Below are 57,671 nucleotides of genomic sequence, written 5' to 3' on the forward strand. Positions count from 1 at the left end.
CGCCCGCGAGCTGCCCGCCACCGCCCTCGCCTTCGGCGCGTGGGAGGCCGGGCCGCCCTGGCTGGACCGGATGGGCCTGCACCCGCTCGGCGTCGCCGAGGGGCTGGCCCTGGTCGACCGGGCGCTCGGGCAGGCCACCCCCGCCCTGGTCCCGGTACGCCTCGACGTCGCCGCGCTGCGCGCCACCGGCGACGCGCTGCCGGCGCTGCTGCGCCAGGTGGTCCGGGTACCGGCCCGCCGCGTCGCGCCGACCGGTCCCGACCTGACGCAGCGGCTCGCCGGGCTCCCCGACGACCAGCGGGACCGCTTCCTGCTGGAGCTGGTCCGCACCCACGTCGCCGCCGTCCTCGGCCACCCCGACTGGCGTTCGGTCGAGCCGGACCGGGCCTTCCAGGACCTCGGCTTCGACTCGCTGGCCGCCGTGGAGCTGCGCAGGACGCTCAGCGAGGCGTGCGGGCGGTGGCTCTCGCCGACGCTGGTCTTCGACTACCCGACCTCGCGGGAGCTGGCCGCCCACCTCGCCGCCGAGCTGGGCGCGCGGGACGTCGCCGGGGACGACCGGGTGCTGACCGAACTGGACCGGCTCGCGGCGGTGCTCGCCGGCCCCACCGACGGCGACCCGGCCCGGGTCACCGCCCGGCTGGAGGCGGTGCTGCGCGAGTGGCGGACCCGGCACGACCCGGCCGGACCGGACGGCACGGACGACGACCTGGCCACGGCGACCGACGACGAACTGTTCGCGGTGCTGGACAACCTGGGGATGGGCTGAGCGGCGATGGCGACCGACGACAAGCTGCGCGACTACCTCAAGCGCGCCACGGCTGACCTCCAGCAGACCCGGCGGCGGCTGCACGACGCCGAGCAGCGCTGGCACGAACCCATCGCGATCGTCGCCGCGGCCTGCCGGTTCCCCGGCGGTGTCCGCACCCCCGACGACCTGTGGGAGCTGGTCGCCTCCGGCGGCGACGCGATCAGCGGGTTCCCGCAGAACCGCGGCTGGGACGTCGCCGGCCTGTACGACCCGGAGCCGGCCACGCCCGGGCGGACGTACTGCGTCAACGGCGGGTTCCTGCACGACGCGGGGGAGTTCGACGCCGACTTCTTCAAGATCAGCCCACGGGAGGCGCGGGAGACCGACCCGCAGCAGCGGCTGCTGCTGGAGACCGCCTGGGAGGTCGTCGAGCGGGCCGGCATCGACCCCGCCTCGCTCAAGGGCAGCGCCACCGGCGTCTTCGCCGGCCTCGTCTACCACGACTACGCCGCCAAGGGCGTCGGCAGCCTGGCCAGCGTCGCCTCCGGCCGGGTCGCGTACGCGCTGGGCCTGGAAGGCCCGGCGGTCACCGTGGACACCGCCTGCTCCTCGTCGCTGGTCTCGGTGCACCTGGCCGCGCACGCGCTGCGGGCCGGCGAGTGCGGCCTGGCCCTGGCCGGCGGGGTGACGGTGATGTCCACCCCGGACTCGTTCGTCGGGTTCAGCCAGGACCGGGGGCTGGCCCCCAACGGCCGGTGCAAGTCCTTCTCCTCCGACGCCGACGGCACCGCCTGGGGCGAGGGCATCGGCCTGCTGCTGCTGGAACGCCTCGCCGACGCCCGCCGCCACGGCCACCCGGTGCTCGGGCTGGTCCGGGGCAGCGCGGTCAACTCCGACGGCGCCAGCAACGGCCTCTCCGCCCCCAACGGGCCGGCCCAGCAGCGGGTGATCCGGGCCGCGCTGGCCGCCGCGCAGCTCACCGCCGACCAGGTCGACGCCGTCGAGGCGCACGGCACCGGCACCACCCTCGGCGACCCGATCGAGGCGCAGGCGCTGCTGGCCACGTACGGGCAGGGCCGGCCGGTGGACCGGCCGCTCTGGTTGGGCTCGTTCAAGTCCAACGTCGGGCACGCGCAGGCCGCCGCCGGGGTCGGCGGGATCATCAAGATGCTGGCGGCGATGCGGCACAACACGCTGCCGCAGACCCTGCACGTCAAGGAACCCACCCCCAACGTGGACTGGTCCACCGGCAACGTGCGGCTGCTCACCGAGGCCCGGCCCTGGCCGCGCGGCGACCGCCCCCGCCGGGCCGGGGTCTCCGCGTTCGGGCTCAGCGGCACCAACGCCCACGTCATCGTCGAGGAGCCGCCCGCCGAGACCGCCCCGGTCGAGGACACCGCCCCCGCCGCCCGGGACGACGCTGGCGCGCCGTCGGCGCGGCCGGTGGCGCTGCTGGTCTCCGGGCGGGACGAGCCGGCGCTGCGGGCGCAGGCCCGCCGGCTCGCCGGCCACCTGGAGGAGCGCGCCGACCAGGCCCCGGCCGACGTGGCGTACTCGCTGGCCACCACCCGCGCCGCGCTGGAGCACCGGGCCGCCGTGATCGGCGCCGACCACGCCGCGCTCCGCGCCGGCCTGGCCGCGCTCGCCGACGGCACCGCCGCCGCCCACCTGGTCCGCGACACGGTACGCGTCGACGGCCGCACCGCCTTCTGCTTCACCGGGCAGGGCGCCCAGCGCCCCGGCATGGGACGGCAGTTGCACGCCGCCTTCCCGGCCTTCGCCGACGCGTTCGACGCCGCCGTCGCCGCCCTCGATGAGCACCTGGCCCGGCCGCTGCGCGAGGTGGTGTGGGGCGCCGACGCCGACCCGCTGAACGACACCGGGTACGCCCAGCCGGCGCTCTTCGCGCTGGAGGTGGCGCTGTACCGGCTGCTGGAGAGCTGGGGGGTGCGTCCGGCGTACCTGGTCGGGCACTCCATCGGCGAGCTGGCCGCCGCGCACGTCGCCGGCGTGCTCACCCTGCCCGACGCGGCGGCGCTGGTCGCCGCCCGGGGCCGGCTGATGGGGGCGCTGCCTCCCGGCGGGGCGATGGTCGCCGTGGAGGCGACCGAGGCGGAGGTCCGGCCGCTGCTCGACGAGCGGGTCGACCTGGCCGCGGTGAACGGCCCGACTGCCGTGGTGGTCTCCGGCGTCGAGGCCGCCGCGCTGGCCGTCGCCGAGCAGTTGCGCGGCCCCGGCCGGCGGACCCGGCGGCTGGCTGTCTCGCACGCCTTCCACAGCCCGCTGATGGAACCCATGCTCACCGAGTTCGCCGAGGTCGCCCGGTCGCTGCGCTACACCGCGCCGACCCTGCCGGTGGTCTCCACCCTGACCGGGCAACCGGTCACCGGCGAGCTGACCGACCCGGAGCACTGGGTACGCCAGGTGCGCGGCACCGTCCGCTTCCACGACTCCGTACGGTGCCTCGCCGACCAGGGCGTCACCACGTTCCTGGAGCTCGGCCCGGACGCGGCGCTCTCGGCCACCGGCCCGGACTGCGTCGGCGACGGCCGGGACGCGGTCTTCGTGCCGCTGCTGCGCCGGGACCGGGACGAGGAGCGGGAGTTGGTCACCGCACTGGCCCGCGCCCACACCTGCGGCACGGCGGTCGACTGGGCGGCGGTGCACCCCGGCACCCGCCGGGTCGAGCTGCCCACCTACGAGTTCCAGCGCCGCTGGTACTGGTGGGAGGCGCCCGAGCCGGTCGCTGCCGACCCGACCTTCCTCGACGACCTCGCCGCCGCCGACCCCGCCGCCCTCGCCGCCGACCTCGGCGTCGACCCGGCCGCCCTCGGCCAGGTGCTGCCCGCTCTGTCCGCGCTGCGCCGCCGGCACGCCGACCGGTCCGCGGTGGACGGCTGGCGCTACCGGGTGGTGTGGGAGTCCGTCGCCGACCCCGAGCCGGGCCCGGCGCCGGCGCGCTGGCTGGTCGCCGTGCCCGACGGCTACGACAACGACCTGCGGGTCGGCATGATCGCGGCCACCCTGGCCGAGCACGGCGGCGAGGTGGTCCGCCTCCCGGTGGCCGACGCCGACCGGGACGCCCTCGCCGCCCGGCTGCGCGAGCTGCCCGGCCCCGGCACGGTGCTGCTCTCCCTGCTCGCCCTCGACGACCGGCCGCACCCCGACCACCCGGCACTGACCCGCGGCCTCGCCGGGACGGTGGCGCTGGTCCAGGCGCTCGGCGACGCCCAGCTCGACGCCCCGATCTGGTGCCTCACCACCGGCGCGGTCGCCGTCGACCCGAGCGAGTCCGCCGACCCGGCCCAGGCTGCCGTGCACGGCCTCGGCACCGGCCTCGCCCTCGACCTGCCCCGGCACTGGGGCGGGCTGGTCGACCTGCCCGAGTTCCCCGACCCGGCCGCCCTGCGCCGGCTGCGCGCCCTGGTCACCACCACCGGCGGCGAGGACCACGTGGCCATCCGCGACGGCGGGGTGCGCGCCCGCCGGATGGTCCGGGCCGCCCGGCCGGTGGCGCCGCCGTCGTGGCGGCCGCGCGGCACCGTGCTGGTCACCGGCGGCACCGGCGGCCTCGGCGCGCACGTGGCCCGCGCCCTGGCCCGGGCCGGCACCGAGCACCTGGTGCTGGTCGGCCGGCGCGGCGCGGACACCCCCGGCGCGGACGCGCTGGCCGCCGAGCTGACCGGCCTCGGCGCCGAGGTGACCCTCGCCGCGTGCGACGTCGCCGACCGCGACCAGCTCCGCGACCTGCTCGACGGGCTGCCCGCCCGGTGGCCGCTGACCGCCGTGGTGCACGCCGCCGGGGCCATGCAGCGCATCGCCCCGGTGGGGGAGCTGACCCTCGCCGAGATCGCCGACGTGGCCGCCGCCAAGGTGGCCGGCGCCGCCCACCTCGACGACCTGCTCGCCGACACCGAGCTGGACGCCTTCGTGCTCTTCTCCTCCGGCGCCGCCGTCTGGGGCAGCGCCGGGCAGGCCGGCTACGCCGCCGCCAACGCCTACCTGGACGCGCTCGCCGCCCGCCGCCGGGCCCGCGGGCTCGCCGCCGCCTCGATCGCCTGGGGCTCCTGGGACAGCGGCATGGTCGACGCCGACCTGGCCGCCGGGATGCGCCGCCTCGGCGCGCCGCCGATGCGACCGGAGCTGGCGATCACCGCGCTGCCCGAGGCGTACCGGGCCGACGCCGGGGACCTCGTCGTCGCCGACATCGACTGGTCGCGCTTCGCCCCCGTCTACACCATGGCCCGGCGGCGACCGCTGCTCGACGCGCTGCCGGAGGTGGCCGAGGCGGTCGCCGGCGACACCACGACCGCCCCGACCGGGCTGGCCGACCGGCTCGCCGGGCTGCCGCCGGCCCAGCGGGCGCGGGCCCTGCTGGACACCGTCCGCGCCGAGGTGGCCGCGCTGCTCGGCTACGACAGCCCGGCCGCCCTCGACCCCGCCCGCCCCTTCGCCGACCTGGGCTTCGACTCGGTCGCCGCGATGGACCTGCGGCAGCGGCTCACCGCCGCCACCGGCCAGGCGCTGCCGGCCACCCTGGTCTTCGACCACCCGACGCCGGCCGCCGTGGCGGGGTTCCTCGGCGCGGAAATGGGGGTCGGCGCCGCCGACGCGACGACCGGGCCGGCGGCCGACCTGGACCGGCTGGAGGCGTCGCTGGCCGCGCTGCCTGAGGACGACGCCGACCGGCCCGCGCTCGCCGCCCGGCTGCGCGCCCTGATCGGCCTGGTCGACCCCTCCGCCGGCGACGACCGGCTCGGCGAGGCGGCGACCGCCGACGAGATCTTCGACTTCATCGACAACGAACTCGGGTTGCGCTGACCCGCACAGGGGTGAGGACCGGCATGGCGGAGGACGGCAAGCTTCTCGACTACCTGAAGCGGGTGACGGCGGATCTCACGCAGACCCGCCAGCGGCTCCAGGAGGTCGAGGGCGTCGAGCGCGACCCGATCGCGATCGTGGCGATGGCGTGCCGCTACCCCGGGGACGTGCGGACCCCGGAGCAGCTGTGGAACCTGGTGGCCGGCGGGGTGGACGCGGTCGGTCCGCTCCCCACCGACCGGGGCTGGGACCTCGCCCGGCTGCTCGCCGACGACCCCGACCGGATCGGCACCAGCTACGTCGCCGAGGGCGGCTTCCTCGCCGAGGCCGCCGAGTTCGACGCCGCCTTCTTCGGCATCTCGCCGCGCGAGGCCGCGGCGATGGACCCGCAGCAGCGGCTGATGCTGGAGGTCTCCTGGGAGGTGCTGGAACGCGCCGGCATCGCCCCCGACGCCGTCCGGGGCAAGCCGGTGGGCGTCTTCACCGGCTCCGGCTACCAGGACTACGGCGACCTGCTCAACGCCGCCCCGGAGGCGGCCGAGGCGTACCTGGGCACGGCGGCGGCGGCCTCGGTGATCGCCGGGCGGGTCGCGTACACGCTGGGGCTGGAGGGGCCCACGCTGACCGTGGACACCGCCTGCTCGTCGTCGTTGGTCGCGCTGCACCTGGCCGTGCAGGCGCTGCGCCGGCGCGAGTGCACCCTCGCGCTGGCCGGCGGGGTGATGGTGATGTCCACCCCGGCGCCGTTCGTGGCGTTCAGCCGGCAGCGCGGACTCGCGCCCGACGGCCGCTGCAAGGCGTACTCCGACGACGCCGACGGCACCGGCTGGGCCGAGGGCGCCGGCGTGCTGCTGCTCGAACGGCTCTCCGACGCCCGCCGCAACGGCCACCCGGTGCTCGCCGTCGTGCGCGGCACCGCGGTCAACCAGGACGGCGCGTCCAACGGCCTCACCGCCCCCAGCGGGCCGGCCCAGCAGCGGGTCATCCGCGCCGCCCTGGCCAACGCGCAGCTCCCGCCCGGCGAGGTCGACGTGGTCGAGGGGCACGGCACCGGCACCACCCTCGGCGACCCGATCGAGGCGCAGGCGCTGCTCGCCACGTACGGACAGGGCCGGCCGGCGGACCGGCCGCTCTGGCTCGGCTCGCTGAAGTCCAACTTCGGGCACGCGCAGGCCGCCGCCGGGGTCGGCGGTGTGATCAAGATGGTGCAGGCCATCCGGCACGGCCTGCTGCCGAAGAGCCTGCACGTCGGCACCCCGTCGTCGCACGTGGACTGGACACCGGGGACCGTCCGGCCGCTCGCCGAGGCGCTGCCCTGGCCCGAGCTGGGCCGCCCCCGCCGGGCCGGCGTCTCCTCCTTCGGCGTCAGCGGCACCAACGCGCACGCCATCATCGAGCAGGCCCCCGAGGAGGAGTCGGCCGAGGTCACGACGCCGGAGCCGGCGCCGTCGGGGCGTACCCTCGCCTGGGTCCTGTCGGCCCGCGACCCGCAGGCGCTGCGCGCGCAGGCCGCGCGGCTCGCCGCCGGCGCGGCCGGACCCGACCCGGCCGACGTCGCGCACGCCCTGGTCACCGGCCGCTCCGCGCTGGACCACCGCGCGGTCGTCACCGGTACGGACACCGCCGCGCTGCTGGCCGGCCTGGCCGCCCTCGCCGACGACCGCGAGGCCGCCAACCTGGTCCGCGGCACCGCCCGCACCGACGCCCGGGTGGCCTTCGTCTTCCCCGGCCAGGGCTCGCAGTGGGCCGGGATGGCGGTCGAGCTGCTCGACTCGTCGCCGGTCTTCGCCGCGAAGATCGCCGAGTGCGCCCGCGCGCTGGCACCCTTCGTCGACTGGGACCTGGTCGACGTGCTGCGCGGGGCGCCCGGCGCGCCCACCCTCGACCCGGTCGACGTGGTGCAGCCGGTGCTCTGGTCGGTGATGGTCTCGCTGGCCGAGCTGTGGCGCAGCCACGGCGTCGAACCGGCCGCCGTGGTCGGCCACTCGCAGGGCGAGATCGCCGCCGGCTGCGTCGCCGGTGCGCTCACCCTCGACGACGGCGCCCGGGTGGTCGCCCTGCGCAGCCAGGTCATCGCCGCCGAGCTGGCCGGCCTGGGCGGGATGATGTCGGTCTCGCTGCCCGCCGACGCCGCCCGCGCGCGGCTCGCCGGCTGGGCGGGTCGGCTCTCCCTCGCCGCCGTCAACGGCCCCGGCTCGGTGGTGGTCTGCGGCGAGGTGGACGCCCTCACCGCGTTCCAGGCCGAACTGGCCGCCGAGGAGATCCGCACCCGGATGATCCCGGTGGACTACGCCTCGCACTCCGTCTTCGTCGAGGGCATCCGGGACCGGCTCGCCGAGCTGCTCGCCCCGGTCCGGCCCCGCACCGCGGAGGTGCCGTTCTACTCGGCGGTCACCGGTGCCCTGCTGGACACCACCGCCCTCGACGGCGGCTACTGGTACACCAACCTGCGGCAGACCGTGCTCTTCGCCGACGCCACCCGGGCCATGCTCGCCGACGGGCTGACCGTCTTCGTCGAGCCCAGTGCCCACCCGACGCTCAAGGTCGGTATCGAGGAGACCGTCACCGACGCCGGCGCCCCGGCCGTCGTGATCGGTACGCTGCGCCGCGACGACGGCGGACCGGACCGCCTCGCCGCCTCGCTCGCCGAGGCGTACGTCCACGGCGTCGCGGTGGACTGGCTGCCGCTGTTCGAGGGGCGGCCGGGGCGGCGGGTGGAGTTGCCGACGTACCCGTTCCAGCGTCGCCGGCACTGGCTGGACGCGGCCGCCACCGGCACCGGGGACGTCACCGGCGCCGGCCAGCACCCCGCCGACCACCTGCTGCTCAGCGCGGTCGTCGCCACCCCCGCCGACGACGGGGTGGTGCTCACCGGACGCATCTCCACCGGCACCCACCCGTGGCTGGCCGACCACGCCGTCGCCGGCACCGTGCTGGTCCCCGGCACCGGCCTGGTCGAGCTGGCGCTGCGCGCCGGCGACGAGGTCGGCTGCCCGGCCGTCGACGAGCTGACCATCGGCGCGCCGCTGGTGCTTGCCGACGGCGCCGGCGTGCAACTGCGGGTCGCCGTCGGCGCGGCGGGGGAGCGCGGCACCCGCCCGGTCAGCGTCTGGTCCCGGCCCGAGGACGCCACCCCCGACGCGCCCTGGCAGCGGCACGCCACCGGCCAGCTCGCCCCGGCCACCGCCCGCCCCGCCGACGACCTGCGGCAGTGGCCGCCGGCCGGCGCCACCGCCGTGGACGTCGCCGCCCTCTACCCGGAGCTGGCCGACGCCGGGCTGGCGTACGGGCCGGTGTTCCAGGGGCTGCGGGCCGCCTGGCGGGCCGGCGCCGAGGTGTACGCCGAGGTGGAGCTGCCCGAGGAGGCCACCGCCGACGCCGAGCGGGCCGACCTGCACCCCGCCCTGCTCGACGCCGCGCTGCACGCGGTCGCCCTCACCGACGCCGTCGACGACCGGGCGCTGCTGCCGTTCGCCTTCACCGGGGTCACCCTGCACGCGGTCGGGGCGTCCAGCCTGCGGGTGCGGATCACCCCGCTGCGCGCCGGCGAGGTCGCCGTCGAGGCTGCCGACGCCACCGGCGCGCCGGTGCTCTCGCTGGACTCCCTCGTCCTGCGGCCGCTTCCGGCCGACCTCGCCCCGGCGGCGGCCGGGCCGGTCGCCGAGGCGCTCTACCGCACCGCCTGGACGCCCGTGCCCACCCCGCCGCCCGCGCCCGTCCAGGTCGGACGGTGGGATGCCGGCGAGGTCGCCGACGTGGTGGTGCTGCCGGTCACCGGCGGCGCCGACGCGGCGTCGGTGCACGACACCGCCCGCCGCGTGCTCGCCGACCTGCAGACCTGGCTGGCCGACGACCGGTACGCCGCCACCACCCTGCTGGTGCTCACCCGCGGCGCGGTCGGCCGTGACGGCGAGGACGTCACCGACCTGGCCGGCGCCGCCGTCTGGGGCCTGGTCCGCTCCGCCCAGTCGGAGCACCCGGACCGGATCGTCCTCGCCGACACCGACGTCGACGTCACCGACGCCGTCGCGCTCGCCCCGACCCTCGTCGCCGCCGGTGAGCCGCAACTGCTGCGACGCGCCGGCGACCTGCTCGCCACCCGGCTGGTCCGCGCGCCGGCCACCGGCGAGGAGCCGCCGGCCGGCCGGATCGACCCGGCCGGCACCGTGCTGGTCACCGGCGCCAGCGGCACCCTCGCCGCCATCGTCGCCCGCCACCTGGTCCTCGCCCACGGAGTACGCCACCTGCTGCTGCTCAGCCGGCGCGGACCGGCCGCCCCCGACGCGGCCGACCTGGCCGCCGAGCTGACCGGCCTCGGCGCCTCGGTCGACCAGGTCGCCTGCGACGTCACCGACTCCGACGCCCTCGCCGCCGTGCTGGCCGACGTCCCGGCCGGACGGCCGCTGACCGCGGTGGTGCACACCGCCGGCGTGCTCGACGACGGCACCATCGCCTCGCTCACCCCCGAACAGCTCGACGCCGTGCTCGCCCCGAAGGTGGACGCGGCGCTGCACCTGCACCAGCTGACCCGCGACGCGAACCTCGGCGCGTTCGTCCTGTTCGGCTCCGCGGCCGGCGTGGTCGGCGCGCCCGGGCAGGGCAACTACGCGGCGGCGAACGCGTTCCTCGCCGGCCTCGCCGCGCACCGCCGGGCGCAGGGGCTCGCCAGCCAGTGCCTGGCCTGGGGGTTCTGGGCGCAGGCCACCGGCATGACCGGGCGGCTCGGCGGCGTCGACCGGGCGCGCATCTCCCGCAGCGGCATGATCGGCCTCACCGTCGACGAGGGGCTGACCCTGCTCGACGCCGCCCTGGACCGCCCCGACGCCCTGCTCCTGCCGGTCCGCTTCGATCTCGCCGCCGTACGCGCCCAGGGCGACGTGCCAGCGCTGTTCCGTACCCTGCTGCCGGTCGCCAGGCGCAGCGCCGCCGGGGTACGCGCCGACGCCGGTTCCCTGGTGGACCGGCTGCTCCGGCTGCCCGAGGCGGACCGTGAGCAGGCGCTGCTCGACCTGGTGCTGGACCGGGTGGCGCTGGTGCTCGGCTTCACCTCCGCCGCCGCCGTCGCCCCGGAGCGGGCGTTCCGCGAGCTGGGCTTCGACTCGCTCACCGCGGTCGAGTTCCGCAACCGGCTCAACCAGACCCTCGGCCTGCGGCTGCCGGTCACCGCGGTCTTCGACTACCCCTCACCGGCCGGGCTGGCCCGCTTCCTGGTCGACGAGCTCTCCGGTACCGCCGCCGTGACGTCCGCCGTGGCGACGGCGAAGCCGGTCGACGAGCCGGTCGCCATCGTCGCCATGAGCTGCCGCTTCCCCGGCGGGGTCAGCTCGCCCGAGGAGCTGTGGCGGCTGGTCGCCGACGGGGTGGACGCGATCGGCGACTTCCCCGCCGACCGGGGCTGGAACGTCGACCAGCTCCACGACCCCGACTTCACCACGCCGAACAGCAGCTACACCCGCTCCGGCGGCTTCCTCCACGACGCCGCCGACTTCGATCCCGCGTTCTTCGGGATCAGTCCGAACGAGGCGCTGGGCATGGACCCGCAGCAGCGGCTGCTGCTGGAGTGCGCCTGGGAGACCTTCGAGCGGGCCGGCATCGACCCGGGCACGCTCAAGGGCAGCCCCACCGGCGTCTTCGCCGGCCTGATGTACCACGACTACCCGGCCAACAGCGGCACCGGCGCGGTCGCCTCCGGCCGGGTGGCGTACGTGCTCGGCCTGGAGGGGCCGGCGGTGACCATCGACACCGCCTGCTCGTCGTCGCTGGTGGCGCTGCACCTGGCCGCGCAGGCGCTACGGTCGGGGGAGTGCGACCTGGCGCTGGCCGGCGGGGTCAGCGTGATGGCGACCCCGGAGATCTTCGTCGAGTTCAGCCGGCAGCGGGCACTGTCCCCGGACGGCCGCTGCCGCGCCTTCGCCGCCGCCGCGGCCGGCACCGGCATCGCCGAGGGCGCCGGGTTCCTGCTGGTCGAGCGGCTCTCCGACGCCCGCCGCAACGGTCACCCGGTCCTCGCCGTGGTGCGCGGTTCGGCGGTCAACCAGGACGGCGCGTCGAACGGCATGACCGCGCCGAACGGCCCGTCGCAGCAGCGGGTGATCCGGGCCGCGCTCGCCTCGGCCGGCGTCCCGGCCACCGAGGTCGACCTGGTCGAGGCGCACGGCACGGGGACCACCCTCGGCGACCCGATCGAGGCGCAGGCACTGCTCGCCACGTACGGCCGGGAGCGCCCCGCCGACCGGCCCCTCTGGCTGGGTTCGGTCAAGTCGAACCTGGGCCACACCCAGGCGGCGGCCGGGGTGGCCGGGGTGATGAAGGTCGTCCTCGCCATGCGGCACGGGGCGATGCCCCGGACGCTGCACGTGGACGCGCCGTCGCCGCAGGTGGACTGGTCCGCCGGTGCGGTGGAGCTGTTGACCGAGGCGCGCCAGTGGGCGGTGAACGGGCATCCGCGCCGGGCCGGGGTGTCGTCGTTCGGCATCAGTGGCACCAACGCGCACGTCATCATCGAACAGGCCCCGGACGACACCCCGGCGCCGGCCGGCCCTGTCGGGGCCGCCGCCGGCCCGGTCGTGCCCTGGCTGGTGTCCGCCCGGTCGGAGGCGGCGCTGCGGGCCCAGGCCGGGCGGCTCTCCGCGTACGCGGGCGAGCACCCCGACCTGCGCGACGGCGACATCGGGTGGACCCTCGCCACCGGACGGGCCCGATGGGAACGGCGGGCCGTCGTCCTCGGCGTCGACCGGACCGAGCTGCGGCGCGGCCTCGACGCCCTCGCGGCCGGCACGCCCGACCCGACGCTCGTGTCCGGCGTGGCCCGATCGGGTGGCCGGTTGGCGGTGCTGTTCACCGGTCAGGGCGCGCAGCGCCTGGGCATGGGTCGTGAGCTGTACGCGGTGTTCCCGGTGTTCACCGCTGCGTTCGACGCGGTGGTGGCCGAACTGGACGCGCACCTGGACCGGCCGCTGCGTGAGGTGATCTGGGGTGACGATGAGGAGCTGATCCGGCGGACGGGCTACGCGCAGGCCGGTCTGTTCGCGGTCGAGGTCGCCCTGTTCCGGCTGGTGGAGTCGTGGGGTGTGCGGGCTGATTTCGTGGCCGGGCATTCGATCGGTGAGTTGGCCGCGGCGCATGTGGCCGGGGTGTTGTCGCTGCCGGACGCTGCTCGGTTGGTGGCGGCTCGTGGGCGGTTGATGCAGGCGTTGCCGGCTGGTGGGGCGATGGTGGCGGTGCGGGCGTCGGAGGAGGAGGTGCGGGCGGCGCTGGCGGGTCCGGGTGTGGTGGTCGGCTCCTTTGGAGCTGATGTCGTAAACGACTCAGCCGGAACCGGCAACGGCAGCGGTGCGGGCACCGGCAGCGGTGCGGGCACCGGCAATGGTGGCGGTCACCTGGCCGCTGGTGGTGTGGACATCGCGGCCGTCAACGGCCCCCGGTCCGTGGTGATCTCCGGCCCCGAGGCCGCCGTGCTCACGGTCGCCGAGCACTTCACCACGCTTGGTCGTAAGACCACCCGGCTGCGGGTCAGTCACGCGTTCCACAGCGGGCTGATGGCCCCGATGCTCGACGAGTTCCGGGCCGTCGCATCGGAACTGACCTACGCCGAGCCGCAACTCCCGGTCGTGTCGAACCTGACCGGCGCCTTGGCGAGCACCGAGCTGACCGACCCGGACTACTGGGTCCGCCACGTCCGTGAAGCGGTTCGTTTCGCCGATGGCATCACGGCCCTGCACGCCGCCGGCGCGAGCACGTTCCTGGAACTCGGCCCGGACGCCGCGCTCACCCCGATGATCGAGGGCATCCTCACCGACGAGGTCACCGTCGTGCCGTCCCTGCGGCGGGGTCAGGACGAACAGTGGCAGGCCCTGACCGCCCTGGCCAGGCTGCACGTCACCGGTACCACCGTCGACTGGACCGCGCTGCTCACCGGTACCCGCGTCGAGCTGCCCACCTACCCGTTCCAGCGGCAGCGCTACTGGGCCGACGCCCGGGAGTACTGGGCCGACGCCTGGGCCGGGGCGGGCGACGGCGAGGTCGTCGCCGCCGGACTGGCCGCGCTGCGCCACCCGCTGCTCGGCGCCGAGCTGGTCGTACCGGACTCCGGCGAGGTGGTGCTGACCGGACGGGTCTCGCTCGCCACCCATTCGTGGCTCGCCGACCACGCCGTCGCCGGGACGGTGCTGCTGCCCGGCTCCGCCCTCGTCGACCTGGCCGTGCACGCCGGTGACCGGGCCGGTTGCCCCCACCTGGTCGAGCTGACCCTCCAGGCGCCGCTGCCGCTGCCCGACCACGCGGCGGTCGTGCTGCGGGTGGTCGTCGGAGGGGCGGACGAGGCGGGCAACCGTACCGTCGCCATCTACTCCGGCGACGACGCTGAGGACACCGCCTGGACGGCGCACGCCACCGGGCTGCTATCGGCGTCCGTACCCGCACCGGCCGCGCCGCTGGACGCCTGGCCGCCGGCCGGAGCGAGCCCGCTGCCCGTTGACGACGGCTACCAGCGGCTGCTCGCCGACGGCTACGCGTACGGGCCGACGTTCCAGGGCCTGCGGGCGGCCTGGCGGCACGGCGACGAGGTGTACGCCGAGGTCGTGCTCCCCGAGCCGGCCCACCCGGACGCGGCCCGCTTCGGCCTGCACCCCGCGCTGCTCGACGCCGGCCTGCACGCCGCCCTGCTCGGCGCCGCCGACCGCGACGCCGCCGACCCGCCGACCGGGGACGCGTTGCTGCCGTTCTCCTGGAGCGGGGTGTCCCTGCACGCCGCCGGTGCGACCGCGCTGCGGGTACGCATCACCCGCCGCGGCCCGCGCAGCGCCACCGTCACGGTGGCCGACGCGGCCGGGCAGCCGGTGCTCACCGTCGACTCGCTGGACTACCGCGCGGTCAGCGCCGAGCAGCTCGACCCCGGCACCCGACCCGAGGCGATGTACCGGCTCGACTGGGTGCCGCTGACCACGCCCGCCCCACCGGCCGGGACCGGGTCGGTCGTGCTGGTCGGTACGCCACCGGCGGGCGCGGCGGAGCTGCCGGCCCACCCCGACCTCGCCGCGCTCGCCGATGCCGTCGACGGGGGCGCCCCGCTGCCCGACCGGGTGCTGGTCACCGTGCCGGCGTTCACCGGCGACGACGTGCCGGCGCGACTGCGCGCGGCGGTGCCGTGGACGTTGCGGCTGACCCAGGACTGGATCGCCGACGCCCGCTTCGGCGCGGCCCGGCTGGTGCTGCTCACCACGGCGGCCGTACCGGTGGCCGACGGTGAGGTGGACCTCGTCACCGCGCCCCTGTGGGGCCTGGTCCGGGCGGCGGAGGCCGAGCATCCGGGCCGGTTCGGGCTGCTGGACGTCGACCGTACCGTCGAATCGGGTCGCCGCCTGCCCGCGGCGCTGGCCTGCGGCGAGCCGGAGGCGGCGCTGCGCGGCGGCGAGATCCGGGTGCCGCGGCTGGTCCGCGCGGCGGAGGCCGCGACCCCGGCCGCGCCGCACGAGCACGGCACCGTCCTGGTCACCGGCGGCACCGGCGGTCTCGGCGCACTGGTCGCCCGGCACCTCGTCACCGAGTTGGGCGTCCGGCACCTGCTGCTGACCAGCCGGCGCGGCATCGACGCGCCCGGCGCCCGCGACCTGGTCGCGGAGCTGGCCGACCTGGGTGGCGACGTCACCGTCGCCGCCTGCGACGTGGCCGACCGGGACGCGCTGACCCGGCTGCTGGCCAGCGTGCCCGCCGCCCGCCCGCTGACCGGGGTGGTGCACGCCGCCGGCGTGCTCGACGACGGCGTTCTCGCCGCGCTCACTCCCGAGCGGGTCGACGCCGTCCTCGCCCCCAAGGCGACCGCCGCCTGGCACCTGCACGAACTCACCCGTGACCTGCGGATGTTCGTACTCTTCTCGTCGGCGGCCGGGGTGCTCGGCGCGCCCGGTCAGAGCGGCTACGCCGCCGCGAACGTTTTCCTCGACGCCCTGGCCACGCACCGCCGCGCCGCCGGGCTGCCGGCCGTCTCGCTGGCCTGGGGACTGTGGGCGGCCGACGGGATGGGCGAGCGGCTGACCGCCGCCGAGCTGCGCCGGCTGGGTCGCAACGGCTTCCCCCCGCTCACCCGCACCGAAGGGCTGGCCCTGTTCACCGCGGCGCTCGACGCCGTCGAGCCGCTGCGGGTGCCGGTCCGGCTCGACCTGCCGGCCCTGCGCGCGGTCGCCGCCAGTCAACCCCTCCCGGCCGCCCTGCGCGGCCTCGTCCCGCCGGCCCGGCCGGTCGCGCGAGCCGGCGCGACCGCGCCGGCTGGCGGTGACGACCTGCGCCGCCGGCTCGCCGGCCGGTCCGGGTCCGAGCGTCGCGAGGCCCTCCTTGATCTGGTACGCGTCGAGATCGCCGCCGTGCTCGGCCACGCCACGGTGGACGCCGTCCAGCCCGACCAGGCGTTCAAGGACCTCGGTTTCGACTCGCTCTCGGCGGTGGAACTGCGCAACCGGCTGACCGCGGTCACCGGGCTGCGGCTGCCGGCCACCCTGGTCTTCGACCACCCCACGGCGCTCGCCGTGGCCGCGCACCTCGACGAGGTGCTCACCCCCGGTGAGGCGGCCCCGACCACGGACGCCCCGGTGGCGCGGCCGGCCGACGAGCCGATCGCCATCGTCGCGATGAGTTGCCGCTTCCCCGGCGGCGTCGGCTCGCCGGAGCAGCTGTGGCGGCTGGTCGCCGACGGCGTGGACGCGATCGGCGAGTTCCCCGCCGACCGGGGCTGGGACGTCGACGGCATCTACCACCCGGAGCGCGGCGCGGAGGGGCGAACCTATTCCCGTTCCGGCGGCTTCCTCGCCGACGCCGCCGAGTTCGACGCCGGCTTCTTCGGCATCAGCCCGAACGAGGCGGTGGCGATGGACCCGCAGCAGCGGTTGCTGCTGGAGTGCGCCTGGGAGACCTTCGAGCGGGCCGGCATCGACCCGGGCACGCTGAAGGGCAGCCCCACCGGCGTCTTCGCCGGCGTGATGTACCACGACTACCAGGACAACACGAACACCGGCTCGATCGCCTCCGGTCGCGTCGCGTACGCCTTCGGGCTGGAGGGGCCGGCGGTCACCGTCGACACCGCCTGCTCGTCCTCACTGGTGGCGCTGCACCTGGCCGCCCAGGCCCTGCGGTCCGGGGAGTGCACGCTCGCGCTCGCCGGCGGGGTGACCGTGATGGCCACCCCCGACACCTTCGTCGAGTTCAGCCGGCAGCGCGGGCTCTCCCCGGACGGCCGGTGCAAGTCCTTCGGCGCGGGCGCCGACGGCACCGGCTTCTCCGAGGGCGCCGGCCTGCTGCTGGTGGAACGCCTCTCCGACGCCCGCCGCCACGGGCACCCCGTCCTCGCCGTGGTGCGCGGCTCGGCGATCAACTCCGACGGCGCGTCGAACGGCCTGACCGCGCCGAACGGCCCCGCCCAGCAACGGGTCATCCGCGCGGCGCTCGCCTCGGCCCGGGTGCCGGCCGCCGAGGTGGACGTGGTCGAGGCGCACGGCACCGGCACCACCCTCGGCGACCCGATCGAGGCCCAGGCGCTGCTGGCCACCTACGGCCAGGACCGCCCGGGGGACCGGCCGCTCTGGTTGGGGTCGGTCAAGTCGAACGTCGGCCACACCCAGGCCGCCGCCGGGGTGGCCGGGGTGATGAAGATGATCCTGGCGATGCGGCACGGGCTGATGCCCCGCACCCTGCACGCCGAGGAGCGCTCGCCGCAGGTCGACTGGTCCGCCGGCGCGGTCGAGCTGCTGACCGAGGCACGCGAGTGGCCGGCGAACGGGCATCCGCGCCGGGCCGGCATCTCCTCCTTCGGGCTCTCCGGCACCAACGCCCACGTGATCATCGAGGAGCCGCCCGCCAGCGGTGACTCGTCCACGCCCCGACCGGTCGACGGCCCGGTGCCCTGGCTGGTGTCTGCGCGGTCCGACACCGCCGTACGCGACCTGGCCGGACGGCTGGCCGACCTCGCCGCCCGGATCGACCCGGCAGACGTGCCGGCGGCGGGCCGGACGCTCGCCACCGGACGGGCGCTCTTCGGCCACCGGGCCGTGGTGCTCGGCGCGGACCCGGCGGAGCTGTCCGCCGGCCTGACCGCCCTGACCGCCGGCGCCGGCGCTCCCGGCCTGGTCACCGGCGTGGCCCGGCCGGGTGGTCGGCTGGCGGTGCTGTTCACCGGTCAGGGCGCCCAGCGGCTGGGCATGGGTCGTTCGCTGCACGGTGTGTTCCCGGTGTTCGCCGCTGCGTTCGACGCGGTGGTGGCGGAGTTGGACGCGCATCTGGACCGGCCGTTGCGTGAGGTGGTCTGGGGTGATGACGAGGAGCTGATCCGCCGGACGGGCTATGCACAGGCGGGGTTGTTCGCCGTCGAGGTGGCGTTGTTCCGGCTGGTGGAGTCGTGGGGTGTGCGGCCGGACCTCGTGGCGGGGCATTCGATCGGTGAGTTGGCTGCGGCGCATGTGGCCGGGGTGTTGTCGCTGCCGGATGCCGCAAGGTTGGTGGCGGCTCGTGGGCGGTTGATGCAGGCGTTGCCCGATGGTGGGGCGATGGTGGCGGTGCGGGCGTCGGAGGAGGAGGTGCGGGCGGCGCTGGCGGGTCCGGGTGTGGTGGACGGGTCCTTTGGAGCTGATGTCGTAAACGACTCAGACGCCAACGGCACCGGCACCGGCACCGGCCTCGGCCTGGCGGCAGGCGCTGGTGTGGACATCGCCGCCGTCAACGGCCCCCGTTCGGTGGTCATCTCCGGCCCCGAAGCTGCCGTGCTCACGGTCGCCGAGCACTTCAGCGCGCAGGGTCGCAAGACCACCCGGCTGCGGGTCAGCCACGCGTTCCACAGCGGGCTGATGGACCCGATGCTCGACGAGTTCCGGGCCGTCGCGGCGAGCCTCACCTACACCGAGCCGCAACTCCCGGTCGTGTCCAACCTGACCGGCGCCCTGGCCAGCAGCGAGCTGACCGACCCCGACTACTGGGTCCGGCACGTCCGCGAGGCGGTCCGCTTCGCCGACGGCATCACCACCCTGCACCAGGCGGGAGCCACGACGTTCCTGGAACTTGGTCCGGACGCCGCGCTCACCCCGCTCATCGAGGGCATCCTCACCGACGAGGTCACCGTCGTGCCGTCCCTGCGGCGGGGACACGACGAACACCGGCAGGCCCTGACCGCCCTGGCCAGGCTGCACGTCACCGGCACCACCGTCGACTGGACCGCGCTGCTCCCGCAGACCGCCCGCACGGTCGACCTGCCCACCTACCCGTTCCAGCGGCAGCGGTACTGGCAGCGGACCAGCACCGCCGACGGGGACCTCGGCGCGGTCGGGGTCGACGCCGCCCGCCACCCGCTGCTCGGCGCTGCCGTCACCCTCGCCGGCTCGGACAGCACCGTCCTCACCGGACGGCTCTCCGTGCACAGCCAGCCCTGGCTGGCCGACCACGTGGTGGGCGACGCGATCCTCCTGCCGGGCACCGGGCTTGTGGAACTGGCGCTCAGCGCGGGCGGGCAGGTCGGCTGCGACGCACTCACCGAACTGGTCCTCGAGGCGCCGCTGGTCGTACCGGAACGCGGCGGGGTCACCGTCCAGGTGCTGCTCGGCGCGGCCGACGAGGCGGGCAGCCGGCCGGTCACCGTCCACTCCCGGGACGGCGGACCGGACCAGCCGTGGACCCGGCACGCCACCGGCGCCGTCGCCCCGGCTACCCGGCCGCCGTCGTTCGACCTGGCCGCGTGGCCGCCGCCGGGCGCCGTCCCGGTCGACCTCACCGGGCGGTACGACGCCCAGGCCGCCGCCGGACTGGCGTACGGGCCGGCGTTCCAGGGGCTGCGCGCCGCCTGGACCGCCGGCGAGCAGGTGTACGCCGAGGTGGCCCTGCCAGCCGGGGACGGCGCCGACGACGGGTACCGGATGCACCCCGCCCTGCTCGACGCCTGCCTCCAGGCGGTCGGCCTCGACGCCGGCCAGGTCGGGCCGGTCCGGCTGCCGTTCGCCTTCGCCGGTGTCACCGTTGCGGTGCCCGACGCCACCACCGTCCGGGTCCGGGTCAACCCGGCCGGCGACGGGGTACGCCTCGACATCGCCGACGCCGCCGGCCTGCCGGTCGCCTCGGTGGAGTCGCTCACCCTGCGGGAACTCTCCGCCGCCCAGCTCGCCGCCGGCCGCCAGGAACCGCTGTACCGGCTGACCTGGCAGCCCGCCGCGCCGGTGACCGCACCCCCGGTGCGTTGGGCGGCGTGGGAGGACGTCCGCGACGACGTACCCGAGGTGGTGGTGCTGCGGTCGGAGCCCGGCCGGGACGCCGCCGCCGTGCACCGGGCGACCCACCGGGCCCTGGAGCGGGTCCAGACCTGGCTCGCCGACGACCGGTACGCGCGGTCCAGCCTGGTGGTGATCACCCGGGGGGCGGTCGCGGTGGCCGACGAGGAGGCCGCCGACCTGGCCGGTGCCGCCGTCTGGGGGCTGGTCCGTTCCGCGCAGTCGGAGCAGCCCGACCGGATCGTCCTGGCCGACCTCGACGACCCGGACGACCCGGCGACGCTCGCCCTGGCCGTCGCCACGGGGGAACCGCAGGTCGCCGTCCGCGCCGGCGTCGCCCACGTCGCCCGGCTCGCCCGGCTCGCGGCCACCCCGGAGGCCCCGCCGGCCAGCGTGTTCGGCGCCGAGGGGACGGTGCTGGTCACCGGCGCGACCGGCCTGCTCGGCCGGCTCGTCGCCCGGCACCTGGTCACCACGCACGGCGTACGCCGGCTGCTGCTCACCAGCCGGCGGGGCGCCGCGGCGGCCGGGGCGGACGACCTCGTCGCCGAGCTGACCGCGCTCGGCGCGGACGTCCGGCTCGCCGCCTGCGACATGGGCGACCGGGACGCCGTGGCGGCCCTGCTGGCCGGGCTCGACCCGGCGCACCCGCTCACCGGGGTCGTGCACTCCGCCGGTGTGCTCGACGACGGGGTGATCGGGTCGCTCACCCCGGACCGCGTCGACGTCGTGTTCCGCCCCAAGGTGGACGCGGCGCTGCACCTGCACGAGCTGACCGCCGACCTGCCGCTCACCGCGTTCGTGCTCTTCTCCTCCGCCGCCGGTGTGGTCGGCAACCCGGGCCAGGGCAGCTACGCCGCCGCCAACGCCTGCCTGGACGCGCTCGCCGCCCACCGCCGGGCCGCCGGCCGGCCCGCCCAGTCGCTCGCCTGGGGAGCCTGGGCCGGCGACGCGGGAATGGCCGCCGACCTCACCGCCGGCGACCGCGCCCGCGTCGAGCGGACCGGCGTCCGCCCGCTCGCGCCCGCCGAAGGGCTCGCACTGCTGGACGCGGCCGCCGCCACCGACGCGGCGGTGGTCGTACCGGTGGCGCTGGACCTGGCGGCGCTGGCCGGCGTACCCGACCTGCCGCCGCTCTTCCGCGGCCTGGTGCGGCGACCGGCGCGCGCCGGTGGCGGGGCCGGACCGGACACCGCGGCGCTGACCCGGCGGCTCGCCGCGCTGCCGGCCGACGAGCGCGACGCCGCGCTGCTCGACGTCGTGCTCACCCAGGCGGCGGCGATCCTCGGGCACGCCGGCCCGCAGGACGTCGACCCGGACCGGGCCTTCCAGGAACTCGGCTTCGACTCGCTGAGCGCGGTGGAGTTCCGCAACCAGCTCAACACCGCCACCGGCCTGCGCCTGCCCGCGACCCTGGTCTTCGACCACCCCAACGCGCGGGTCCTCGCCGCCGAACTGGCCACCGCGCTGGCCCCGGCGCCGGCCGACGGGCTGCCCGAGGACAGGGTGCGGGAGGTCCTCCAGGGCATCCCGCTCAGCCGGCTGCGGGAGGCCGGACTGCTGGACCGGCTGCTCGAACTCGGTGGGCTCGCCCCCACGCCGGACACGGCCACGGCGGACGACGAGGCCGGCCGCTCGATCGACGAGATGGACGCCGACGACCTGATCAGCATGGCGCTGGGCGACCAGGACCTCGACGACCTCATGACGGGAGACCCTCGATGACCGACGACAAGCTCGTCGCCGCGCTGCGCAGCTCGCTCAAGGAGACCGAGCGGCTGCGCGCGCAGAACCGGCGGCTCACCGCGGCCGCCCACGAGCCGGTCGCGATCATCGGGATGAGCTGCCGCTTCCCCGGCGGGGTGAGCACGCCGGAGCAGCTATGGCGGCTGGTCGCCGACGGGGTTGACGCGATCGGCGACTTCCCCGCCGACCGGGGCTGGAACGTCGACGAGCTGTACGACCCGACCGGTGAGCGGCCGCACACCAGCTACGTCCGGCAGGGCGGGTTCCTCACCGACGCCGCCGCCTTCGACCCGGCGTTTTTCGGGATCAGTCCCAACGAGGCGACCATCATGGACCCGCAGCAGCGGCTGCTGCTGGAGTGCGCCTGGGAGGCGTTCGAGCGGGCCGGCATCGACCCCGGCACGCTGCGCGGCAGCCGTACCGGGGTGTTCGCCGGGTTGATGTACCACGACTACGCCAGCAGCCACGCCACCGGCTCGGTCGCCTCCGGCCGGGTGGCGTACGCGCTGGGGCTGGAGGGGCCGGCGGTCACCGTGGACACCGCCTGCTCGTCGTCGCTGGTCGCGTTGCACCTGGCGGTGCAGGCGCTGCGCTCGGGGGAGTGCACCCTGGCGCTCGCCGGTGGCGCGGCGGTGATGGCGACGCCGGAGGCCTTCGTCGAGTTCAGCCGGCAGCGGGGGCTGGCCCCGGACGGCCGGTGCAAGTCGTTCGGGGCGGGCGCCGACGGCACCGGCTGGGGCGAGGGCGCCGGCTTCCTGCTGGTGGAACGCCTCTCGGACGCCCAACGCCTCGGCCATCCGGTGCTTGCCGTGGTTCGCGGCACGGCCGTCAACCAGGACGGCGCGTCGAACGGCTTCTTCGCCCCGAACGGCCCCGCCCAGCAGCGGGTGATCCGCGCCGCCCTCGCCTCCGCCGGCGTCCCGGCCGCCGAGGTGGACGTCGTGGAGGCGCACGGCACCGGCACCACCCTCGGCGACCCGATCGAGGCGCAGGCGCTGCTCGCCACGTACGGGCAGGACCGGCCCGCCGACCGGCCGCTCCGGCTCGGGTCGATCAAGTCGAACCTCGGGCACACCCAGGCCGCCGCCGGCGTGGCCGCCGTCATCAAGATGGTGCAGGCGATGCGGCACGGGCTGATGCCCCGGACCCTGCACGCCGAGGAGCGCTCGCCCCAGGTGGACTGGTCGTCCGGCGCGGTCGAGCTGCTGACCGAGGCATGCGAGTGGCCGGCGGAGGGGCATCCGCGCCGGGCCGGCATCTCGTCGTTCGGCCTCTCCGGCACCAACGCCCACGTCATCATCGAACAGGCCCCGGACTCCGCCCCGCAGCCGGACGCCGGCGTGCCGTCGTCGCTGGTGCCCTGGGTGCTGTCGGCGAAGTCCGACCCGGCGCTACAGGAACTTGCGGACCGCTTCGCCCCGGTCGCCGGAGAGTTGTCGCCGGTGGATCTGGGCGCCGCGGCCCGAACCTTGGTCACCGGTCGGGCGACGTTCGGCCACCGGGCGGTGGTGCTGGGCGCGGACCCGGCCGAGCTGTCCGTCGGACTGGCAGCGGTGGCGGCGGGGGAGCGCGCGCCCAACGCCGTCGCCGGCGTGACCCGGACCGGTCGGCTGGCGGTGCTGTTCACCGGTCAGGGCGCGCAGCGCCTCGGCATGGGTCGCTCGCTGCACGTGGCCTTCCCGGTGTTCGCCGCTGCCTTCGACGCGGTGGTGGCGGAGCTGGACGCGCATCTGGACCGGCCGTTGCGTGAGGTGGTCTGGGGTGATGACGAGGAGCTGATCCGGCGGACGGGTTATGCGCAGGCGGGGTTGTTCGCCGTTGAGGTGGCCCTGTTCCGGCTGGTGGAGTCGTGGGGTGTGCGGGCTGATTTCGTGGCCGGACACTCGATCGGTGAGTTGGCTGCCGCGCACGTCGCGGGGGTGTTGTCGCTGACCGATGCCGCAAAGCTGGTGGCGGCTCGTGGGCGGTTGATGCAGGCGTTGCCCGATGGTGGGGCGATGGTGGCGGTGCGGGCGTCGGAGGAGGAGGTGCGGGCGGCGCTGGCGGGTCCGGGTGTGGTGGTCGGATCCTTTGGAGCTGATGACGCAAACGACTCAGACTCCAACGGCACCGGCAGCGGCACTGTTTCGGTTGCGGCCAACGGCTTCGGCATTGGCGCCGGCAACAGTCGGGCCGCAGGCGCCGCCGCTGTGGACATCGCGGCCGTCAACGGCCCCCGTTCGGTAGTCATCTCCGGCACCGAAGCCGCCGTGCTGCACCTGGCCGAGCACTTCACCAAGCAAGGTCGCAAGACCACCCGGCTGCGGGTCAGCCACGCGTTCCACAGCGGGTTGATGGACCCGATGCTCGACGAGTTCCGGGCCGTCGCCGCGGAGCTGACCTACACCGAGCCGCAACTCCCGGTCGTGTCCAACCTGACCGGCGCCCTCGCCACCACCGAGCTGACCGACCCGGACTACTGGGTCCGGCACGTCCGCGAGGCCGTGCGTTTCGCCGACGGCATCACCACCCTGCATCAGGCAGGCACGACCACGTTCCTGGAACTCGGCCCGGACGCCGCCCTCACCCCGATGATCGAGGGCATCCTCACCGACGACGTCACCGTCATCCCCAGCCTGCGGCGGGGACACGACGAACAGCGGCAAGCCCTCACCGCCCTGGCGAAGCTGCACGTCACCGGCACCACCGTCGACTGGACCGCATTACTCCCGCAGACCACCCGCACGATCGACCTGCCCACGTACCCGTTCCAGCGGCAGCCGTACTGGCTGCACACCCTCGACTACCTCACCGAGTCCTGGCTGGCCGGCGCGCTCGGCGACGACCCGGCCGCGCTCGGCCTGACCCCCGTCGACCACCCGCTGCTGCGGGCCGCCGTGGCCACCGCCCACGCCGACGGCCTCGTCCTCACCGGCCGGTTGTCCCGGCAGGCCCAGCCCTGGCTCGCCGACCACGACGTGCTCGGCACCGTGCTGCTGCCCGGCACCGGCCTGGTCGAACTCGCCCTGCGCGCCGGCGAGGAGGCCGGCTGCCACCGGCTCGACGAGCTGACCCTCACCGCGCCGCTGGTGCTGCCCGAACGCGGCGACGTCATGGTGCAGGTGGTCGTCGGCGACCCCGACAGCGCCGGGCGACGTACCGTCGGCGTCTACTCCCGGGCCCCCGGCGGCCGCTGGACACTGCACGCCGACGGGCTGCTCGCCGCCGACGCCGCCGCGCCGTCCGTCGACCTGACCGCCTGGCCGCCGCCGGGCGGGACCCCGCTGGCCACCGAGGGCGCGTATGAGCGGTTGCGCGGGCGGGGGTACGCGTACGGGCCGACGTTCCAGGGGCTGCGGGCCGCCTGGGAACGCGGCGAGGAGCTGTACGCCGAGGTGGCCCTGCCCGACGAGGCGCACCCGGACGCCGCCCGGTTCGGCCTGCACCCGGCCCTGCTCGACGCCGCCATGCACGCCTCCCTGCTCCAGGACCACGACGGCTCCGGGGCGACGCTGCTGCCGTTCGCCTGGAACGGCGTTTCCCGGCACGCCGTCGGCGCCACCGCGCTGCGGCTGCGGATGGCGCCCACCGGACCGGACAGCGTCACCCTCACCGTCGCCGACCCGTCCGGGCAGCCGGTGCTCACCGTCGGGTCGCTGGTCTCCCGGCCGGTCTCCGCCGCCCAACTCGACGGCGTGCGGGCCGGCCGGGACCAGGTGCTGCACCGGGTGCGGTGGCAGCCGGCGGCCACCCCGGACGGGGCGCCGGACTTGTCACGCTGGGCGGTGGTCGGCGACGCCGTCGCGGTGCCGGGGGTGCCGTCGTACGCGGACCTGGACGCGGTCGGCGCGGCGGACGCCGTACCGGAGGTGGTGCTGCTGCCGCTCGCTGCCGGCGACGGCGACGTGCCGGCGGCGGTCCGGGAGGTGACCGGGGCGGCGCTGGCGGCCGTGCGGGCCTGGCTGGCCGACGACCGGTTCGCCGACTCCCGGCTGGTGCTGGTGACCCGGGAGGCCGTGGTCACCGGCCCCGACGACCGGGTGGCGCTGGTCCAGGCGCCGGTCTGGGGCCTGGTCCGGGCGGCGCAGGCGGAGAACCCGGAGCGGTTCGTCCTCGCCGACACCGACGGCCGGCTGGAATCCTGGACCGCGCTGCCGGCGGCCCTCGCGGCGGGGGAGCCGGAGCTGGCGCTGCGCGCCGGAGGGCTGCTCGTGCCCCGACTCGTCCCGGTCACCGACGCCGGGACGCCCGAGGGCGCGACCGGCGATGCCGCGACCGACGCCCCCGACGACGCGACGACCGACTTGGCGACCAACGCCGGGACACGCGACCACGCCACGACCGGCGAGCCGGCGGCCGGCGGCCCGAGCGACGGCACGGCGCTGGTCACCGGGGGCACCGGCGGGCTCGGCGCGCTCGTGGCGCGGCACCTGGTCAGCGCGCACGGCGTCCGCCACCTGGTGCTCACCAGCCGGCGCGGGCCCGCCGCCCCCGGCGTGGACGCGCTGGTCAGCGACCTGACCGCGCTCGGCGCGACGGTACGGGTGGCGGCCTGCGACGCCGCCGACCGGGAGACCCTGGCCGCCGTGCTGGCCGACATCCCCGCCGCCCACCCGCTGCGGATCGTGGTGCACGCCGCCGGGGTCGCCGACAACGGCGTGGCCGCCACGCTCACCCCGGAACGGCTCGCGGCCGCCCTCGCGCCCAAGGTGGACGGTGCCTGGCACCTGCACGAGCTGACCCGCGAGGCGGACCTGTCCGCGTTCGTGCTTTTCTCCTCCGCGGGCGGGCTGGTGCTCGCTGCCGGCCAGGCCGGCTACGCGGCGGCGAACGTCTTCCTCGACGCGCTCGCCGAGCACCGGGCCGCGCGAGGGCTGCCGGCGACCTCGCTGGCGTACGGGCTGTGGGGCACCGACGCGGGGCTGGGTGCCGTGCTCAGCGACGCCGACCTGGAACGGATGGCCCGACAGGGCTTCCCTGCGCTCACCGAGGCAGACGGGCTGGCCGCGTTCGACACCGCACTGCGGGACCGGCCGGTCACCCTCGTCCCGCTGCGGATCGACCCGGCCGCCGTGCGCACCGACGCCGGCATTCCCGCGCTGCTGCGCGCCCTGGTCCGGGCGCCCCGGCGGTTGCGCCGGGCCACCGACACCCCGGCCGCCGCCGGGCGGTTCGCCGGCCTGTCCGGGCCCGACCGGCTCCGCGCCCTGCGGGACCTGGTCCGCGCCCAGGTCGCCGCCGTCCTCGGGTACGACTCCGCCGAGGCGGTGGAGCCGGACCGCGCCTTCTCCGAGCTGGGCTTCGACTCGCTGTCGGCGGTGGAACTGCGCAACGCGCTCGGCGCGGCGACCGACCTGCGGCTGCCCGCCACGCTGATCTTCGACTACCCGACCGCCGACGCCGTCGCCGCGTACCTCGACTCGCTGCTCGGCGGGGTCTCCGCCGACGCCCCCGCCCAGGCCGGGCCGCGCCCGGTGGACGAGCCGATCGCCATCGTCGGGATGAGCTGCCGCTTCCCCGGCGGGGTCGGCTCGCCGGAGGAGCTGTGGCGGTTGGTCGCCGACGGGGTGGACGCGATCGCGCCGCTGCCCACCGACCGGGGCTGGGCCGACGACCTGTACCACCCCGAGCCGGGCCGCCCCGGCCGCTGCTACGCCCGGGCCGGCGGGTTCCTGCCCGACGCCGCCGACTTCGACGCCGGCTTCTTCGGCATCAGCCCCAACGAGGCGTACGCGGTCGACCCGCAGCAGCGGCTGCTGCTGGAGTGCGCCTGGGAGGCGTTCGAGCGGGCCGGGATCGATCCGGGCACGCTCAAGGGCAGCCCCACCGGCGTCTTCGCCGGCCTGATGTACCACGACTACGGGTACGGCAGCTCCGCGGGCGGCAGTGCGGCGGCTGGCAGGGTGTCGTACGTGCTGGGCCTGGAGGGCCCGGCGGTGGCGGTGGACACCGCCTGCTCGTCGTCGCTGGTCGCGTTGCACCTGGCGGTGCAGGCGCTGCGGTCGGGGGAGTGCTCGCTGGCGCTCGCCGGCGGCGTGACCGTGATGGCCACCCCCGAGATCCTGATCGAGTTCTCCCGGCAGCGCGGCCTCTCCCCGGACGGCCGGTGCCGCTCCTTCGGGGCGGGCGCCGACGGCACCGGTTGGGCCGAGGGCGCCGGCTTCCTGCTGGTCGAGCGCCTGTCCGACGCCCAGCGGCTCGGCCACCCGGTGCTGGCCGTGGTACGGGGCTCGGCCGTCAACCAGGACGGCGCGTCGAACGGCTTCTTCGCGCCGAACGGCCCCTCGCAGCAGCGGGTGATCCGGGCCGCCCTGGCGTCGGCCGGTGTGCCGGCCGCCGAGGTGGACGTGGTGGAGGCGCACGGCACCGGCACCACGCTTGGTGACCCGATCGAGGCGCAGGCGCTGCTGGCCACGTACGGTCAGGACCGGCCCGCCGACCGGCCGCTGTGGTTGGGGTCGATCAAGTCGAACCTGGGGCACACCCAGGCCGCCGCCGGTGTCGCCGGCGTGATCAAGATGGTCCTGGCGATGCGGCACGGCCTGCTGCCGCCGACGCTGCACGCCAAGGAGCGCTCGCCGCAGGTGGACTGGTCCGCCGGGGCGGTCGAGCTGCTGACCCGGCCCCGCGAGTGGTCGGCGAACGGGCACCCGCGCCGGGCCGGCATCTCGTCGTTCGGGCTCTCCGGCACCAACGCCCACGTCATCCTCGAACAGGCCCCACCGCCCCCGACCGCCCCCGCGGAGCCGGAAAGCGGGACGCAGAGGCCGCTGCCCTGGCTGCTCTCCGCCCGCTCCGAGGTGGCGCTGCGGGCCCAGGCCGCCCGGCTGCACCGGCACCTGTCGGGCCGGCCGGAGCTGCGGCTGCCGGACGTGGCGTACTCGCTGGCGACCGGCCGCGCCGCCCTGGAACAGCGGGCCGCCGTGCTGGGCGCCGACCGCGACGAACTCCTCGCCGGGCTGGCCACCCTCGCCGACGGCGGGACGGCCGCACCCATGCTGTCGGGGACGGCCCGGGCCGGTCGACTGGCGGTGCTGTTCACCGGTCAGGGCGCGCAGCGCCTCGGGATGGGTCGCTCGCTGCACGCAGCCTTCCCGGTGTTCGCCGCTGCGTTCGACGCGGTGGTGGCGGAGTTGGACGCGCACCTGGATCGGCCGTTGCGTGAGGTGGTCTGGGGTGATGACGAGGAGCTGATCCGGCGGACGGGTTATGCGCAGGCCGGTCTGTTCGCGGTCGAGGTCGCCCTGTTCCGGCTGGTGGAGTCGTGGGGTGTGCGGCCGGATTTCGTGGCCGGGCATTCGATTGGTGAGCTTGCTGCCGCGCATGTGGCCGGGGTGTTGTCGCTGTCGGATGCGGCGCGTCTGGTGGCGGCTCGTGGGCGGTTGATGCAGGCATTGCCGGCTGGTGGGGCGATGGTGGCGGTGCAGGCGTCGGAGGAGGAGGTGCGGGCGGCGCTGGCGGGTCCGGGTGTGGTGGTCGGCTCCTTTGGAGCTGATGTCGTAAACGACTCAGCCGGGACCGGCAACGGCAACGGCACCGAGGACGGCGTCGGCCAGGTCGCGGCCAACGGCATGGGCAGCGGCACGGGCACGGGCACGGGTGATGGTGGCGGTCTGGCAGCGGCTGGCAGTGTGGACATCGCGGCCGTCAACGGCCCCCGGTCCGTGGTCATCTCCGGCCCCGAAGCGGCCGTGCTGCACGTGGCCGAGCACTTCACCACCCTGGGGCGGAAGACCACCCGCCTGCGGGTGAGTCACGCGTTCCACAGCGGGCTGATGGACCCGATGCTCGACGAGTTCCGGGCCGTCGCGGCGAGCCTCACCTACGCCGAGCCGCAGCTCCCGCTGGTCTCGAACTTGACCGGCGCCCTCGCCACCTCCGAGCTGACCGACCCCGACTACTGGGTCCGCCACGTGCGCGAGGCGGTCCGCTTCGCCGACGGCATCACCACCCTGCATCAGGCGGGAGCGACCACGTTCCTGGAACTCGGCCCGGACGCCGCGCTCACCCCGATGATCGAGGGCATCCTCACCGACGACGTCACCGTCGTGCCGTCCCTGCGGCGGGGTCACGACGAACAGCGGCAGGCCCTGACCGCCCTGGCCAGGCTGCACGTCACCGGCACCACCGTCGACTGGACCGCACTACTCACCGGCACCCGCGTCGACCTGCCCACCTACCCGTTCCAGCGGCAGCGGTACTGGCGTCCGGAACGGCCCGGTGGCGAGGGAGCCACCCCGGCCGGTCTCGCCGCGACCGAGCATCCGCTGCTCGGCGCGTCGGTCACCCTCGCCGACACCGACGGCGTGCTGTTCACCGGCCGGCTCTCCGTCGACACCCAGCCCTGGCTCGCCGACCACGTGGTCGGCGACACCGTCCTCTTTCCCGGCACCGGCTTCGTCGAGCTGGCGGTCGCCGCCGGCGAGCGGACCGACGCGCCGGTGGTCGAGGAGCTGATCCTGCACGCCCCGCTGATACTGCCCGAGAACACGGCGGTCACCCTTCAGGTCGCCGTCGGCCCACCCGACGAGGGCGGCTCCCGTTCCGTCACCGTCCACTCCCGTACCGGCGAGGCGGACCCGTGGACCCGGCACGCCGACGGCCGGATCGGCGCTGGCGGCACGGCGCCCGCTGTGGACCTGACCGCCTGGCCACCGCCGGGCGCGACCCCGCTGCCGACCGGCGACGCGTACGAGCGGATGGCCGAGCGCGGCTACGGCTACGGACCCACCTTCCAGGGGCTGCGCGCCGCCTGGCAGCGCGGCGACGAGCTGTACGCCGAGATCAGCCTGCCGGACGCCGCGCACGCCGAGGCCGAGCAGTTCGTGCTGCACCCGGCCCTGCTCGACGCCGCGCTGCACGTGCTCGGGCTCGCCGACGGCGACGCCGACGACCAGGGCGGCACCATGCTGCCGTTCTCCTGGAACACCGTCACCCCGCACGCCACCGGCGCCCGGGGGCTGCGGGTCGCGATCCGCCCGACCGGGCCCCGCGAGGTCTCGCTCGACCTGGCCGACCTCTCCGGCGCGCCGGTCGCCGCCGTCGGCTCCCTCGCCCTGCGGGAGGTTGACGCGGCGCAGCTCCGGATCGCCGCGCCGGGCCGGCAGGACGGCCTGTACCGGCTCGCCTGGACCCCCGCCGCCGAGCTGCCGACCGCCACCACCGGCACCGGATGGGCCGTTATCGGCCAGCCGGGCCCGCACCGCGCCACGCCCGGCGCCGACCCCGGTCCGGCGAACGCCCCGGCCCCTGCCGCTTCCGGCATCGACGCCGTTCCGGCGACCGCCCTGGACCTTGACGCTCTCGGCCGGGCCGTCGGCCTGGCGAACGACGGGGATTTCGCCGCGCTGGGCATCAACGGCGGCCCGGCGAACGACCGGGATCTGCCGGCGCTCGGCCGGAACGGCGGCCCGGCGAACGACGGGGATCTCGCCATGCACGACGGGGACGGCGGCCCGCCGAACGACCTGGATCTCGCCATGCACGACGGGGACGGCGGCCCGCCGAACGACCTGGATCTCGCCGCGCCCGGTGGGGACGGCAGCCTTCACTGCTACCCGGACCTCGCCGCGCTCGGCGCCGCCGTGGACGCCGGCCTCTCGGCGCCCGACGTGGTGCTCTTCCGGGTCCCCCGCCCGGAGAACACACCCAACACCGCCGGGCGCTCCGACCGGAGCGGGCCGAACACCGACATCGACGTCCTGGCCGGTGTCCGCGGCTGCGTATACGAGGTCCTGGGCCTCGTGCAGGGCTGGCTCGCCGACCCCCGCTTCACCGCCGCCCGGCTGGTCCTGCTCACCGAGGGCGCGGTCGGCGCCGACGGGGCGGACGTGGCGCTGACCCAGGCGCCGATTTGGGGCCTGCTCCGGGCCGCCCAGGCGGAGAACCCCGGCCGCTTCGTGCTGCTCGACACCGACCGGACCGCCGCCTCCCGGGACGCCCTCGGGCCCGCCCTGGCCACCGACGAGCCGGAACTGATGATCCGCTCCGGCCGTGTCCTGGTGCCCCGCCTGGTCCGCGAGCCGTACGCCCCGGCCGACACCCCGGCCGGGCTGGACCCCGACGGCACCGTGCTGATCACCGGTGGCACCGGTGGGCTGGGCGCCCTGGTGGCCCGGCACCTCGCCCGGGCGTACGGGATCAGGCACCTGCTGCTGACCAGCCGGCGGGGGCCGGCGGCGCCCGGGGTGGACGAGCTCCGCGCCGACCTGGCCGCGCTCGGCGCCACCGCCGACGTGGTGGCCTGCGACGTGGGTGACCGCGACCAGCTCGCCGCGCTGCTCGCCGGCGTGCCCGACCGGCGTCCGCTGACCGCCGTGGTGCACGCGGCGGCGGTGGTGGACGACGGGGTGGCGGGCTCGCTGACCCCGGAGCGGATCGACGGGGTGCTGCGCCCGAAGGTGGACGCCGCCTGGCACCTGCACGAGCTGACCCGCGACGCCGGCCTGGCCGCGTTCGTGCTCTTCTCCTCGGCCGGCGGGTTGGTGCTCGCCGCCGGGCAGGGCGGGTACGCCACGGCGAACGTCTTCCTCGACGCGCTCGCGCAGCACCGGGTGGCGGCCGGCCTGCCCGCCACCTCGGTCGCCTACGGGCTCTGGGGCACCGACGTCGGCCTGGGTGCCTGGCTCACCGAGGTGGACCTGCAACGGATGGCCCGGCAGGGCCTGCCCGCGCTGACAGTGCCGGAGGGGCTGGCCGCGCTCGACACCGCGCTGCGCAGCCCCCGCGCGACGCTGGTGCCGGTGAAGGTCGACGTGGCGGCGCTGCGCGCCCGCGCCGACGAGCCGCCCGCACTGCTGCGTGGCCTGCTGCCCCGGGTACGCCGGCGCAGCGCCGCGGCCGCCGTGGACCCGGAGTGGTTCGCCCGCCGGCTCGCCGGTCAGTCCTCGGCGGAACAGGAGCGCCAGGTCACCGAGCTGGTACGCGGCCACGCCGCCGCCGTGCTCGGCCACGAGGACCCCGAGGCGGTCGACCCGGAGCGGGACTTCCTCGAACTGGGCTTCGACTCGCTCGCCGCGGTGGAGCTGCGCAACCGGCTCAACGCGGCGACCGGGCTGCGGCTGGCCCCGATGGCGGTGTTCGACAACAAGAATCCCGCCGCGCTGGCCCGGCACCTGCGCGCCGAGCTGGCCCCGGCCGCCGGTGGCGCGCCCGCCCCGGAGCCGGCCGGGGAGCCGGACACCCTGGCCGGGCTGTTCCGGGCGGCGGTGCTGGGCAACGAGGTGCTCAAGGGCTTCAACCTGCTGCGGGCGGTGGCCGACCTGCGACCCCGGTTCACCTCCGCCGCCGACTTCGGGGCGGTGCCACCGGGCGTCACCATGGCCGACGGCCCGGGGTCGCCCGTGCTCATCGGGATCAGCACCCCGATGGCCACCGGCGGCCCGCACCAGCACGCCCGGCTGGCCGCCGCGTTCCGGGGCCGGCGTCCGATGGTGTCGCTGACCAACCCGGGCTTCGTCGCGGGGGAGCGGCTGCCCGACTCGGTGGACGCGGTGGTCGACGTGCTCGCCGAGAGCGTCGTCCGGGCCGCCGCCGGGCGCCCGTTCGTCCTCATCGGCTACTCCTCGGGCGGGACGCTCGCCTACGCCACCGCCGGGCACCTGGAACGGAGCCTGGGGGTGCGCCCCGCCGGGGTGGTGCTGATGGACACCTACCGGGTCGACACCGACGACCGGGACCAGTCCCGGCTGATGGAGCAGCTCACCGTCGGGCTGGTCCAGGCCGACGCCCGTTTCGGGATGCTCAACAGCGCCGCCCTGTCGGGGATGAACCGCTACTTCGACCTGGTGCCCCGGTTCCGGCTGGACCCGGTCGAGGCGCCGGTGCTCTTCGTCGGCGCGGCCGAGCCGTTCCGGCCCGACGCGGCGGACGACGGCTCCTGGCAGGCCCGGCCCTGGGAGCCGACGCACGAGTACCGCACCGTCGCGGCCACCCACTTCACCATGATCGAGGACCGGGCGGCGGCCGCCGCGGAGGTCGTCGAGGAGTGGCTCGGGACGCTCGCCCCTAGGGGCTGATAGGGGTATGGACCGCCCGCCGGGATCCATAGTGTCTGCCACGGGAAGCGATCGACGCACGATAGGGAGCAACGGATGAGCACCGACGGCAGCTGGCAGCTGGACATCGAGAGCCCGCTCGGCAAGCAGAGCCTCTGGGTCGAACTGACCGCCGAGGGCGAGAAGCTGATCGGCAAGGCCCGGGCCAACGGCCAGGTCATCGACCCCGACATCATCGACGGCGAGCTGGTCGGCGACGTCGCCTCGTGGAAGATCAAGTGCCGCAAGCCGGTCCCGCTGACCATGAAGGTCACCGTCACCGTCAACGGCGACACCATGACCGGCAAGGCCAAGCCGGGCATGTTCGGTACCTTCCCGGTCACCGGCCGCCGCGTCTAGTGACCGCACCGACGACCAAGGGGACGGCGCCGTTCGGCGAATTCCGGACCTGGTACCGGGTCACGGGGGAGCTGTCGCCGCAACGGACCGCGCTGGTGGTCGTGCACGGCGGCCCCGGCAGCACCCACGACTACCTGACCAGCCTCTCGGTGTTCGCCGACGGCGGCACCCCCGTCGTCCACTACGACCAGCTGGGCAACGGGGGTTCCACCCACCTGCCGGGCCGGCCGGCCGAGTTATGGACCGTCCAGCTCTTCCTCGACGAGCTGGACAACCTCCTGCGCCACCTCGGGGTCGCCGACAACTACGTCCTGTTCGGACACTCCTGGGGCGGCCTGCTGGTGGCGAAGCACGCGGCGGCGGCGCCGGCCGGCCTGAAGGGCCTGATCATCGCCGACGCGCCGGCGTCGTACCCGTTGTGGCTGGCGGCGATGGCAGAGCTGCGCGCCGCGCTGCCGGCCGGGGTCGACGACACGCTGCGCCGGCACGAGGCGGCGGGCACCACCGACAGCGACGAGTACCACGCAGCCACCAAGGTCTTCTACGACCGGCACCTGTGCCGGCTCGACCCGTGGCCCCGCGACTACCAGGCCTCCTTCTACGAGCTCTACAACGACCCGACCGTGTACCTCGCGATGAACGGACCGAGCGAGTTCCACGTCATCGGGTCGCTGAAGGACTGGGGCGTCACCGACTGTCTCGCCGACATCGCGGTGCCCACCCTGGTCATCTCGGGCCGCCACGACGAGGCCACCCCGGCCACCGTCCGGCCCTTCATCGACCTCATCCCGGACGCGCGCTGGGAGCTGTTCGACGACTCCAGCCACGTGCCGCACCTGGAGGAGCCGGAGCGGTTCCGCCAGACGGTGGGCGACTACCTCAAGACCGTCGCGCAGGTGTGAAGAAGGACGGACATCCGATGACCGACGCGGTCGGGCGGTTCCCCGCCGACACCCTGGACCAGTTCGTACTCGGCCCCGCCGCCCGCACGCCGGACAAGCCGGCGGTGATCGAGCGGGCCGGCGGCGCGCTGGTGACGGTCACGTACGGCGAGCTGGCCCGCGCGGTCGACGCGCGGGCCGCCGCGCTGGCCGAGGCGGGCGTTGGCACCGGCGACCGCGTCGTCATCGAGTCGCAGACCTCCGCCGCCGCCATCGCGCTGCTGCTCGCCTGCTCCCGGCTCGGCGCGGCGTTCGTGCCGGTCGACCCGGACACCCCGGACCTGCGGGTACGCGCCATCGTCGAGGCGACCGACCCGGTGCTGCACCTCCGGCCCGCCGGCCGTCCGGCCCGGGAACTGCCGTCGACAACCGCCGTCGCCGAGTTCAGCCCGGACGGGCTGGTCGCCCCCGCCGGCAAGCCCCGGCAGCGCCGTCGCCGCGCGGTGGTGGGCACCGACCCGGCGTACCTGATCTTCACCTCCGGGACCACCGGGCAGCCCAAGGGTGTGGTGCTCAGCCACCACGCCGCGCTGGCCTTCTACCGGGGCGCCCAGCGCTTTCCGGTGGTGGCCGCCGACGACGTGGTGGCCAGCACCTCGCCGCTGGCCTTCGACGTCTCGCTGTTCGACCTCGGGGTCACGCTGGGCAGCGGGGCGACCCTCGCGCCGGTGCCCCGCGAGTTCCTGAGCTTCCCGCGCCGGCTGCTCGGCTTCCTCCGCGACGCCGGCGCGACGGTGGTGCACGGCGTGCCCTCGCTGTGGCGGCCGTTGCTGCGCCACGAGCCCGACGGCCTGGCCGCCCTGGACCGGCTGCGCGGCATCCTCTTCGCCGGCGAGAACTTCCCGCTGGCCGAGCTGCGCCGGCTGCGCGAACTGCACCCGGGACTGCGGGTGGTCAACGCGTTCGGCGCCACCGAGACGGTGGCCTGCTCCTTCGCCGAGGTGCCCGACCCGCTGCCCGCCGACGCCGAGCGGCTCTCCATCGGCGACGGCTACCCGGGCGCCGAGCTGCTGCTGGTCGACTCCGACGGCAGCGTGGTCGACGCGCCCGGCGCGGTCGGCGAGATCCACGTCCGCTGCCCGTCGCTGTTCAGCGGCTACTGGGACGACCCGGCGGCCACCCGGCAGGTGCTGGTGCCCGACCCCCTGGAGCCCCGCTCCGGGCAGCTCGTCTACCGCTCCGGCGACCTGGCGTACCGCGGGGCCGACGGGGAGCTGTACTTCTGCGGCCGGACCGACTCGATGGTGAAGATCCGGGGCAACCGGATCGAGCTGGGCGAGGTGGAACGCCGGCTGCTGGACCACCCGACGGTCGGCGCGGCGGTGGCGGTGGCGGCCCCGGCGGCCGACGGCGAGCCGAGCCTGCACGCCTTCGTGGTGCCCCGGCAGGGCGCCACCGTCGGCGCGGCCGAGCTGGTGGAGCGGTGCCGGCGCACCATGCCGGCGTACATGGTCCCGGCGCGGTTCCACTTCCTCACCGAGCTGCCGCTGACCGCCAACGGAAAGGCGAACCGGACCGCGCTGGCCGAACTGGCCCGCGCGGCCCGGTAGGCCGCCGGATCATCCCACCAGGGTCCGCTGCCGCGGCCGGGGCCGCAGCGCGAGCGCCGGGGTCAGGGTCAGCACGTCGAACGGTCGCCGCGCCGCGTCCACCCGGCCCCAGAGCCCGTCCGGGCCGGAGACGCAGAGCCGGGACACCCCGTGGGCGCGCAGCGTCTCCAGCGCCCCGGGCCAGCGCACCTGCCGGACGATCCCGTCCAGCAGCAACCGACGCACCTGCTCGCCCCGGGTCAGCACCGCGCCGTCGTGGTCGGAGACCATCGGCAGCCGCAGGTCGGTGAACGGCAGCCCGGCCACCAGCTCCCGCTCCATCGTCGCCCGCAGCGGGGCGAAGGCGGCCGAGTGCATCGGCGGGCTCATCGTGTACAGCGGCAGGCCGCCGCGCGCCCGCACGGCCGCCTGGAGCCAGTCCAGGCGGTGCCGGCGTACCGAGAGCATCCAGAAGTCGTCGTCGACGTGGCAGGCCGTCTCGTACCACTCGCCGGCCTCGTCCAACTCGCCGAGGATCTCCGCCAGCCGGGCCCGGGGTGTCCGGGCGAAGGACTGGGTGACCACGTCGCTGTGGGCGTGGGCGAAGTACTCGTCCAGGTGCCGGTTCCAGCCGACGGTGAGCCGTACCGCGTCGGGGAAGCTGAGCGCCCCGGCGTAGACGGCGGCCGGCGTGCCGCCGAAGCTCGGCCCGACGACGATGTCGGGCCGGACGTCCAGCGCGTCCTCCGCCCAGTGCGCCAGCGCCAGGCAGACCACCAGGAACGCCACCCGCTCGCTCTCCGAGTAGCCCCCCTCGGCCTGCCGGTAACGGTCCACCAGCGACCAGCCCAGGGCCTCGTCGGCCTGTGCGGTCAGCCGGCGCGCCTCCGGGTTGATCAGCAGGAAGCGCCCGACCTGCGCGAACGAGCTGGGGCTGATGCCGGGGAAGACCACGGCGGTGGCCCCACCGCCGGGCTCCGCCCCGGCGCCGTCGGGCACGGGGCCGGTCACAGCAGGACCTCCGACCGGTACGCCGGCGGCGCGGCCAGGATCTGGGTGGCGATCGCCTCGACGTAGTCGGTGATGGTGACGTCCCGGTCGAGGTAGGGGACCAGCTCGCGGGTCCGCTCGTAGAGCTCACGGGTGACCGGGGAGAGCCCCTCGTTGCCCCGGATGTCGACCGCCTGGGCGGCGCAGAGCAACTCGAAGGCGACCACGTAGGTGGCGTTGGCGAGCACCTCCCGGGCCCGCCGGGCGGCGACGAAGCCGAACGAGACGATGTCCTGGAAGTCGCCGGTGCTGGTCAGCGACTGCACGGACATCGGCACCGCCAGGGCCCGCGTCTCGGCGGTCAGCGAGGCGGTCATGAACTGCCCGCCCATCAGGCCGAGCCGCAGGCCGGGGTTCTCCCGGCACAGGAAGGCCGGCAGCCCGTTGCTGTTGCTCTTGTCGAGGAACCGGTCGATCCGCCGGTTGGCCAGGTTGGTCAGGGTGGTCAGCGAGATGACCAGGTGGTCCATCGCCATCGCCACGTACTGGCCGTGGAAGTGCCCGTTGTGGAACACGTCGTTCTCGTCCGGCACCACCAGCGGGTTGTCGTTGGACGAGTTGAGTTCGGCCTCCAGCGTCTCGCCGATCCGGAGGAAGCTGTCCAGCACTGGACCGAGGATCTGCGGCGTGCACCGGATCGAGTACGCGTCCTCGATGGGCTGCGAGCCGGCCTTGGCCGAGGAGCCCATCTCGGCGGCAAGCGCCGCCTCGGTCTCCTGCTCGTTGACCGCCAGGGTGGACTCCTGCAGGGTGCGCCAGAGCCGCGCGGCGATCTCGCGCTGACCCTTGTGCGGCTTCAACTCGTGCACCCGCGGGTCGAACGGCTTGGTCATCCCACGCAGCCCCTCCACGGACAGCGCCGAGACCGTCAGGTACGTCTCCAGCAGCCGGCCGGCCTGGGCGAAGACCAGGCCGCCCAGGCCGACCATGCCGGAGGTGCCGTTGATCAGCGCCAGCCCCTCCTTGAAGCTGAGCGTCATCGGCTCGATGCCGGCCAGCCGCAGCGCCTCCGCGGCAGGCATGGTCTCGCCCCGGTAGCGGGCCCGCCACTGGCCGACGCAGGCCAGCGCGATCGCGGCGAGCGGGCCGAGGTCTCCGCTGGTGCCCAGCGACCCCTTCTCCGGTACGCACGGGATGATCCCGGCGTTGTACACGGCGATCAGCTTCTCCAGGTTCGCCGGCGAGATCGCCGAGTTGCCCCGGGCCAGCGACACGATCCGGGACAGCATGATCGCCCGGACCGTCCGGTCGTCCAGGTGCGGCCCGACGTTGGTGGCCACCGCGTTGATCAGGTTCTCCTGGAGCTGCTGGGCCATGGTGACCGGCACCAGCCAGTCGACGAAGCCGCCCATGCTGGTGTTGACGCCGTAGATGACCCGGCCCTCGTCGACGAAACGCTGCAGCGTCTCCCGGGAGGTCTGGACGCGCTGCCAGACCTTGTCGTCGAGGCCGACCGGCACCGAGTGCGTGGCCGCCGCCTCCAGTTGCTCCAGCCGGACCCATTGGTCGGCTGCCACAGTGAATTCCACGAGATCGAACCCCCTCCGCGGGACGGATGTCAGCGTTGTCCGCGTCGGGTGGGACCATCGGGCAGCGCGGTGTCGCACTGCCTCTGAACAGGTGCCCCGTGGAACCCGACGGGTGCGCAGGGTCAGTCAAGCCGCCTCCGTCGCGGGTGGAACAGACCGGGCGTACCCCTAGAAGGGCGCGAGCGGCCCCTAACCGGGGCCCGGCCCGGACCCCTTGCCCCGGCCGGCGCCAGCCGCGCCCATTGGAACGGCTCGCGGTGGCGGAAGGTCCCCATCGGGTACGCGAGGCCGGGGTGTCCGGTCCAGTCCGGCACCCCGTTTCGGCAGAACCTAGCCGAGCGGGGCTGGGCTCTCCGAGCGGAGCCTGATCACCTGGGCTGAGCCGCAGTCGCTGCGGGGAGTGGGGTGGTGTCATGCGGCCCTGTAGAGCTGATGACGTAAACGAATCAGCCCTGTCGGGGTGGATGCCGCGACGGGCGGATCGCGCCAATCTGGAAGCAGTGGTGTCGGTCGGCCGCAGCGGGCCACCACCAGGCGGATGAGCACCATCTTGCGGGATGGCGCCCGCCATCCAGTCGGCTGAGTCGTCCACGACATCAGCTCGAAAGGCTCAGAACCCCTACCGCGCCGGGCGCCGACCACCACGGCGCCCGCAACGCGCCACGCCGGCCGACTGACGCGTGGAACACCATGGGTGCCGAACGACCGCGGTGACACCGGCCTGGGGGAGTGGGTTCCCTCCGCCGGGGGAGGCTGCCGCAGCGGCACGTTCGTAGCGTCACCGGCATGGATACGACAGGTGCCGCCGCGCGCGCCCCGCTCACCGACGGGGGTGGGCGCTGATGCTGGTGCGGACCACCACCCTGGTACGCCGGCCGCCGGAGGCGGTCTGGCCGCTGCTCTGCGACTCGCGCCCCGGCAGTGCGTCTCCGACCAGGGGGTCGTGTACCAGCGGATCACCGAGTGGTCGCCGCCGGCCCGGCTGGCGTTCCACATGGAGCGCACCGACCTGCCGTTCGGCCCGTGCGTCGGCGCGTTGACCGACACTTTCGAGCTGACGCCGGCGGCCGGCGGCCGGGCGACGCGGCTCACCCGCAGCACTCGGGTCGAGGTGCGCGGTCGGTTCCGGTGGGCCCGGGCCCTGGCCGTCGGGATCGGGCTCAAGGCGGTGCACCGGTTCGTCTTCCGCGACTGGCGCCGCTGACTGAACCCGCCCTTCAGCTCCCCCGGGGTGTGCCTACGCCTCGCCGGCGCGGTGGGCCGCGGCGAGCCGTTTCGGCGCCCGGGCGTACCAGGCGTCCAGGACCAGCTCGGTCAGCTCCGGCACGGTGATCCGGTCCAACCGGACCAGCACCGCCGGATAGCCGTCGAAGTGCGGGGTGGTGAAGTAGATCGCCGGGTCGTCGGCGAGCAGCGCCTCCTTGGCACCTAGGTCGGGCAGCTGCGCGCCGAGGATCGGACCGTCGGGAGCGGCGTCGCCCAGGGCGTCGTGGTCCGCCCGGCGCAGCGGTCGCTCCCACACGAACGGCTTGTCGCGTACCCGCCAGGCCGGCGCGCCGTCGTATGACGGCCGCTCCGTCGTCTCCGGCAGGGCGAGCGCGAGCCGACGTACATCGTCCCAGGTGGCCACGGTCCGACCATACGACCGCCGGCCCGGCGGGAAAAGGACCGGGCGCTCAGGGGAGGGGGTGGGAGATGTTGCGGGCGTGGTCGGCGACGGCGGCGGCGACCACCGTCGCCTCCAGCGGCAGCATCTCCAGGCACCGTCGGACGGCGGCGGCCATCAGCACGTTCGGCACCCGCATGGACAGGGTGCAGTGCGGCACCCAGCGCCCCGGGTGGTACTGCTCGGACAGGGTGATCCCGGCCCGGGTCAGCCGCTCGTGCACCAGGGCGTGCTGGGCCAGCAGCTCGACGGTGGGGGTGACGCCGAGCCAGAGCACCCGGCCGACGAACTGGCCGGCGTGGTCGAAACTGAGCCGCAGCGGCGTGGCGACCACCGTTCCGCGCAGGGCGTCGGCCACCCGCTCCGGGTCGAGGCGGGGCGCCACGGCGAGGGACACGTGCGGCCGGTGCCGCTGCTCCAGCAGCGAGCGCATGCTCTGTACGCCCTCGGCCTCCAGCGCGTCCCAGAGCACCCGGATGCGACGGGTGGCGTCGGTGTCCAGATACAGCTCCAGCGCCGCGACCACGTGATCACCCTAGATGCCGGGTTTACCGGCCCCGGCCGGCGGTACCCGACCGGAGACGGCGGCCCGCGAAGGAGTGTTCCGGTGGACGTGGACGACCTGCTGACCGAGATCTACGACCGGCTGCCCGACCTGGTGCGCGCGGCGGTGGACGGGCTGAGCCCGGCGGAGCTGCGCCGATCGCCGACGCCCGGCGGCAACCCGGTCGGCTGGCTGGTCTGGCACCTGACCCGGATCCAGGACCACCATGTCGCCGACCTGCTCGGCGCGGAGCAGGTCTGGACCGCCGGTGACTGGGCCGCTCGGTTCGGCCTGGACCCCGATCCCAACGACACCGGCTACGGCCACACCCCGCAGCGGGTCGCCTCGGTACGCCCGGACAGCTCCCGCGCCCTGGTCGACTACTACGACGCGGTCGCGGGGCGTACCCGGACGTTCCTGGCCGGGCTGCGGCCGGCGGACCTGGACCGGGTGGTGGACGAGGCGTGGGACCCACCGGTGACCCTCGGGGTGCGGCTGGTCAGCGTGGCCGACGACGGGCTCCAGCACGCCGGCCAGGCCGGCTACGTCCGGGGCCTGCTCCGCGCCGGGTGAGCCGCCGTCACCCGGCCCGGCGCAGGGCGGCGTACGCGAGCAGGTGGAACGCCTGCGCCTCCGGGGAGGTGCCGGGGCGGGTGAAGTGCGGCGCGCCACTGACCGGCCGGACCAACCCGTGCCGGTCGACCTGCCGGGTGGCGGCGGCCAACAGGTCCCGCCCGACGTCCCGGTAGGCGGCCGGCAGCCAGCCGTCGGCGACCCCGGTCAGCGCCGCGTACGCCAGCATCTGCGCGACGTTGGCCTCGACGAAGCTGCCGGGGTCGTCGAGCACGTCGTGGAAGAGCCCGTCCGGCCGGCGGTGGGTCAGGCAGGCGTCGAGCACCGTCCGGGCGTGTCCGGCCAGCTCCTCGCGCTGCCCGGTCGGCCAGTCGGGCCGCAGCCGCAGCGCGCGGGCGATGCCGGCGACCACCCAGCCGTTGCCGGTGCCCAGTGCTGCGGCTGGTCCAGCCGTGCCCGGTCGGAGTCCCAGCGCGCCGCGTAGAGCCCGCTGCGCTCGTCGTACAGTCGGCGACGGTGACCGTCGACCTGGGCCGCCGCCGGTCCGGGATGCCCGCAGAGGGCGAGCAGCGGCACCACCATGTACACCGTGTCCGCCCAGACCTGCCGGTTGCCGAGCAGGTGGAACAGGGTGCCGTCGCCGGCCCGGGGCGCCCGGGTCAGCAGCCAGTCGAGCTGCCGGTCCAGCGCCGCCGCCCACCGCTCGTCCGGATGCGCCCGGACGGCGTGCCGCAGGGCCTCCCCGCAGGCCGCGCCGTTGACCGCGCCGTCCTCCCCGGAGACGTCGCCGAGCCGGCCGTCCGGGTGCTGACGGGTCACCGCCGCGTCGGCGAGCAGCACCGCCTGCTGGTCGAGCCCGAGGTCGAGCAGCGCCTGGCCGGTCACCCCCTGCTCCCACGACTGCCGCTGCATGGCCAGCAGCGCCGCGAGCACCCGGCCCACCCGGGGGTCGTCCGGTTCACGCATCGTCGCCTCCCTCCGCTCCTGCTACCCCGGATCCGGCGGGGCACCCGTGAGCCTTTCGGCTGCCGAGGGGAGGGACCGGGCCGCCTCACCCGGTACGGGTGAGGCGGTCTCACCCCGGCGCCTGCGATCGTGCTCACCGGGCTGCGGACCGACGGGGGAGGGGTGCCATGGCGACGTCGGGGACCGAGTTCCTGGAGCGGCTGTCGTCGCGCCGCCGCCCGCGACTGCCCGAGACCCTCACCGGCACGATCCGGCTCGACCTGCACGACGGGGGCCGCACGGAGCACTGGTACCTCACCCTGCACGACCAGTCTCTCGACGTAAAACGCTCGCCCGACGACGCCGACCTGGTGGTGCGGGCCGACCGGGAGGTCTTCGACCGGCTCGTCAACGGCCGGACGGAGGTGGTGCAGTCGCTGCTGCGCAACGACCTGACCGTGCAGGGCGACATGCGGTTGCTGCTGGCCCTGCGACGGATCTTCCCGGGGCCGGTCGACGCCCGGCACCCCCGCGACGTCGCCCGAGAGAGCCTGGGCCGGTGAGACAGGAACTCGTCCACGTCATCGCCGGCAACGCCTTCGCGGCCAGCGACGCCCAGGGCGACATGGAGGTCGACCCGCGGGCGCCGGTCGGGCTCTTCTCCTTCGACACGCGGTTCCTGTCCCGCTGGGTGCTCACCGTCGACGGCCAGCGCCTGCACGCCCTGTCCCGGGACGACATGAGCCACTTCGAAACCCAGTTCTTCCTGGTACCCGGCACGGCCAGCCACTACGTCGACGCGGACGTCTCGGTCATCCGGCACCGCTCCATCGACGACAGCTTCAACGAGCGGATCGCGGTGCTCAACCACTCCGCCCGCCCGGCCCAGTTCGTTGTCCGGATGGACATCGACGCCGACTTTGCCGACACCTCGGAGATCCGCAGCCCCCGGCCGCGCCGGACGACCGCGACCGCCTTCCCGAACGAGGGGGTGCTCCGGCTGCGGTACGAGCGGGAACGGTTCTGCCGGGAGGCGGCGGTCTCCACGACCGCCCCGGGCCACGTCGACGCGGGTGGCATCACCTACCGGATCACCGTGCCCCCGAACGGGCAGTGGGTCACCGACCTGCACGTCAACATGATCATCCACGGCGCGGGCGGTCGTGACGTGCGGGCCAGCCTGGGGACGCACCGGCAGCGGGTCGACCACGACATGCGTCACGACCTGCGGGACTGGCTGGACCGGGCACCGCGGCTGGTGGCCGAGCGCGACGTCCTGACGGACGTCTACCACGGCGCGCTGACCGACCTGGCCGCGCTGCGCTACCCGCCGCTGTCCTACCCCGGGCGAGTGCCGGTGGGCGGCCTGCCCTGGGCGATGGCGCTCTACGGCCGGGACGCCATGATCACCTGCCTCCAGGCGCTGCCGTTCACCCCCGAACTGACCCCGACCACCCTGCGGCTGCTGGCTCTGCTCCAGGGCGGGCGACTCGACGACTACCACGACGAGGAGCCCGGCAAGATCCTCGGGGAGCTGCGCTACGGCGAGTCCGCCGGCTTCGGCGACGAGCCGACCGCGCTCTACTACGGCGCCGCCGACACCACGCCGCTCTTCGTCGTCCTGCTCGACGAGTACGAGCGCTGGTCCGGCGACGCCGCGCTGGTCCGGGAGCTGCAGCACCCGGCCCGGATGGCGCTGGACTGGATCGACGCGTACGGGGACCTGACCGGCGACGGCTACCTGCGCTACCAGCGGCGCAACTCGCGCAACGGGCTGGTCAACCAGACCTGGAAGAACTCGCCCGACGCGATCGTGCACCGCGACGGCCGCCAGGCCGCCCTTCCGCGAGCGACCTGCGAACTCCAGGGGTACGCGTACGACGCGAAGCTGCGGGGTGCCCGGCTGGCGCGGGAGTTCTGGGGCGACCCGGCGTACGCCCACCGGCTGGAGCGGGAGGCGGCGGCGCTCAAGGAGCGGTTCAACCGGGACTTCTGGCTGCCCCGGCGCGGGCACTACGCGCTGGCGTTGGAGCCGGACGGCACCCCGGTGGAGACACTCACCTCCAACATCGGCCACCTGCTGTGGAGCGGGATCGTCGAGGAGGAGCGGTCCGCGCAGGTCGCGGAGCACCTGCTCGGGCCGGAGATGTTCACCGGGTGGGGCGTGCGGACGCTGGCCGAGGGGCAGCTGCCGTACAACCCGGTGGGAGCGCACGTCGGCGCCGTCTGGCCGTCGGACAACTCGCTGATCGCCGCCGGCCTGCGCCGCTACCACCACGACGACGAGGCGGCCCGGGTCGCGGCCGGCGTCCTCGCGGTCGCGGAACTGCTCGGCGGCCCGGTGCCCGAGGTGATCGCCGGCTACCCGCGCGAGATCACCCGGTACCCCGTCCAGCTGCCGATGGCGGGCCGCCCCCAGTCCTGGGCCTCCGGCGCGCTGCTGATGCTGCTGGGCACCATCCTCGGGCTGCGGCCCTGCGGGGACGAACTGCTGGTCACCCCGGCCGTGCCGCAGGGCTTCGGCCGGCTGGAGCTGCTGGACGTCCCCGGGCGCTGGGGCCACGCCGACGCGTACGGCCGGGACCGCTCGGCCCGCGCGAACGGGCGGCGTCCCCGTTCGCGCTGACCGCGCGACCACGTCGCGCGTACCGCCCTCGACGGTGGCCGCGGCGCGGTCACCGCTGTGCGGCGGGTGTCTCCGTCGCGGCGTCGTCGGGGGCCGGGCCCGGCGCGGGAACGGCGGGCGCCGGGGCGTCGGCCGGCCGGGCGGCGACCCGCCGGGACAGCCCACGGTCGACGCCGACGAAGAGCAGGCCGAGCAGCCAGAACGCAAAGGCGAAGAAGATCGCGCTGACCGACACCCCGGCGTAGCCGAGCTGCCCGGCGTCGATGAACGGGTACGGGTACCGGTGCACGAGGAGCCCGCGCACCAGCGCGAAGCCCAGGTACGCCAGCGGGAAGGCCAGCCACCAGGCGGCGTAGCGCAGCCGTAGCCGGCCGCGCTGGTCGAACAGCGCCCAGTCGGCGATCGCCAGCAGCGGCACGACGGTGTGCAGGAACTGGTTGCCCAGCGCCTCGCCGAGCGCGCGGTCCGGCTGGGGCATCGCGAAGGGGCTGGCCGGGTTGGCCAGGACCAGGTGGTAGACCACCCCGGTGATGGTGATGTAGAGGGTGACCGCGCCCTTGAGCGCCGACGGCGGCTCGGGCCGGGCCCGCCAGGCCCGCCACCCCGCGTGGCCCGCGAACAGCCCGACCGCGACGTTGCTCTGGATGGTGAAGTACGGCAGGAGACCGGTGACCGTGGCCGGACCGAGCGCGGTGAGCACGATCCCGGCCAGCACGCCGATGACGATCGCCAGGCGGAAGGCCACCGCCACGCGTCGACGCCGCAGACTCATCGGCGCAAGCTACCAGCCCCGCCGCTCACCAGCCGGCGGAGCCGGCTGGCCGGCGATGGTCAGCCGGTCGGGCGGGACGGGACGGTCCGGGCGGGGGCGTCCGGCTTGCCGCCCGCGGTGGAGGGCGCGTCCGACGGCCGGCCGGTCGGCCGCTCGGTGGGCGTCGAACGGGCGGCCGAGGGGGATGCGGAGGGCGGTGCCGGGACCGCGCTGTCGCGGACCACGCGCTCGCAGTAGCCGGCCACCTCGTCCCGGCCACCGGCCCTGGTGACGAGGCCGGCGAAGGCCGGGTTGTCCAGGGCCCGACCGGGGTTCTCCCCGACCGCGGCGCGGTAGGAGCGGCACAGCCCGAGGATCGACGCGGCCGGTGTCGGCCGGCTCGGTTCCGGCTTCACGCTGGACGGAGCGGCGGACCCGCCGGGCCCGGCGGTGGTGGGCGAGGTGGACTGCGGCACGGCGGACGGCGGGGTGACCGGCGCGTCGCGGTGCAGCGGTCCGGGCAACGTGCCGGTGGCGGCGGCGAAGGCGACGCCCCCGGTGGCGGCCACGGCGAGACCGGCGAGCGCGACCTTCAGCCCGGCCAGTCGGGCCAGGGAGAATGAGCGGACGGGCGACGGAGCCGGCAGCGGAGACCCGGCGCGGGCACTGCGGAACGCGTGCATCGCGGCGCTCTCCCCGCGCAGCTCGCCGGGGTGCGGCGCGGCACGCACCGCCGTCAGCAGCCGGACGAGCGGCTCCGGCCCGTCGTGCGCGTCGACGACCGGGCCGACGAGCAACCGCTCGACGGTTTCCTGGTCCATCCGATGTGCGTTCATCTCGTGTCCCTCAGCGCCGGGCACCCCCCCGACGTCACATCTCCGCCCTGAGGGTGGCGCTGATCACGCGGCGACACCTGTCAGGTCAACCGCGACGCGCCAGCACCCTTACGGTGCGTGACAATGAGGGTGTTGCGCTGCCCGATGCGTTGAGGGGCAGGCCAGCGAGATCGGCGGGACCCGGGACGTCTGCGACCTCGATCGAGCCCGCTGACCGGGGCGGGTCAGCCCATCGTCTTGGCGCCGTCGATCACCTCGCGGAGGATGTCGGCGTGCCCGGCGTGCTGCGAGGTCTCCGCGATGAGGTGCAGCAGGACCCGGCGTACCGACCAGCTCGCACCCGGCTCGAACCAGGGCGCCACCGGCAGCGCCTGCGCGGCGTCTAGGTCGAGGGTGGCGATCAGCTCGTCGGTGCGGGCGGCGACCTGCGCGTAGTGGTCGAGCAGCCCGGCGAGCGTCTCACCCTCGACCATCCGGAACCCGTTCGCCCAGTCCAGCGGCTCGCTCTGCATCGCCTCCGCGCCACCGACCGCGAACCGCATCCAGCGATCCTCGGTGACCGCCACGTGCTTGATCAGCCCGCCGAGGCAGAGCTCACTGACGGTGGTGCGCGCCGCGGCCTGCTCGTCGGTCAGCCCGCGCACCGTCTGCCGCAGGAAACCCCGGTGCCGGCCGAGGGTCTGGGTCAGGTCGGCCCGCTCGCCGGTGAGAACCCGCTCCGAAGTGGTCATCGCTGCACCTTCCGTCGATGTCGTCGAGGTTCAGGCTAGGCCGGTGCACCGACACTTTCCGCGCCCGCCACGTGACGCCAGCGGTTGCCGATCCGGCGCTCCGGCGGTCCACTGAACTACATGGGTGACATTTTGGTCGGCACGTCCTCCTGGGCGGACCAGACGCTGCTGCGGTCCGGCTGGTACCCGCGGTCGGCGAAGACCCCCGCCGACCGGCTCGGCTTCTACGCCCGCCACTTCGGACTGGTCGAGGTGGACACCTCGTACTACGCGGTCCCGGCACCGGAGACCACCGCCGGCTGGGTCGAGGCCACCCCGCCCGGGTTCACCTTCGACGTCAAGGCGTTCAGCCTCTTCACCGGCCATCCGACGCCGGTGTCGATGCTGCCGAAGGACCTGCGGCCGGCCGGTGGCCCGGCCCGGATCCGCCGCCGGGAGCTGCCCGAGCGGGCGTACGAGGAACTGTGGCGCCGGTTCCGGGCGGCGCTGGAGCCGCTCGCGGCGGACGACCGGCTCGGCGCGGTGCTGTTGCAGTTCCCGCCGTGGCTGACCCGGGGTGAGGCCGCCCGGCGGCGGATCGTGGAGCTGGCCGGGCGCTGCCGGCCCTGGCCGGTGGCGGTGGAGCTGCGGCACGCCTCCTGGTTCGAAGACCCGGCCGCCGCCGAGACGGTGACCTTCCTGCGTGACAACGACCTCGGCATGGTCTGCGTGGACATGCCCCAGGGCCACCCGTCCTCGGTGCCACCGATCATGGTCGCCACGGCCGAGCCGGCGGTGGTCCGGTTCCACGGGCACAGCGCCCACTGGGAGGGCGGCAGCAAGGAGGACCGGTTCCGCTACGCCTACTCCGACGGGGAGCTGCGCCGCTGGGCGGAGCTGCTGGTCGACCTGGCCGAGAGCGCCGGCGAGCTGCACGTGCTGTTCAACAACTGCTGCGAGGGACAGGCCCAGCGCGACGCCGCCCGGCTGGCCGAGCTGCTCGGCGTGACCCCCGCGCCGGAGCCCGCCGGGGTGTGAGGCGGTTTGTCGTCCCGGGGCTCGGGTACCGCGCCGGCAACGACAGAAAGGTGCCGCGATGACGCAGGAACAACAGCCGGGCGACGGCCATAATTCGGCCTCCGCGCCGCTAGGCGGCGCTCCGGACCGAATGAGGGCCGTACCGGACGACGCCGAGGCCCGCCGGGTCCGCGAGGCGGAGGAGGCGCACGGCGGCAGCATGGCGCCGGGACTGGTGGACGAGACCGGCCGGCCCGTCGCCGAGCCGCCGCCGCCACCGGCCGCCGAGGAGGACGGCACCGGCTCCTGAGGCGGATGACGGACCGCTGGTCCGGTCCGGGGACGGACGCCGGCGGGACCGGCCACGGGTCGCCGTGGCCGGTCCCGTCCGCGTACCCGCGGTGACCGGGCCGAGGTGCGGTCGGGCCGTGCCGGGGACGCCTGTCCCGGGCACGGCCCGTCACCCCCACGTCAGTCCCGGGTGACCCCCTCCGGGTGCATCCCGGTGGCCTCCTCCAGCGCGTTGTCCGGCAGGTCCCCGCCGGCCGTGTCGTCGGGGAAGGTGCGTGCCGACGGCGCCGGGTCGGGCGGTGCGCCCGGCCCCGCGTCCGTGTAGCGGGTCGGCTCCACCGAACCGAAGCCGTGCCGGCCCTCCCGCCCGGACGGCCCGCTCGGCGCGCCGGCGCGGCGCTCACCCCGCCGGCCCTCCGGCACGGCGGTCTCCTCGCTGCCCTCGTCCATCGGGTCGTGCTTGCCCGCGCCCCAGGGCGGGTCCGCGTCGAAGCCGTCCGTGGTGCCCCAGGGGGCGGCGGACTCCGGCCCCCGCCCCGCGCCCCGCCTCGGTCCCTTGTTCGCCGTCATGGCCACCTCGCAGCTCGTCTTCCCGACCGGCCGTTGTCGCGCCCGTCCCGACCGGTACGCCGGCCGCCGTCGCCGACGGCCACCGGCGCACCGGTCGGGCCCGGCGTTCAGCCGGCCATCGCCATCCGGCGCTGACGGTTGGCCGTGCCCATCGCCGCGAGCTTCCCGATCGACGTCGGCGCGCTCATGATCCCGCCGGCACGTCCCAGCATCCCGCGGAACACCTGGCCGGGCTTCTGCTGCTCGCCCATGTACGACGTGACCACGACCAGCGCCCCGGTCAGCGCCGGAACGGCCCACTGGAGCAGCTTCATCTGCCGCTGGCAGGAGGCCACGTCGGACGGGGTCTGGTAGTTGGGCTCGGTGGTCCCCTGGACCGGCGGGTTGCCGGCCTTCTCCAACCGCATGCCGAGCAACCGGCTGTAGCCGGTCACCGCGAGCGCGCCGATGGTCAGCGCCGTCTTGACGGCGCTGATCCTCCCCACGCCCCGCTGGCCGAACACCCGCGGGCTCTCCGTGGCCAGTTCGCCGACCGCGCCGGCCAGGTGGGCGCCGATCGCCGCCGCGTTCACCGGCGTCCAGCGGGACCACCCCGCCGACGCGATCGGGAGTCGCTGAGTCGAGTCGCTGATCCGCGCCGCCGCCCCGTTGACGCCGAGCGCTCCCATCAGGGAGCCGCCGAACCAGGCTGCCAGGCCCAGATCGTGCATCGAGCGCAGTGCGGTGTGCCGTTCGGACATCTGATCCCCCTCCACCGTATTCGGGCGCAGCGGCATACCCGCCCGACGCGCGGCTACGCACCCGATCTCACCGGCGGTCGGGACGTCCCTTCACGCGCCGTTCGTCCCGGCGGTGCCGCCGGGAATCCGGGGGATGCCGCCGGGAATCCGGGGGTGGGGCGGGCCGGTACGGCCGCTCAGCGGCGGGGCAGGCCCGCCGCGAAGGCCGCCACCCGGGCGGCCAGCGGCCGCCCGGCGCGCACCCAGGTGAAGTGGTCCAGCGGGGCGCCGGCCTCGGCGGTCGTGTAGCGGTCCCGGGTGACCGGCGCGGCGGTCAGCTTGGCGCAGAGGTGGTCCAGGGTGCTGTGCGGGGTGTACTGGTCGTCGTCGACGCTGACCGCCAGCACCGGCGTGCCGATCCGCCCCACCGCCACCTCGGCGTCCACCCCGTCCAGCACCGGGAAGCGCCCGGTCCGGGCGGTGTGCGCCCAGTCCCGGATCACCCTGCGCGCCTGCCGCCCGCCGAAGCCCCAGCCCGGCCAGACGCCCAGTGCCGCCGCGGTCGCCGCGATGCCCTGGGTGTACGGCAGCACCCCGTACCGCCGGGCGCCGGGGTAGCTGCGCCAGTACGGCATGCCGACGGCGAGCAGGGCGAGCCCGTCGACCGCGTCCGCGCCGTGCAGGGCGAGGTGCAGCAGGGCCGCCTGCCCGCCGAGGGAGTGCCCGAGCAGCAGCCGGGTACGCCCGTCCAGCCGGGGCTTGAGCGCGTCGAGCACCGCCCCGACGTCACCGGCCAGCTCGGCGTAGCCGTAGCGGCAGGCGCGGCTCGGTGCGGGGGTGCTGGCGCCGGTGCCGCGCAGGTCGGCCACGACCACGGCCAGGCCGGCGTCGCGCAGCGCGGCGGCGAACGGGCGGTAGTAGCGGGCCCGGACGCCCATCGCCGGCCAGAGCACCACCACCGGCGCGCCGGCCGGCCCGTCCGGTTCGGGGTAGACCTGCACCCCGATGCGCGCGCCGTCGACGTCGACGAACTCCTGGCTGTACTCGATGTCCCCGCTCACCGCCCCAGCCTAAGCGGAAGCTACCGGCGGGTAGCAAGGGGTGTGCCCCGCTCCGCCCGCTCCACGGCGGCCAGCACCGCCGGCACGTCCAGCGCGGCCAGCGCCGGGTGCACGGCGGCGGCGTCGACCGGTTGCCGCTGCCCTACCCAGAGCGCCTGGTGCCAGGGCCGGTCCGGCGGGGGACCCCACTGCGCGGGCGGCACCGGGCCGAAGAGCAGCACCGACGGGGTGGCGTAGGCGGTGGCCAGGTGACCGATCCCGGTGTCGCCGCTGACCACCAGGCGGGCGTGGGCGACCAGCGCGGCCAGCTCCCCGAGGCCGGTCTCCCCGGCGAGCACCGCGTCGGCCGGCAGCCCGGCCAGGGCGCGCACCTGCTCGGCGATGCTCCGCTCGCCGGCGGTGCCGGTGACCACCACCCGGTGTCCCCGGTCGGTGAGCGCCCGGGCCACCTCGGCGAACCGGGCCGGCGGCCAGCGCCGTTGCGCCGCCTTCGCTCCCGGGTGGACGATGCTCACCCCGGTCGGCGTCCGTCCCGGTTCCGGGCGACGCAGGGCGAGGTCGGTGCGGTCGGCGGGGATGCCGTACCAGGCCAGCATCCGGCACCAGCGGTCGATCTCGTGCTCCTCGGCCCGCCAGTCCGGGCCGTCGCGGTGGCCGGCCTCGGCGTTGGCGAAGGCGAGCAGCCGGCCCGGCCGGACCCCGGCCAGCATCCGGTGCGACTGGGGGCCGCGACCGTGCAGGTTGACCGCCAGCTCCGGCGACGGGCCGGGCCACGCCAGGTGGCCCAGCCCGTCCGCCTCGACCAGCCGGTCGACCCCGCCGACCAGGTCGACCAGCGGGGCCAGCCAGCGCGGCGCGACCAGTGCCAGCTCCTCGTCCGGGTACGCGGCCCGCAGCGCGCGCAGCGCCGGCACCCCGGTCGCGAGGTCGCCGACGCCGAGCGCCCGTAACACCAGGATCACGGGTACGAGGACTCCTGTTCGGCGCAGACCACCAGCTCGCGTACCGCGCAGCCGGGCGGCTGCGAGAGGGCGAACATGACCGCCGCGGCGGTGTCGGCCGGGTCGTTGAGGATCGCGTCCGGACCCGGCTTGTACCGGTCGTCCCGGTCGTCGAAAAAGGCCGTCCGCATGCCACCGGGGACCAGCAGGGTCACCCCGACCCGGCCGGCCAGCTCGGCGGCGAGCGCCCGGGTGAAGCCGACCACCCCGAACTTCGCCGCGCAGTACGCGGTGGCGTCGCTGACCGCCTTGATCCCGAGCGTCGAGGCGACCGTCACCACCGTGCCGTGCGCGCGCTCCAAATGCGGCAGGGCCGCCCGGACGACGGCGGCGGTGCCGAGCAGGTTGATGCCGACGATCCGGTCCCAGGTCGCGCCGTCGATGTCGGCGAGCTTGCCGGGTACGTCCATCCCGGCGGCGGTGACCAGGCCGGTCAGCCCGCCGGCCTGCTCGGCGACGCGCCGGGTGGCTTCCTCGGCGGCGCGGGTGTTGCCCAGGTCGCACTCGACCCACGGCACCCCGTCGGCCGGCGGCTGCCGGTCCAGCACGTACGGCCGCCCGCCGGCCTTCGTCACGGCGGTCACCACCGCCGCGCCGAGGCCGCTCGACCCGCCGGTGACCAGCACCGCCGATCCGTTCAGATCCCTGCTCATCGCGCTCCCTTGACCAGTCGGGCGCCGCGCGAGCGCGCGGCGCTGATCGTCGCGGTGGTGGACCGGCCCGCCAGGTAGGGCACGGTCACCACCCGGCCGCCCCAGCCGCGCACCAGCTCGGCCTCGGGCAGCTCGGGTGCGCCGTCGCCGGCGTAGTCGCCGCCCTTGACCCAGACGTCGGGGCGCAGCCGGGCCAGCGCGGTGGCCGGCGTCGGCTCGTCGAACACCACGACGGCGTCGACGCAGTCCAGCGCGGCCAGCAGCCGGGCCCGGTCGGCTGCCGGGTTGACCGGGCGGTCCGGACCCTTGAGGGCGCGGACGCTGCGGTCGGAGTTGAGGCAGACCACCAGGCAGTCACCCAGCCGGCGGGCCGCCTGGAGGGTGGCGACGTGCCCGGCGTGCAGGATGTCGAAGCAGCCGCCGGTGGCCACCACGGTGCCGCCGTCGGCGCGTACCCGGGCCACCAGCTCCTCGGCGGCGGACGTCGGGCGGCGCGACCCGGCCGGTTCGGGCTCCCGGCGGGCCAGCCCGGCCGCCCCGCCGGCGGCGACGTACGCGGACGCGGCGGCGACCGCCTCCTGCACCGCCTCCGAGGTGACCGCCCCGGCGGCCAGCGCGGTGGCGGCGGTGGCGGCGAAGCGGTCCCCGGCGCCGCAGGTGTCCTCGGCCCGTTCCACGTCGGACGGTGGCGGCACCACCAGCGGGGTGCTGCCGGAGTGGCAGAGCACCGCGCCGTCGGCGCCCATCGTCACCGCCACCGCGCCGACCCGCCAGCGCCGGCGCAGCTCGTGCCCGGCGCGGGTGGCGGTGGACAGTGGCGACCCCGCGCCGGCGTCGCCGGTGAGCTGTCGCAGCTCGGCGAGGTTGGGGGTGGTCAGCCGGGCGCCCGGCACCGCGACCGGCCCCCGGGGGTGCGGGTCCCAGACCACCGGGGCGCTCGCGTCGGCGAGCGCGGCCCGCAGCGCGGGCTGCCGGACCAGGCCCCGGCCGTAGTCGCTGACCAGGATGGCGCCGGCCGAGGCGAGCACCTCCAGCGCCGCCTCGGGCGGCTCGCCGGGGGGCCGCGGCGCACCGCCACGGTCCAGCCGCAGCAGGGTCTGCCCGCCTGCCCGGAGCCGGATCTTCTCCGGCGTCGCCCCGGGCAGCCGCAGCGGGTACAGGCGTACCCCGGCGGTGGTGAGCAGTTCCGCGATGCGGGCTCCGGCGGCGTCGTCGGCGAGCGCGGTCACCAGCGCCACCTCGGTGCCCTGGGCGGCGGCGAGCAGCGCGGCGAGCCCCGCGCCGCCGGGCCGGTCGGTGCTGGCCCGCTCGTCGAGCACCGGCACCGGCGCGTCCGGGCAGACCCGGTTGACCGCGCCTTGGACGTCCCGGTCGAGCAGGGCGTCGCCGACGACCACCAGCGGCCGGCTCACGACGGGCACCCGCGGCGGTTCGACCCGTGCCCGTTCGGCCCGTGTCCGTTGGTGGTGTGGCCGTTGGCGCCGTGTCCGTTGGTGGAGTGGCCGTTGAGGGCGTGCCGGTTGATCCCGGGGCCGCTGCCGGCGGCGGCGAGGGCGGGTGCGTCGGCGCCGCCGGGGAGCCGGCCGGTGAACTCGACGGTCCGCCGCGGGTCCGCCGTGCGCGGGAGCTGGCGGACCAGCGGCAGCGCCTCGTCGACGTACTCGCAGAGCAGGTGCAGCGAGACCAGGTGCAGCTCCTGCACGACCTGACTGTCCGGCGAGGGCACCGCGAGCACGTCGTCGCAGACCTCGGCCAGCGGATTCGGCGCGGGACCGGTGAACGCCCAGCAGCGCACCCCGACCTCCCGGGCCGCCGCCACCGCCCGCAGCAGGTTGGTGCTGGTGCCGCTGGTCGACATCAGCAGCAGGATGTCGTTCTCCCGGCCGTGCGCGCGCACCTGGCGGGCGAAGACCTCGTCGTAGCCGTAGTCGTTGCCGATCGCGGTCAGCGACGACGTCTCCGCGTGCAGCGCGATCGCCGAGTAGGGCTCCCGGTCGTCGCGCAGCTTGCCGACCAGCTCGGCGGTGAGGTGCTGGGCCTCCGCGGCGCTGCCGCCGTTGCCGGCCGCCAGCAGCCGACCGCCGGTGGCCAGCGTCCAGGCCAACTGGGTGCCCCAGCCGGCCAGCCGCTCGGCGGTACGCCGGTACGGCACCAGCGCGGCGGCCAGCCCGGACAGGTGCCCGTCGAGGGCGGACATCGCGTCGTTCATCAGGCCACCGCCGGGGCGACTCGACCGACCGTGCTGACCGTGGCGTAGACCGCGCTCAGCTGCTCGGCGCAGCGCTTCCAGGAGTACCGGCTGCGGATGCGGTCCAGCGCCGCCGTGGCGTACGCGAACCGGCGCACCCGGTCGGCGAGCAGCCGGCGGATCGCGGTGCCCAGCGCGCGCGGGTCGCGCGGCGGCACCAGATCACCGGTCAGCCCGTCGACCACCGTGTCGGCGATGCCGCCCACGTTCGTGCCGACCACCGGCACGCCGCAGGCCATCCCTTCCAGCGGGGTGAGCCCGAACGGTTCGTACCAGGGGGCGGCCACGAGCACGTCGGCGGAGCGGTACCAGGCGGCCATCTCCTCGCGCGGGACCGCGCCGACCAGCTTGACCCGGTCGGCGACCCCGCAGGACTCGGCGAGCGCGCCCAGCCGGCGGGCGAAGCTGTCGGCGGGCAGCAGCTCGGCCGCCGGGCCGCCGACCACCACGCACTCGGCCTCCGGCACCGCCGGCAGGGCCCGGATGACGTCCTGGAAGCCCTTGCGCTCGACCAACCGCCCGACGGTGAGGATGCGCGGGCGGGTCGGGTGGCGGGGCGCGACCGGCCCCTCGGGACGGAACATCTCCTCGTTGACCCCGGACGGGACCAGCGCCATCCTCGACCGCGGCACGCCCAGCCGGACCAGCTCGCCGATCTCGTCCTGGCACTGGACGATCACCCGGTCGGCCGCCCGGCCCAGCGCCCGTTCGTAGCCGACCCGGCCCGGTGGACTGGTGTCCCGGGCCCCCTGGTGGCGCCGCTTCACCGAGCCCAGCGCGTGGTACGTCAGCACCACCGGGGTGTTGGTGCGCCGGCCGGCGTGCAGGGTGGCCAGGCCGCTCATCCAGAAGTGGGCGTGCGCCACGTCCGGCCGCCAGCCCTGCTCGCCCCACTGTTCGGCCATCCACCGCCCGAACTCGCCCATGTACGGCAGCAGCTCGTCCTTGGGCACCCGCTGCGCCGGCCCGGCGGGTACGTGGCGCACCTGGTAGCCGGCGGCCGCGTCGACCACGTCGGGCAGGTCGACCGCGTCCCGACGGGTGTAGACCCGCACGTCGTGCCCCTCGCCGACCAGGGCCGCCGCCAGTTCGGCGACGTGCGTGTTCTGCCCGCCCGCGTCCTCCTCGCCGAGGACGGCGAGCGGGCTGGCGTGCTCCGAGATCATCGCGATGCGCATGTTTCCTCCTCAAGGATCCGGTCCCAGTCGGCGAGGAACCGGTCGAGCCCGAAGCGGTCCTTCGTCACCTCCCGCGCCCGCGCACCCAACCGGTACGCGGCGTCGCGGTCCTCCGTCAGCCAGCGGGCCGCCTCGACGAGCGTGTCGACCCGGGTGGAGAGCACCCCCGCGTCGGGCGGCACCGCGTCCACGGCCTCGGTGGTGGCCAGCGCGACGACCGGCATGCCGATCGTCATGGCCTCGATGAGGCTCAACCCCAGCGACGTCCACCGGCACAGGTGCAGGTACGCCCGCCGCCGGGCCAGCTCCGTGTGCATGACGTCCTGCGGCAGGTCGTCGTGGCTGGCCAGGCGTTGCCCGGGCAGCCCGAGCCGGTCGGCCAGCCCGGTCACCCCCATGCCGAAGACGTCCAGCGGGGCGACCTCGGCGAAGCGGAGCATCAGGTCGGTGCCGGTGACCCGCCAGCGCCGGATGGGTTCGTTCGTCACCACGGCGAGCCGGTCCAGCTCGCCGGTCCACTCCACCCTCGGCGGCACGATGCCGTGCTCGACGACGGCGGTGCGGGTGCCGCCGTTGTCCCAGAACAGCTCGTTGAAGTGGGTGACGTGGGTGAGCAGCAGGTCGTCCCGGTCGGCCATCGGGTGGCGGGTGGTGGGCACGTCGCCCTTGGGGGTGTTGTGCTCGACGTAGATCGCCGGCAGGTCCCGCCCCGGCCGCCGGCGCAGCCAGCGCTCGGCCAGCTCCAGCTCCTCGGGGCGTTGCAGCACGACCACGTCCACGTCGGCGTCGGCCAGTTCCTCGGGGGTCATCTCGACCGCGCTGGCCGGCCACGGATAGGTCCGGGCCCGGCCCAGCCCGTACGGGCCGCGGTCGGGGGTGACCGGCACCAGGTAGCGGTGCGTTCCATGCACGAAGGACGTGGTCCAGGAGCCGTGCACGTGCCAGAGCAGGACGTTCATGACCCTCCTTCAGCGTCGGATTCCGGTGGTGAGCAGGTGGACCGCGGCAACCACGTCGGCCGGGTCGACCCCGGCGGTGAGGCAGGGGTGGCCGGGCACCGGGCAGCGGGTGGCCCGGCTGTCCCGGCAGGGCGCGGCGGCGTCGCCGAGGCGGACCAGCGGCACCCGGTAGGGCGCCCACTGGCCGAAGGAGACGGTGGGGGCGAAGAGGCTGACGACGGGTACGCCGACGGCGGCGGCGAGATGGGCGGGGCCGGTGTTGCCGACCACCACGCAGCTCGCCCCGGCGAGGACTCCGGCCAGCTCCGCCAGCCCGGTACGCCCGCCGAGGTCGGTGCCGCCGGCGGC

29 protein-coding genes and 2 pseudogenes (2 of these 31 running past the window's edge) are annotated in these 57,671 nt (G+C 75.7%); 13 read left to right on the forward strand and 18 right to left on the reverse strand.

Annotation, left to right across the window (positions count from 1 at the left end; genetic code table 11):
* The 7 genes and pseudogenes from ACTMTB_RS20500 to ACTMTB_RS20530 all read left to right on the forward strand — a co-directional run.
* A protein-coding gene (locus tag ACTMTB_RS20500) for an SDR family NAD(P)-dependent oxidoreductase (RefSeq protein WP_441147878.1) crosses the window boundary here: on the forward strand, positions 1 to 769 show its end. It extends 8,543 nt beyond the left edge of the window; 769 of the gene's 9,312 nt are visible here — the last part of the coding sequence; its start codon lies off the left edge, out of view; the stop codon is at positions 767 to 769.
* Positions 770 to 775: 6 nt separating this feature from the next.
* Positions 776 to 5,572 (forward strand): type I polyketide synthase, encoded by a 4,797-nt coding sequence (locus ACTMTB_RS20505; RefSeq protein ID WP_441147880.1) that lies wholly within the window; start codon positions 776 to 778, stop codon positions 5,570 to 5,572.
* A 62-nt stretch (positions 5,573 to 5,634) separates the two neighbouring features.
* Complete coding sequence (locus ACTMTB_RS20510) at positions 5,635 to 21,531, forward strand: SDR family NAD(P)-dependent oxidoreductase (protein WP_441148125.1); 15,897 nt, start codon at positions 5,635 to 5,637, stop codon at positions 21,529 to 21,531.
* Between the two features lie 2 nt (positions 21,532 to 21,533).
* Positions 21,534 to 33,509: pseudogene (locus ACTMTB_RS20515) on the forward strand (type I polyketide synthase); the annotation flags it as partial.
* 114 nt (positions 33,510 to 33,623) lie between these two features.
* Positions 33,624 to 33,926: a hypothetical protein gene (locus ACTMTB_RS20520; RefSeq protein WP_357917058.1), complete on the forward strand. Its 303-nt coding sequence runs from the start codon at positions 33,624 to 33,626 to the stop codon at positions 33,924 to 33,926.
* Positions 33,926 to 34,828 (forward strand): proline iminopeptidase-family hydrolase, encoded by a 903-nt coding sequence (locus ACTMTB_RS20525; RefSeq protein ID WP_441147883.1) that lies wholly within the window; start codon positions 33,926 to 33,928, stop codon positions 34,826 to 34,828. The genes ACTMTB_RS20520 and ACTMTB_RS20525 overlap by 1 nt, the downstream gene beginning before the upstream one ends.
* A gap of 17 nt (positions 34,829 to 34,845) precedes the next feature.
* Positions 34,846 to 36,417 carry an amino acid adenylation domain-containing protein gene (locus ACTMTB_RS20530; protein WP_441147885.1) on the forward strand — a complete coding sequence of 524 codons (1,572 nt, stop codon included), beginning with the start codon at positions 34,846 to 34,848 and terminating at the stop codon, positions 36,415 to 36,417.
* A 9-nt stretch (positions 36,418 to 36,426) separates the two neighbouring features.
* Here the strand turns inward: ACTMTB_RS20530 and ACTMTB_RS20535 are convergent, their stop codons facing one another.
* Together ACTMTB_RS20535 and ACTMTB_RS20540 are read right to left on the reverse strand one after the other, a co-directional pair.
* A complete protein-coding gene (locus ACTMTB_RS20535; RefSeq protein ID WP_441147887.1) occupies positions 36,427 to 37,407 on the reverse strand; it encodes an ACP S-malonyltransferase in 981 nt (326 codons plus the stop codon).
* Entirely contained in the window at positions 37,404 to 38,963 is a 1,560-nt protein-coding gene (locus ACTMTB_RS20540) for a phenylalanine aminomutase (D-beta-phenylalanine forming) (protein WP_441147889.1), read from the reverse strand. The genes ACTMTB_RS20535 and ACTMTB_RS20540 overlap by 4 nt, the downstream gene beginning before the upstream one ends.
* A 955-nt stretch (positions 38,964 to 39,918) precedes the next feature.
* Here ACTMTB_RS20540 and ACTMTB_RS20545 point away from each other — a divergent pair.
* Complete coding sequence (locus ACTMTB_RS20545) at positions 39,919 to 40,179, forward strand: hypothetical protein (protein ID WP_441147891.1); 261 nt, start codon at positions 39,919 to 39,921, stop codon at positions 40,177 to 40,179.
* Between the two features lie 33 nt (positions 40,180 to 40,212).
* Here ACTMTB_RS20545 and ACTMTB_RS20550 read toward each other — a convergent pair whose 3' ends face one another.
* Complete coding sequence (locus ACTMTB_RS20550; RefSeq protein ID WP_210779555.1) at positions 40,213 to 40,605, reverse strand: MmcQ/YjbR family DNA-binding protein; 393 nt, start codon at positions 40,603 to 40,605, stop codon at positions 40,213 to 40,215.
* A 46-nt stretch (positions 40,606 to 40,651) separates the two neighbouring features.
* Positions 40,652 to 41,167, reverse strand: a complete 516-nt coding sequence (locus tag ACTMTB_RS20555; protein ID WP_441147893.1) for a 2'-5' RNA ligase family protein — start codon at positions 41,165 to 41,167, stop codon at positions 40,652 to 40,654.
* Between the two features lie 81 nt (positions 41,168 to 41,248).
* Between ACTMTB_RS20555 and ACTMTB_RS20560 the strand changes: the two genes are divergently transcribed.
* Positions 41,249 to 41,758, forward strand: coding sequence for a mycothiol transferase (locus ACTMTB_RS20560; RefSeq protein WP_441147895.1), 510 nt, complete (start codon positions 41,249 to 41,251; stop codon positions 41,756 to 41,758).
* A 7-nt stretch (positions 41,759 to 41,765) separates the two neighbouring features.
* On the opposite strand, the pseudogene ACTMTB_RS20565 reads toward ACTMTB_RS20560, so the two are convergent.
* A pseudogene (locus ACTMTB_RS20565) lies at positions 41,766 to 42,724 on the reverse strand (glycoside hydrolase family 88 protein).
* Between the two features lie 167 nt (positions 42,725 to 42,891).
* On the opposite strand from ACTMTB_RS20565, the gene ACTMTB_RS20570 reads away from it, so the two are divergent.
* Both ACTMTB_RS20570 and ACTMTB_RS20575 read left to right on the forward strand, forming a co-directional pair.
* Positions 42,892 to 43,266 carry an SCP2 sterol-binding domain-containing protein gene (locus tag ACTMTB_RS20570; protein ID WP_441147897.1) on the forward strand — a complete coding sequence of 125 codons (375 nt, stop codon included), beginning with the start codon at positions 42,892 to 42,894 and terminating at the stop codon, positions 43,264 to 43,266.
* The gene (locus tag ACTMTB_RS20575) at positions 43,263 to 45,329 is read left to right on the forward strand and encodes an amylo-alpha-1,6-glucosidase (protein ID WP_441147899.1); all 2,067 of its coding nucleotides are present in this window, start codon (positions 43,263 to 43,265) and stop codon (positions 45,327 to 45,329) included. The genes ACTMTB_RS20570 and ACTMTB_RS20575 overlap by 4 nt, the downstream gene beginning before the upstream one ends.
* A gap of 49 nt (positions 45,330 to 45,378) precedes the next feature.
* On the opposite strand, the gene ACTMTB_RS20580 is transcribed toward ACTMTB_RS20575, so the two are convergent.
* From ACTMTB_RS20580 to ACTMTB_RS20590, 3 genes are all read right to left on the reverse strand, one after another.
* Positions 45,379 to 46,101, reverse strand: a complete 723-nt coding sequence (locus ACTMTB_RS20580) for a Pr6Pr family membrane protein (protein WP_441147901.1) — start codon at positions 46,099 to 46,101, stop codon at positions 45,379 to 45,381.
* A gap of 59 nt (positions 46,102 to 46,160) precedes the next feature.
* A complete protein-coding gene (locus ACTMTB_RS20585) occupies positions 46,161 to 46,916 on the reverse strand; it encodes a hypothetical protein (protein ID WP_441147903.1) in 756 nt (251 codons plus the stop codon).
* Positions 46,917 to 47,140: 224 nt separating this feature from the next.
* Positions 47,141 to 47,647: a DinB family protein gene (locus tag ACTMTB_RS20590; RefSeq protein WP_441147905.1), complete on the reverse strand. Its 507-nt coding sequence runs from the start codon at positions 47,645 to 47,647 to the stop codon at positions 47,141 to 47,143.
* Between the two features lie 120 nt (positions 47,648 to 47,767).
* On the opposite strand from ACTMTB_RS20590, the gene ACTMTB_RS20595 reads away from it, so the two are divergent.
* A complete protein-coding gene (locus ACTMTB_RS20595) occupies positions 47,768 to 48,664 on the forward strand; it encodes a DUF72 domain-containing protein (protein ID WP_441147907.1) in 897 nt (298 codons plus the stop codon).
* A gap of 58 nt (positions 48,665 to 48,722) precedes the next feature.
* Complete coding sequence (locus ACTMTB_RS20600) at positions 48,723 to 48,953, forward strand: GTPase activator (protein WP_210779368.1); 231 nt, start codon at positions 48,723 to 48,725, stop codon at positions 48,951 to 48,953.
* Positions 48,954 to 49,114: 161 nt separating this feature from the next.
* On the opposite strand, the gene ACTMTB_RS20605 is transcribed toward ACTMTB_RS20600, so the two are convergent.
* The 10 genes from ACTMTB_RS20605 to ACTMTB_RS20650 form a co-directional block, all read right to left on the reverse strand.
* On the reverse strand, positions 49,115 to 49,504 hold the full coding sequence (locus ACTMTB_RS20605) for a hypothetical protein (protein WP_441147909.1): 390 nt from the start codon (positions 49,502 to 49,504) through the stop codon (positions 49,115 to 49,117).
* A gap of 107 nt (positions 49,505 to 49,611) precedes the next feature.
* Complete coding sequence (locus tag ACTMTB_RS20610; protein WP_334574703.1) at positions 49,612 to 50,244, reverse strand: hypothetical protein; 633 nt, start codon at positions 50,242 to 50,244, stop codon at positions 49,612 to 49,614.
* Between the two features lie 176 nt (positions 50,245 to 50,420).
* Positions 50,421 to 51,284, reverse strand: a complete 864-nt coding sequence (locus ACTMTB_RS20615) for an alpha/beta hydrolase family protein (protein WP_441147911.1) — start codon at positions 51,282 to 51,284, stop codon at positions 50,421 to 50,423.
* Between the two features lie 20 nt (positions 51,285 to 51,304).
* The gene (locus ACTMTB_RS20620; RefSeq protein ID WP_441147913.1) at positions 51,305 to 52,246 is read right to left on the reverse strand and encodes a glycosyltransferase family 9 protein; all 942 of its coding nucleotides are present in this window, start codon (positions 52,244 to 52,246) and stop codon (positions 51,305 to 51,307) included.
* Positions 52,243 to 52,938 carry an SDR family oxidoreductase gene (locus ACTMTB_RS20625; RefSeq protein WP_441147915.1) on the reverse strand — a complete coding sequence of 232 codons (696 nt, stop codon included), beginning with the start codon at positions 52,936 to 52,938 and terminating at the stop codon, positions 52,243 to 52,245. Before ACTMTB_RS20625 ends, ACTMTB_RS20620 begins: the two co-directional genes overlap by 4 nt.
* Entirely contained in the window at positions 52,935 to 54,350 is a 1,416-nt protein-coding gene (locus tag ACTMTB_RS20630; protein ID WP_441147917.1) for a PfkB family carbohydrate kinase, read from the reverse strand. The genes ACTMTB_RS20625 and ACTMTB_RS20630 overlap by 4 nt, the downstream gene beginning before the upstream one ends.
* Positions 54,347 to 55,147, reverse strand: coding sequence for a D-sedoheptulose-7-phosphate isomerase (locus tag ACTMTB_RS20635; RefSeq protein ID WP_441147919.1), 801 nt, complete (start codon positions 55,145 to 55,147; stop codon positions 54,347 to 54,349). Before ACTMTB_RS20635 ends, ACTMTB_RS20630 begins: the two co-directional genes overlap by 4 nt.
* Positions 55,147 to 56,364, reverse strand: a complete 1,218-nt coding sequence (locus ACTMTB_RS20640; protein ID WP_441147921.1) for a glycosyltransferase — start codon at positions 56,362 to 56,364, stop codon at positions 55,147 to 55,149. Before ACTMTB_RS20640 ends, ACTMTB_RS20635 begins: the two co-directional genes overlap by 1 nt.
* Complete coding sequence (locus ACTMTB_RS20645) at positions 56,349 to 57,323, reverse strand: glycosyltransferase (RefSeq protein WP_441147923.1); 975 nt, start codon at positions 57,321 to 57,323, stop codon at positions 56,349 to 56,351. The genes ACTMTB_RS20640 and ACTMTB_RS20645 overlap by 16 nt, the downstream gene beginning before the upstream one ends.
* A 9-nt stretch (positions 57,324 to 57,332) precedes the next feature.
* A protein-coding gene (locus ACTMTB_RS20650) for an HAD-IIIA family hydrolase (protein ID WP_441147925.1) crosses the window boundary here: on the reverse strand, positions 57,333 to 57,671 show its final stretch. Its footprint extends 1,278 nt past the window's final position; 339 of the gene's 1,617 nt are visible here — the last part of the coding sequence; the start codon falls outside the window, past its right edge; its stop codon occupies positions 57,333 to 57,335.

Source organism: Micromonospora sp. L32 (assembly GCF_052068055.1).
In the GTDB taxonomy this organism is placed as follows: Bacteria; Actinomycetota; Actinomycetes; order Mycobacteriales; family Micromonosporaceae; genus Micromonospora; species Micromonospora purpureochromogenes.

Bases quoted from the DNA above. Each gene is read 5' to 3' on its own strand.
- ACTMTB_RS20580 (WP_441147901.1), bottom strand. From the start codon at position 46,101: ATGAGTCTGCGGCGTCGACGCGTGGCGGTGGCCTTCCGCCTGGCGATC.
- ACTMTB_RS20505 (WP_441147880.1), top strand. From the start codon at position 776: ATGGCGACCGACGACAAGCTGCGCGACTACCTCAAGCGCGCCACGGCT.
- ACTMTB_RS20625 (WP_441147915.1), bottom strand. From the start codon at position 52,938: ATGAGCAGGGATCTGAACGGATCGGCGGTGCTGGTCACCGGCGGGTCG.
- ACTMTB_RS20530 (WP_441147885.1), top strand. From the start codon at position 34,846: ATGACCGACGCGGTCGGGCGGTTCCCCGCCGACACCCTGGACCAGTTC.
- ACTMTB_RS20595 (WP_441147907.1), top strand. From the start codon at position 47,768: ATGGGTGACATTTTGGTCGGCACGTCCTCCTGGGCGGACCAGACGCTG.
- ACTMTB_RS20640 (WP_441147921.1), bottom strand. From the start codon at position 56,364: ATGCGCATCGCGATGATCTCGGAGCACGCCAGCCCGCTCGCCGTCCTC.
- ACTMTB_RS20610 (WP_334574703.1), bottom strand. From the start codon at position 50,244: ATGTCCGAACGGCACACCGCACTGCGCTCGATGCACGATCTGGGCCTG.
- ACTMTB_RS20590 (WP_441147905.1), bottom strand. From the start codon at position 47,647: ATGACCACTTCGGAGCGGGTTCTCACCGGCGAGCGGGCCGACCTGACC.
- ACTMTB_RS20635 (WP_441147919.1), bottom strand. From the start codon at position 55,147: ATGAACGACGCGATGTCCGCCCTCGACGGGCACCTGTCCGGGCTGGCC.
- ACTMTB_RS20585 (WP_441147903.1), bottom strand. From the start codon at position 46,916: ATGAACGCACATCGGATGGACCAGGAAACCGTCGAGCGGTTGCTCGTC.
- ACTMTB_RS20645 (WP_441147923.1), bottom strand. From the start codon at position 57,323: ATGAACGTCCTGCTCTGGCACGTGCACGGCTCCTGGACCACGTCCTTC.
- ACTMTB_RS20605 (WP_441147909.1), bottom strand. From the start codon at position 49,504: ATGACGGCGAACAAGGGACCGAGGCGGGGCGCGGGGCGGGGGCCGGAG.
- ACTMTB_RS20600 (WP_210779368.1), top strand. From the start codon at position 48,723: ATGACGCAGGAACAACAGCCGGGCGACGGCCATAATTCGGCCTCCGCG.
- ACTMTB_RS20570 (WP_441147897.1), top strand. From the start codon at position 42,892: ATGGCGACGTCGGGGACCGAGTTCCTGGAGCGGCTGTCGTCGCGCCGC.
- ACTMTB_RS20520 (WP_357917058.1), top strand. From the start codon at position 33,624: ATGAGCACCGACGGCAGCTGGCAGCTGGACATCGAGAGCCCGCTCGGC.